Raw genomic sequence first — 57,671 nt, 5'->3', positions numbered from 1 at the left:
CTTGGCGATTTCGGCGCCGACGAAGCTCGAGATGCCGGTATCGCCGCCAGCCGAGACGGCTTCGACGGTGCCCGAACCGCCCGAGGTGGCAGCCTTTTCAAAGGCGGTGCCGCGGACGGTGAGGACGAGCTTCGCGTCCGACGATTCGACCGTCGCGATCGCGTTGCCGGCATAGATCGGGCGGGTGAAGGTCTTCGGACCCTCGACCGACAGGATTTCCGAAATCTGCATCACGTCGAGCAAGGCGGCGACGCGCGGCGCGATATTCTTGCCGGTGGTCGTCGCGGGCGCGACGAAGGCATCGTGCGAACCCATGAGATCGGCGACGAGCGGCGCGACATTTTCGGGCAGGTTGTGACCGAAAGCGGCGTTGTCGGCGACATGCACTTTCCCCACGCCGGCGATCTGCGCGGCTTCCTTGGCGACGCCATCGACACCGCTACCGGCGACGAGGAGGTGGACTTCGCCAAGCTTCGACGCAGCGGTCACCGCGGCGAGCGTGGCGTCCTTGACGGCGCTGCCGTCATGTTCGACCCAAACCAGAGTTTTCATGAATGCACTCCCAGCGCTTTGAGCTTGGCAACCAGTTCATCGACATCGGCGACCTTGACGCCGGCCGAACGGACGGGCGGTTCGGAAACCTTGACCGTCTTGACGCGCGGCGCCGTGTCGACGCCGTAATCGGCGGGCGACTTGGTATCGAGCGGCTTCGACTTCGCCTTCATGATGTTCGGCAGCGACGCGTAGCGCGGCTCGTTCAGACGAAGGTCGGTGGTGACGATCGCGGGGAGTTTCAGCTTCACCGTTTCGAGGCCGCCGTCGACTTCGCGCGTCACATTGACGCTATCGCCATCGACGTTGACCGCGCTGGCGAAGGTGCCCTGCGCCCAGCCGGTCAGCGCTGCGAGCATCTGGCCGGTCTGGTTGTTGTCGTCGTCGATCGCCTGCTTGCCGAGGATCACGAGACCCGGCTGTTCGGCGTCGGCGATCGCCTTGAAAATCTTCGCGAGCGCGAGCGGCTCGACCGCGTCATCGGTCTGGACGAGGATTGCGCGGTCGGCGCCCATCGCGAGCGCGGTGCGCAGCGTTTCCTGCGCCTTGGCCGGGCCGACGGAAACGGCGATGATCTCGGTCGCGACGCCCTTTTCCTTCAGGCGAATCGCTTCTTCGACACCGATCTCGTCGAACGGGTTCATCGACATTTTGACATTGGCCAGGTCAACGCCCGTGCCGTCGGCCTTGACCCGCGGCTTGACGTTGTAATCGAGCACCCGCTTTACGGGGACGAGGATTTTCATAGCTTCGACAGCTCCTCTCGAAAAATTGTGCACTGCGCCATAATTGGCGTTTACGTAAACGTCAACTAGCAGTCCCTACTCCTCCCTCGCGGGTGCGAGGGAGGGTTGGATTATCACGCCGCCTTGTTCACCTCGGCGACGATTTTCTTTGCCGCGTCGCCCAGATCGTTGGCTGCAACGATCGGCAGGCCCGAATTGGCGAGGATATCCTTGCCTTCCTGGACGTTCGTGCCTTCGAGGCGGACAACGAGCGGAACCGAGAGGTTCACTTCCTTCGCCGCGGCGACGATGCCGTCGGCGATGATGTCGCACTTCATAATGCCGCCGAAGATGTTGACGAGGATGCCCTTTACGGCGGGGTCCTTGAGGATGATCTTGAACGCCGCGGTGACTTTTTCCTTCGAAGCGCCGCCGCCGACGTCGAGGAAGTTGGCGGGGAATTCGCCGTTCAGCTTGATGATGTCCATCGTCGCCATCGCGAGGCCCGCGCCGTTCACCATGCAGCCGATGTTGCCGTCGAGCTTGATGTAGGCGAGGTCATATTCCGACGCTTCGACCTCGGCCGGATCTTCTTCGGTCAGATCGCGGAGGTCGGCGAGATCCTTGTGGCGGAACATCGCATTGCCGTCGAACGCCACCTTGGCGTCGAGCACGAGCAGTTCGTCGCCATTCGCGCCTTCGCAGACAGCGAGCGGGTTGATTTCGATCTGTTCGGCATCGGTGCCGAGGAACGCGGCGTACAGGCCGGCGAGAACCTTGGCCGCCTGCTTGGCGAGATCGCCCGACAGGCCAAGCGCCGCGGCGACGCTGCGGCCGTGGTGCGGCTGGAGGCCGGTGGCGGGGTCGACGACGATCGTGTGGATCTTTTCGGGCGTGTCGTGCGCGACGGTTTCGATGTCCATGCCGCCTTCGGTCGAGGCGACGACCGCGATGCGGCTGGTGGCGCGGTCGACGAGCAACGCAAGGTAGAATTCCTGCTTAATGTCGGCGCCGTCGGTGATGTATAGGCGGTTGACCTGCTTGCCGGCTTCGCCGGTCTGGATCGTCACCAGCGTGTTGCCGAGCATGTCCTTGGCATGCGCTTCGACTTCCTCGATGCTCTTGGCGAGGCGGACGCCGCCCTTTGCGTCGGGGCCGAGCTCCTTGAACTTGCCCTTGCCGCGGCCGCCCGCGTGGATCTGCGATTTGACGACATAGAGCGGCCCGGGGAGCTGCTTTGCCGCGGCGACAGCTTCCTCGACGGTCATCGCGGCAATGCCCTTGGGCACGGCGACGCCAAATTTCGCGAGCAGTTCTTTTGCCTGATATTCGTGGATGTTCATGGGGTCTGCCGGGCCTTTCGACTCTGGAAGGGGAGAGGATCGGCGCCGCCTAAGCACAAGTTCGGCGCCAATTCTACCCCCGGGTAGCCCCAGATATTCTTGTCCGCGGCAAAGGCGTGCGGCGAGCCGGTCCGTCTTTCGGATGACGCCCCGGGCCCGAGTTGATAATCGGGCAAGGTCGAAATGTGGGATGAGGGAAGCGAAGATGCGGATAATGCTTCTAGTTTTGGCGTTATTGGCGCTCGCCGGCCAGGGCGCAGCGACGGCACAGGTGAACCAGTCGATCGATGTGCAGATCATCGAGGCGCCGAAAATCGTTCGAATCGGGGACACCGACCAGCTCGTCTATGAGCTCCACCTCACCAATTTTTCAAGCCACCCGCTCGAGCTGAACGGGCTCGCGATCAAGGCGGGTGACACGCCGATCAAGACCTACAGCCGGGACGATCTGCCCGCGGCGATAGACCTCGTCGGGCCGCCCGAAGCCAATGCGCGGATCATTCCCATTGGCCGCCGCGCTATCGTCTATATCGGTGCGCCCATCCCCGCCGCCCTTCCCCGTGGGCCGATTTCGCACAGCCTGACGCTGAACAAGATCGACACCGACGAGGATGATTTCACGATTTCAGGCGGCGCGGCGACGCCCGACACCACCGCCCCGCCCCGCCTGTCACCGCCGCTGCGCGGCGGTCCGTGGGTCGCGGTGTACGACCCGGGCATGGAGCGTGGCCATCGGCGTGTCTTTTATGCCACCGAAGGGTCGGCCACCCTGCCCGGACGCTTCGCGATCGACTATATGAAGATCGACACGAACGGCAAACTCTCGTCGGGCGACGCCAATATCCCGGCGAACCATTATGGTTTCGGCGCCGAGGTGCTCGCCGTCGCCGACGGCACGATCGTCGCGGTGCGCGACGATGTTCCCGACCCCGCCACCATATCGGGCAGGCCCAGACCCGGAATCGCCGACGCCAGCGGCAATTTCGTGATGATCGACATCGGCGGCGGCCGCATCGCGACCTACGAGCATATGAAGCAGGGCGCCCCGGTCGCGGTCGGCGACCGCGTCAAGGTGGGGCAAGTCGTGGGCTACCTCGGCTTCACCGGGCAGGCCAGCGCCCCGCACCTGCATTTCCACCTCGCCGACCGCGCGTCGATCCTCGGCGCCGAGGGCCAGCCCTATGTCGTCACCTCGCTCACGCGGCTGGGGCAATATGCCACGATCGAAAGCTTTTCCCGCCGCGAGCCATGGCCGCCCGCCGACCGCTCCGAAACGGTGCGGAACAGCTTTCCGCCGCCGAACCTCGTCGTGCGCTTTCCGGGCGATTGATGGGTCAGCGCAGCGCGCAGAGCGCCGCCGAGCTCGTCGACACCGTCAGTATCTCGGGATCCTTGAGCGCGCGGACCTTGTGAAAAAACTGGTCGAGCGACAGGTCGGTGACGCGCTTGTCCTTGAGGCTGCCGAGCGCCGACAGGCGGCGGAGCTGGACCAGTGACAACCGGTCGACCATGCGTTCGGCCATGCACGCCGACATCGCCTTCGACAGGCCGGCATTGTTGAGGCCGGTGCGCAGCCGCGTTTCGGGCGTCGCACATCCGGCAAGCGCGAGCGACAGCGCGAGCAGCGGCAGGGCAGCAAGCTTCATCCTCGATTACCTTCCGTGATATTCGGCAACGGCCGACGAGACCGACTGCATCAGCGCCATGCGCGCGGGAATGCCCGAGGTCGTGCTGCCCATCATCACGACGATCGCATAGCGGGTGCCGTCGGGCGCGGTCGCGATGCCGATGTCGTTGTAGCCCGCAGTCATGCCGCCCAGATTCTGTCCGGTGCCGGTCTTGTGCATGAACTGCCAGCCCGGCGGCAGCCCGGCCTTCAGCCGCCGCGGCCCGCTTCGCGTCCGGCTCATCACGCCTTGCAGATATTCGGTCGATTCGGGCGACAGCAGCGTCCCGCGTGCGAGCCGCGTGAGCGCGCTCGCGATCGCGGCGGGGCTCGCGCCGTCGACGGGATTCGCGAGATAATTGTTCATCGCGGCCTGGCGAGTCGCGGGCGACAACGCGGCGCGCGCGGCCTCGAAATTGCGACCGATCGAATAGCTTTGCTGCCAGGTCAGCCCGGCGGTCCCCGCCTGCAACAGGCGCTCGCCCGGACCGAAGCGGATCGAACCGAGGTCCTTTTTCGCGACGAAGGCGCGCACCGCGCTCGGACCGCCGACCGTGCGCAGCAGGCTGTCGTTCGCGGTGTTGTCGCTGTGGGTGATCGCGGTTTCGATGAGATCGCGGACACTCATCGTCACCGAGCCTTCGGCGCGCACGCGCGCCGCGAGCGGCTGGTGGAACAAGGTGAGGTCTTCGGGGCCGATGCGAACGCGCTGGTCCATCGTCATCCGCCCCTGATCGACCGCGTCGAGCACGGTGAGCGTGACCCACAGCTTCGACACACTCTGTTGCGGAAACAAGTCGCCGCCGCGCTGCGACAATGACCATTCGCCGTCGATGCGCTGCACTGCGATGCCGGTCTTGCCCGGGAAGGCGCGCCATAACTCGAAGATGCGATCGTTGAGGCCGGCGGGAGCGCGGCGAAAGCCGGGGTCCAGCGGACCGGCGGGGCGCGGCATCTGAGAGCGCACCGGCTGACCGATCGGTACGGTGACCGCCCCGGACGGGCCGCGCACTGCCGCTGGCTGCTGCGCGCGCGGCTGCGGAACGATCGCGGCACTGCTGACGCAGCCCGCAAGCACCGCGGCGCTCATCGACACAGCGAGGAGCGGCCTGCCGGAAAACTCAAACTTCATTCGAACCCCGCATTTGCGACTTTTATAGCGTCCCGACCCCGTTCGGGCTTTTCCTGCGTCACGCAGGCACGCGGGAGGAGCCAGCGATTTGCGGTGAATGATTCTTCTGCCGCGACCAATCGCGGAACCTACGGGTTTCGGGGTGCAGGCTCGGCCCGCACGCCGTGGTCAGGGCGCCGGCTTCGCCCGCACCATATCGGGATAGAGCCGCTTCAGTGCCGCCAGCTTGGGTGCGTCCCAGCGCAGGATATAGCCGTTCCTGGGATTGCGGCGCATGAAATCCTGGTGGTTCGCCTCGGCGGGATAAAAACGCTTATACGCCTCGACCGGTACGACGAGGGGCTTGGCGAAATATTTGCCGCCGCCGATCTGCGACAGATAGGCGGTCGCGACCTGGCGCTGGCTGGCGTCGAGCGGGACGATCGCGGCGCGATATTGCGGGCCCGTGTCGGGACCCTGACGATTTTTGAGCGTCGGATCGGCGATCACTGAAAAGAGAATGCGAAGCAGACTGCCATAGCTGACCTGCGACGGGTCATAGACGATGCGGACCGCCTCGGCATGACCCGATTTGCCGTCGTGGGTCAGTTCATATTTGGCGGTCGCGGCGCTGCCGCCATGATAGCCCGATTCGACCGAAATCACGCCTTTGACGTTGGAAAAGACGCCTTCGACGCCCCAGAAGCACCCTCCAGCAAGCACTGCGGTCGCGCGTTTCGCATTGACGGCGGGATCGACGAGCGCGGCGGGCAACTTGACGACGCTTTCGGCCTGCGCCGGGGCGCATTGCGCAACAATCGCGCTGGCAACCAGCGCCGTGGCGGCGCGAAGCGAGAGGCCGCGCCGCAGCGGCGTCACGCCGGGATCGGCAGCGCCGGCTGATTGAGGACGATGTAGGTCGCGCCAATCGCGAAGCCAGCGAGCATGGTCAGGAACCAGTCGGAGCGGAGCATGGAGAGCATATGGGCCTCTTTTTTTCATATCTGTCGATTCGCGGCCGAGACCGCTTTGGTTACACCGACGATATGGAGCGCCCCGACCAGCCGTGCAGTGATGGCAGTCACCCTAACGGAAATGACTTACTATCCGGTGAACCGGGCGGTTAACCGCCGTTCAGGTTCAAATAGTCGCCGCCGCCGCGATTACAAGACCGATCGGTACAAAATAATCGTGCGCGGCTGAAATGCCGCTTAGCTGAGCGCCGCGCACGCCCGCTGGATGCGCACGCACGCTTCCTTGAGCACCGCTTCCGACGTCGCGTAGGAGACGCGGAATGCCGGCGACAGGCCGAAGGCGCCGCCGTGGACCGCCGCGACCTTCGCGCTGTCGAGGAAATAGTCGATGAGCGCTTCGTCACTGTCGATCAGCTTGCCGTCGGGGGTCTTCTTGCCGATGCAGCCCGACGCGTCGGGATAGACATAGAAGGCGCCGTCGGGGACGGGGCAGTTGAGCCCCGGCGCGTCGTTGAGCATCGCGACGACCATGTCGCGGCGCTTCTTGAACGCGGCGTTGCGGTCGTCGAGGAAATGCTGCGGCCCGCCGAGCGCAGCGGCGGCGGCGGCCTGCGCGATCGAACAGGGGTTCGACGTCGACTGCGACTGGAGCTTGCCCATCGCCTTGATGATCCACGCGGGACCGCCGGCATAGCCGATACGCCAGCCGGTCATCGCATAGGCTTTCGAACAGCCGTTCACCGTCAGGATGCGGTCGATCAGGTCGGGGCAGCGCTGCGCAAAGGTCGTGAAGGCGAAATCGGCGTACCAGACATGCTCGTACATATCGTCGGTCATCACCATCACATGCGGGTGCCGGCGGATGACTTCGCCGAGCGCGTCGAGTTCCTCGCCCGAATAGGCGGCGCCCGAAGGGTTCGACGGCGAGTTGAACATCACCCAGCGCGTCTTCGGCGTGATCGCGGCGTCGAGCTGCGCCGGCGTGATCTTGTAATTCTGCGCCGCGGTGCCCTCGATGATCACCGGCGTGCCGCCCGCGAAGGCGACGATGTCGGGGTAGCTCACCCAATAAGGCGCGGGGATGATCACCTCGTCGCCCTTGTCGACGGTCGCGACGAGCGCGTTGAACAAGGTGTGCTTACCGCCGACGTTGACCGAAATCTGGTCGAGCCCGAAGTCGAGCCCGTTGTCGCGGCGGAACTTGCCGCGGATCGCTTCCTTCAGCGCCACCGTGCCGTCGACGAGCGTATATTTGGTCTGGCCGTTGCGGATCGCCTCGATCGCCGCCTCCTTGACGAAATCGGGGGTGTCGAAATCGGGCTCGCCCGCGCTGAGGCCGATCACGTCGACGCCCGCGGCTTTCAGCGCCGTCACGCGCGCGGTCATCGCGAGCGTTGCCGACGGCTGGATGCGGTTGAGGGCGGCGGAGACATGGGGCTTCAGCGACATGACGATATCTTCCGTGGCTTGCGCGGTCGGCTGCAAAAGGACAGGAAATTGCGCGCGGCCGCGCCTAAAGCCTCTGACCGATATTCGCAAGCGCGCTGGTTGATAATTTACCTATGCAGCTGGCAGGTCAGCCTATCGCGGATGCCGCAGCGTCCGCCAGCCGCGCCGGGATCAGTCCGCGCAGCGAATTGCCGATGAAGAATCCGCTCTCCAGATCGGCGAGCCGCAGGTGCGATTCGACCGCGCGCCCCTTGTCGATCAACTCGGCGCGCAGCACCCCGGGAAGCAGCCCGAGCGCGAGCGGCGGGGTGAGCAATTGGCCATCGCGTTCGACGAAGATGTTGCTCCAGCTCCCTTCGGTGACGAAACCCGGCTCGTCGACGAACACGACCTCGGCGGCGCCGCTCGCGTGCCGCGCGCTGTCATAGGCGGCGCGCAGGCTCGTCTTGTGCGTCAGGCGAAAATCGTCGGCGGCCATCGGCGCGGGTCGCACCGCAACCGGCACCGGCAGCTCGGCGAGCCGTGGCAGCGGCGACACCTCGATCGCAAGCGCGCCCGACGGCGCGAGCCGCATCCGCACCCGCGCGGCGCTGCGCAGGCGGAAGGTCGCCGATTGCAGGACGTTGCGCGCGCCGTGCCGGTCGAAGGTGAAACCCAGCGCCGCGGCGCTCGCCTTCATCCGCGCCAGATGCCCCTCGATCCGCTGGACGCCTTCGACCGGATCGAAGAACATCGTTTCGATGAGGTCGAAGCTTTCCCCCGCTGCGCCCACAAATTCCCCCTTGGCCAGACATTCGCGCCATTCTTCAGCCGGTTCGCTGTCGGCGACGATTCCGGAGCCCAGTCCCAGCGTGGCGCAAGCAGGGCCGTCCTGCAAGGCGCTTTGCGGTAACAAAAGCGTCCGGATCGCAACATTGAATGCCGCATCGCCCCCCGGCTCGATGAACCCGATCGAGCCCGTGTAAAGCCCGCGCGCGCCCGTTTCCAGCTCGTCGATGATTTCCATCGCGCGCACTTTCGGCGCCCCGGTGATCGACCCGCAGGGAAAAGCGGCGCGGAGCACGTCGACCGCCCCGGCGCCTTCGGGCAGGCGCGCACTGACATCGGAGACGAGCTGGTGGATCGTCGGAAAGCTTTCGACACGAAAGAGGCCCGGCACCGCGACCGACCCCGGCACCGCGACACGCGACAGGTCGTTGCGGATCAGGTCGACGATCATCAGATTTTCGGCGCGCTGCTTGGGATCTTCGGCAAGCTCGCGCGCCGCGGCGGCGTCGGCATCGGGATCGGAAAGCCGCGCCGCGGTTCCCTTCATCGGCCGCGCCATCACCTGCCCCTCACGCAGCGCAAAGAAGAGTTCGGGCGAGTGCGAGACGATCGCCTGTTCGCCGGTCCAGATCACCCCGCCATACCCCGCGCGCGCGGTGCGGCGCAGCCGCGCATGAACCGCGAGCGGATTGCCGCGCACGGGCACATCGGCGCGAAAGGTGAAATTCGCCTGATAGATATCGCCGGCGCGGATGAAACCCAGCACGGCCTCGACAGCGGCCAGATAGTCGGCGCGCGCGACGCGCGGCGCGACCTTGCCGATCCACGCCGATGCCGGATCGGGGAGCAGGTCCGCCACCTTGTCGGCATCGATCCGCCGGACCGTGTCAAACAGCCCGAACCAGCCGAGCGGCGCCGCGCCGGTTTCGGCATCAACTGCCCCGCGCCATGCCGGCGCGAGCGCCTTGCCCGCCTCATAAGTCAGATAGCCCCCCGCGTGGAGCCCGCGCGCCTGCGCCGCTTCGAGCGCCGAAAGCAGCGCCGGGACCTCGGCCGCTGAATGGGCGGTCAGCACCTCGACCGGATCGACGAACAATCGCGCCGCCGCCGCGCCCTCTGCACGCGCGTCGTCGAGCAGCACGAAGGGCGGGCAGCCCGGCCCCGGAAGCGGGATCGCGTCGCCGCCCGTCATCGCTGTATCGTCATCGTTGTATCATGGATGCCGGTCGCGCGCCGGCGATCAGCGGTCGCGCTTCATGCGGATCGTGCGGCCGCCCTCGATCGTCGCGAAATAGCTGCCCATGGCCGCCACCTTGATCTTCACTTTCTGGCCCGGCTTGGGCTGCCGCGGCAGACTGGTGGAGTCGATCTGTACCCACACCGCATTGTCCTCCATAACCAGGCGATATTTGCCCGACTGGTCGGTGCTGACCCCGCGGATCACCGTCTCGATTTCTTTGATCTCGTCCTCGTCACCGCCGAAAATCCCGCCCAGCTTGGGGAAGGAAAAGCCGAACAGGCCGCGCCGCGTCTTTTTCGCGGTTTCCTTGTCGGTAAACACAATCTCTTTCGCGGTATCGGCGGCCGACAGTTCGCCGACCTCGCGGTCGAAACAGGCAAGGCGGGCAGAGGCGTCGGCGATATCGCGGCACGCATAGAGTTCGCGGATCTGGGCAGGGGGTGCCGGCGGTGTCTTGTCCTTCGCGCTTGCCGGAACGGCGAGTGCGAAGGCGAAAAGGACGAGCGGCGCGGCGACGCGCGATGACAGCTGCAGCATGGCAAAACCCCTGGCGAAGACAATATGCGCTGCCTAGCCGTCCGGACTGCGCGCCGCAAGCGAGCCCGGTTGCAAATCACCTTACTGACCCTAGTGTAAGGAACCCCGCATATTCGAAGAGGATATCACCCCCGATGGACAGCCGCTTTTCCTGGTCGACCGATTATCGCCACCCCACGGCCTGGGACCAGGAGTTTGCGCCGCTGTCGCTGCCCGACATGCTCGCCGCCAGCGTCGCCCGGCGCGGCGATGCGCCGATGCTCGATTTTCTGGGCCGCGAGTTCGGCTATGCCGAAGTTGCGCGCGGCGCGGCGCGCGTTGCCCGCGGATTGCAGCAGCGCGGGATCGGCAAGGGCAGCCGCGTCGGCCTCTTCCTGCCCAACGTCCCGCATTATGTCGCGGCCTATTATGGCGCGCTCGCCGCCGGCGCGACGGTGGTCAATTTCTCGCCGCTCTATACCGTCGCCGAGTTGGAAGCGCAGGTCGAGGACTCGGGCACCGAAACGCTGTTCACGATCAGCGCCGCGGCGCTGCTCCCCACTGCGTTGAAGGTGCTCGACGGGTCGAGCCTCAAGCAGCTCGTCGTCGGCTCGGTCGCGGGCGGGCTCCCCGCAGCGAAGTCGGTGCTCTATCGTCTGTTCAAGCGCAGCGAGGTCGCGGCGCTGCCCGCCGACCCGCGCATCATCCGTTTCTCGGCGCTCACCGACAATGATGGCAAACCCGATGCCGTCGCGATCGACGCCGAAAAGGATATTGCGCTGATCCAATATACCGGGGGCACCACCGGGACGCCCAAGGGCGCCAAGCTGACGCACCAGAACCTCACCGCCAATGCGCGGCAGGTGAATGCGATCGACCCCGACCATGACGCCGACGATCGCATTCTAGGCGTGCTGCCCTTCTTCCACGTCTTCGCGAACACCTGCGTGCTCAACCGCACAGTGCTCAACGGCGGTTCGATCACAATGCTGCCGCGCTTCGATGCCAAGCAGGCGCTCGACGCGATCACGCGAACGAAAACAACCGCGCTCCCGGGCGTGCCGACAATGTATCAGGCGCTGCTTGATCATCCCGATCTCGCAAAGACCGACTTTTCTTCGCTGCGCATCTGCATCTCGGGCGGCGCACCGATGCCCGGTGAGTTGCGCGAGAAATTCACCGTCGCGACCGGCGCCTCGCTCGTCGAAGGCTATGGCCTCACCGAAAGCTCGGGCGTCGTCGCGACCAATCCCTATGAAGGCCCCGTCCAGCCGGGCACGATCGGCCAGCCGCTCCCCGCGACGCACATCCGCCTGCTCGACAAGGAGGATCCGACGAAGGACGCCCCCGATGGCGAGCCCGGCGAGCTCGCGGTCAAGGGACCGCAGATCATGCAGGGCTATTGGAACCGCCCCGACGCGGACAAGGACAGCTTCACCGACGACGGCTGGCTGCGCACCGGCGACGTCGCGGTGGTCGAGGCCGACGGCTATATCCGCATTGTCGACCGGCTGAAGGACATGATCGCGGTTGGCGGGTTCAAAGTGTACCCCAGCGTGATCGAGGCGCATCTCTACGAACATCCCGCGGTCAAGGAAGCCATCGTGCTCGGCGTGCCCGACGCCTATCGCGGCGAAGCGCCCAAGGCGTTCGTCACGCTCGAAGATGGGTTCCAGATGAACGGCGAGGCGCTTGCCGCCTGGCTCAACCCGCAGCTCGGCAAGCACGAGCGGGTGAAAGAGGTCGAGGTGCGGCTGAACCTGCCCAAGACGATGATCGGCAAGCTGGACCGCAAGGCGCTGCGCGCGGAGGAAGCGGGCAGCTAGCCCCGCGCCTTCATAATCGCCTTGTTGCGCGCTTCGAGCGTGCGGAAGGCCGAAAAGACACTCAGCCTTTCGTCGATCCGTCCCTTGTGGCCGAGCAGCCAGAGCTGCTGGTAGAACCAGTAGATGCCCGCGAAGCCGTCGATCGCCTTGACCATCTGGAAACGTTTGAGGACGCCGAGCCAGCCCGGAACCAGCCCGAGACCATTCTCATAGCGCGGCAATATCCCGGCGCCCGCGAGCAGCCGTTTCGGCGCGTCGGTCATCAGGCACATCGGCCGGCCGAGCCCGATCACGTCGCCGGCGCCGCCGGCGAGCGCCTGCTCCATCGCGGCGCGGCTGCGAAAACCGCCCGTCACCATCAGCGGCACCGACACCCGCGCCTGCATTGCGAGCGCGAAATCGACGAAATAGGCTTCGCGCGCGAGCGTCGACGGCGCGACATTTTGCGGCGCGCTTTCCTCCATCCCCTCGATCCCGAGCAGCTTCGGCTGTTCATAGGTGCCGCCCGAAATCTCGATCAGGTCGACGCTGGCGGCCTCCAGCCACCCGGCGACCGTCAGGCTGTCCTCGAACGCGAATCCGCCCTTCTGGAAATCGGCGCTGTTGAGCTTGACCGAGATCGGGAAATCAGGCTCCGTCGCGGCGCGGATCGCGCCGATCACATCGAGCAACAGGCGTGCCCGGTTCTCAAGGCTGCCGCCATAATCGTCGGAGCGCCGGTTCGAAAGCGGGCTCAGGAACTGCGACATCAGATAGCCGTGCGCGGCGTGCACCTGCACCCCGGTGAAGCCCGCGTCCTGGCAAGCCTTTGCCGCGACCGCCCAGCGCCGCACCAGCTCGGCGATCTCGTCGCGAGTCAGCGGTTCGGGCTGCCCGAACTGCCCGCCGGGCAGCGCGAGCTTTACGTCCGACGCCGATTTGGGGTGGCGGTTGACAACCGCGGGCGTCTGCCGTCCGCTATGGCTGATCTGCGCCCAGAAATGATTGCCGCCGCGCGTCGCCGCGGCCGCCCAGCGCGAGAGGCGCTCGTGCATGTCGGCATCGGGCGCGCGATCGATCACGACATTGCCCGGCCGTTCGAGATGATCGCGGTCGATCACCAGATTGCCGCCGATCAGCAGGCCCGCGCCGCCGTCGGACCACAGGCCGTAAAGCCGGTCAAGTTCGGGGGTCGGGCGCCCGTCGGGGGTCGCCATCCCCTCGGTCATCGCGGCCTTGGCGATCCGGTTGGGCAATATCGCGCCGCAGGGCAGCGTCAGCGGTTCCGACAAAAGGCTCATGCGCACCCTCCCCATTGGTTTTCTTATGAAACGGACTGACCGGCCCCTTGAGGCAAGTCAAAAAGATTCGCTTATGTGATGTTGTAACCTTGGTCATGTTATGCCATATCAAGCGCTGCAATCGTTGAACGGAGAATCGGGTGACGCACGTCGCCAGCCATGCCCCTGTCCTGACGCGCCTCGGCGCGGTGGTTCGGGCTGCGCGCGATTCACGGCCGCTGACCTCCTTGAGCGGCGATCAGCTTGCGATGGGCCTGTCGGGGCTGTGCCTCGTCCACTGCCTCGCGACGACGATCTTTTTCGCCTCGATCGCCTCGGTCGGCGGGGTGTTTCTCGACAATCACCTGTTCCACGAGATCGGGCTGATCATCGCGATCGGCTTTGCGCTGATCACGCTCGTTTCGGGCGTGCTCAGCCATGGTTATATGATGCCCTTCGCGGTCGGCAGCTTCGGGCTGGGCATGATGGCGGGCGCACTGTCGCGGCCGCACGACGGCAGCGAAGTGATCGCGACGATGATCGGCGTCGCGGTCGTCGCCCTGGGTCACGACCTTAACCGCCGCGCGCGGCACTGATCCCACCGCATCGGAGATGTCCGCAACTTGCGGGCACGCCCTAAACAGCCTACATTGGGACGATAGTTAGCGCGGGATTTCCCGCGCCTGAGGAAACGCCAATGGGCAAGCATGACCATCCGCACGTCGAGGCCAGCGGCGCCTCGCTCGCCAAGGCGGCACAGACCGCGCTTGAGGGCGCAGGCGAAGCCTGGACCGACATGCGTTCGCAGATTTTCGACGCGGTCGCCGAAATCGGCAAGCCCGCGAGCGCCTATGAAATCGCCGACATCGTGTCGCAAAAACGCGGCAAGCGCGTCGCGCCGAACAGCGTCTATCGCATCCTCGACCTGTTCGTGGCGAACAACCTCGTCCGCCGCGTCGAAAGCGCGAACGCCTTTGTCGCGAACAGCCACCCCGGCTGCCTCCACGACTGCATCTTCCTGATCTGCGACACGTGCGGCACCGCGGTGCATGTCGATAACGACAAGATTTCGGGCGGCGTTCGCGCCGCCGCCGAGGCCACCGGCTTCGCCGCCGAGCGCCCCGTGATCGAGGTGCGCGGCAAATGCGCCGAGTGCCAATAAGGTGAGCCGCCGCGCTCCACCGGACATCTAAACGATGGTCGGGGGGCTCCAGCATTGGATCGAAACGCAGCGGACCCGCCCGTCCGCACCGACGCGTGCATGGGTCTGGACGCTAGCGTTCGGCATCGCGACGCTGCTCTTCGGCCTGTATCTGGGTCAGGTCTTTCCGCAGACGGGGCATGACATCGCGCCGGGCTATGGCACCCCGGTGCTCGCGTTCGAGTTCGCCGGCGGCCAGGCCGATCTCGAAGCGATCTTCGGCTTCTATACTGATCCCGAGCAGGTCACGCGCCTCGCCGCGATGCGGACCGGCAACGAGCGCGACTATCTCTATATGCTGCTCTACGCCGGCTTCCTCGCCAGCGGCTGCATCGCACTCTGGCACGAACTTCGCCTCCGCGCGCTTCTCGCCGCCGCCGTGCTGCCGGTCGCTGCGGCGCTATGCGACGCGTGGGAGAATTACCTGCTCTTCGACATCCAGGCCGCCTTCACGCTCGGCGACTATTCGCCGGCTATGGCAAGCCTGCCCTATCCCGTCGCCGCCAAGTTCCTGCTGCTTGGCGCGACCAATGCCATGATCGGCGCTGCGGCGACGCAGATCGGGCGCTGGTGGGCGCTGTTCGGGACGATCGCGATCCTCGCCGCGATCCCGACCGCGATGGCGATCATCACCCCCGCCGCCTTCGCTTGGGCGCTGATCCCCTCGGCGGCGGGCGGCTGGCTTCTGCTCCTTGCGCTCGCCGCTGTAGGCAGTTGGCAGGCGCTTATCCGCAAACGCCCGCTTGTCGATTTGGGGAATGCGGTCCCCGTGTCCGACGAACCACAACCCGCCTCATCGACGCGCCGCGTCTTCGGCCGCCGCCGCACCTGACCCCTTGTCCACCCCGGCCGTGCAGGTCTAGGGAGGCCGCGAATCCCCAAAAAGGGCGAAAGGCTGCACATGAACACCGTGATCATCCGCGAAGACGACCTGATCGAAACGATCGCCGACGCGCTCCAGTACATCAGCTATTTCCATCCGATGGACTATATCCGCGCCTTGGGCGCTGCGTACGAACGCGAAGTCTCGCCTGCCGCGAAGGACGCGATGGCGCAGATCCTGTCGAACAGCCGCATGTGCGCCGAGGGGCATCGGCCGATCTGCCAGGACACGGGCATCGTCACGGTGTTCATCAAATGGGGCATGGACTGCCGCCTTGATAGCCCGCGCAGCCTGCAGCAGGTCGTCGATGAGGGTGTGCGCAAGGCCTATCTCCACCCTGACAACAAACTCCGCGCCTCGATCCTCGCCGACCCGGCGTTCAGCCGCGTCAACACCAAGGACAACACGCCGTCGGTGCTCAACGTCGAAATGGTCCCGGGCGCGAAGGTCCATATCGACGTCGCCGCGAAGGGGGGCGGCAGCGAGAACAAGTCGAAGTTCAAGATGATGAACCCATCGGATTCGATCGTCGACTGGGTGCTCGAAATGGTGCCGCAGATGGGTGCCGGCTGGTGCCCGCCGGGCATGCTCGGCATCGGCATCGGCGGCACCGCCGAAAAGGCGATGCTGCTCGCGAAGCAGTCGCTGATGGACCCGATCGATATGACCGAATTGCTCGCGCGCGGGCCGTCGAACCCGACCGAGGAACTGCGCATCGAGCTGTATGAAAAGGTCAATGCGCTCGGCATCGGCGCGCAGGGGCTCGGCGGGCTCGCGACCGTGCTCGACGTCAAGATCGCCGACTGGCCGACGCACGCCGCGTCGAAACCCGTCGCGATGATCCCCAACTGCGCCGCGACGCGCCACGCGCATGTGACGCTTGACGGCAGCGGGCCGGCCTTCCTCGAACCGCCGGTGCTTGCCGACTATCCGCAGATCGACTGGGCGCCCGACAAGGCGGCGATCCGCGTCGACCTCGACAACCTCACCCCCGAAGTCGTCGCCAGCTGGAAGCAGGGCGACCGCCTCTTGCTCAACGGCAAGATGCTCACCGGCCGCGACGCCGCGCACAAGCGCATCGCCGACATGCTGGCGAAGGGCGAGGAACTGCCCGTCGAGTTCAAGGGCCGCGTCATCTATTATGTCGGCCCGGTCGACCCCGTCGGCGAAGAGATCGTCGGCCCCGCGGGTCCGACAACCGCGACGCGCATGGACAAATTCATGGACATGATGCTGGATCAGGGCTTGCTCGCCTGCGTCGGCAAGGCCGAGCGCGGCCCCGCCGCGACGCAGGCGATCGCCAAGCACAAGAGCGCCTACCTCATGGCGGTCGGCGGCGCGGCGTATCTCGTCGCGCGCGCGATCAAGGGGTCGAAGGTCGTCGGCTTCGCGGACCTTGGCATGGAGGCGATCTACGAGTTCGAGGTCCAGGACTTCCCCGTCACCGTCGCGGTCGACAGCGAAGGCCAGAACGTCCACGTCAACGCACCAATGCTGTGGCAAAAGCGGATCAAGGACGAGGGGTTGCTCGAGAAGGCGTAGCGCGCACGTAACGGTAAGTCCCCGACACGGCCTTGTGTTTCCCCGTCGATGCGGCACATTGCTTCGCATTCGAAGCAGCAGGGGACGCATGATGGATTTCCGTGAGCTTAACCGACTGAATCGCCGCGACATGCTGCGCGGCACCGCGATGCTGGGGGCCGGCGCAGCGTTCATGCAGCCGATCCCGCTCTGGGCGCAGTCGGGGACGATGACGGATATCCGCAAGGCCGCCGAGGCGGGCAAGGACGCGTCGATCAAGCGCATCCGCGACTGGATCGCCCTCCCCTCGATCGCCGCCGAGAATCGCAGCATGCCCGAAGGCGCGGCCTATATGGCCGAACTCGCGAAAGACGCGGGCTTCACCAATGTCGAGATCGTACCGACCGACGGCCACCCCGGCGTGTTCGGGACGATCGACGTCGGCGCCAAGCGCACGCTCGGTATCTATTTCATGTATGACGTCAAACAATTCGACCCGGCCGAATGGTCGTCGCCCCCGCTCGAGGGCAAGATGGTCGAGCGTCCCGGTTTCGGGCAGGCGATCATGGGCCGCGGCGCGGTGAACCAGAAGGGGCCCGAGGCGACCTTCCTCGCCGCGCTCCACGCGATCCGCGCCGCAGGGCGCAAGCTGCCTGTGAACATCGTGCTCGTGTGCGAGGGCGAGGAGGAAATCGGATCGCCGCACTTCCGCCAGATCGCGACCAAGCCCAACATCCTCGCCGCGCTCAAGAAATGCGAAGGCATCTTCATCCCCTTCGCCTCGCAGGGCAAGACCGGCAACGTCACGGTCAACCTGGGATCGAAGGGGATCATCGAGCTCGAACTCGTCGCAAGCGGTGAGAAATGGGGGCGCGGGCCGAAAGGCGACGTGCATTCGAGCCTGAAGGCGATGGTCGATTCGCCCGCATGGCGGCTGGTGCAGGCGCTCCAGACGCTCGTCACCCCCGATGGCAACAAGCCCGCGATCGAAGGCTGGTTCGAAAATGTCCGCCCGCTCACCGACCGTGAAAAGACGCTGATCCGCGAAGCCGCGAAGGCGGGCGACGAGGCGCAGCAGAAACAGGCGCTCGGCATCACCCACTGGATCGACAATCTCTCCTACGACGACGCGCTGATCCGCCTCGCGCAGGAACCGACGGTCAATATCGAGGGGCTCGTCGCGGGCTATACCGGCCCCGGCGGCAAGACCGTGCTGCCCGGCAAGGCGGTCGCGAAGCTCGACCTCCGTCTTGTCCCCAACCAGACGCGCGCCGAGGCCGAAAAGAAGCTGCGCGCGCATCTCGACAAACATGGCTTCACCGATGTCGAGGTCAATGTCTCAGGCGGTTACGATCCGACCGAGGTCGCCGAGGACAGCCGCCTCATCCGCTCGGAACTCGCGACCTACAAGAAGCTCGGGGTCGCGACGAGCCTCAACCCGCGGATGGCGGGCAGCTGGCCGGGATCGACCTTCACCGCGCCGCCGGTGTCGATCCCCGCGGCGCATTTCGGCATCGGTCATGGCTCGGGCGCGCACGCCCCCGACGAATATTTCCTCATCGATTCGACCAATCCGAAGGTCGCGGGGCTTGTCGATGCGACGATGGGCTTCGCCGAATTCCTCTATGTGCTGGCGGCGATCAAATAGGGAGGGGCCAATGAGCGACCTTAACGGCGTCGCGCACGTCATCCTGACCGCGGGGAATTTCGAGCGATCGACCGCCTTCTGGCGCGCGATGATCGGCTATCTCGATCTCAAGATCGTGCTCGACAGCGAATATATGCTCTATGGCGTCGGCGGCCGCACCGCGATCGGCATCCGCACCGGCAGCCCGGAAAATGCCGGCAAGCGCTTCGATCAAGGGGCACCCGGGCTGCACCACGCCTGTTTCCGCATGCGCGACCGCGCCGCAATCGATGCTGTCGGCGCCTTCCTGAAAGCCCGCGACGATATCCATATCGTCCATGCTCCGCAGGAAGAGCCCTGGGCGCCCGGCTATTATTCGATCCTTTTCGAGGATCCCGACGGCATCCGGATCGAGTTCAACCATGTACCCGGCGTCGGTCTACTTGCCGAGGGCGAGCAGATCGGCGGGGCGGGCGCGTTCGACTAGAAGCCGTACACCAACGTAAAGCGCGTCTGCGTGTCGACGCTTTCGATCCCTGGCGGCGGGCTTGTGTCGATCTGCGCCGAATAGGCGATGCGCGCCGACAGCGCGCCGGTCAGCTTGGCGCTGAGCGCGGTCTGCGAGCTGGTCGACCCATTGGCCTCGCCGATGATCGTCGATGCGACCTGCGTCAGCCGCAGCGTCGGCGATATCTGCCAGCCGAAATCGAGTCCCGCGAGCGCGGTCAGTTCGGTGTCCTCTTCGCCGTTCACGAAGTCGGTCTGGCGAAACGCCGGCCCGCCCTTCAGGCTCAGCGTCATCTTCTTGCTATCGACGACCTTGTAACCGAGCCCGCCCGACAGGTTCCAGCGCGTGTCGTACCCGAGGATCCGGTCATGTTCCCAGCGGCCGAGGCCAAAGGCAAAGGTGCGGTCGTTGATCCGATATTGCGGCTCCAGCTCGCCCATATAGCGTTCGACCGACGTCTTGCCGTTGGTGCGCTGGTAATCGGCCTGCGCGCGAAACTTGTGCGTCCAGTCGATCCCCTTGCGCGCGAGCGCGACGCCAGCGCTCAGCCCCAGGGATTCGGTGTTGCCGCTGCTCTGCGACGCGCCGATCTGCCCCTCGCCCTTCCAGTTCTGCCAGAATCTCGACGCGGCCAGTCTGGCGCGCTCGGCCGCCGCCGCTTCGTCCCGCAGGCGCTTTCGTTCGGCGCGATAGGCGAGGAGCCGTTCCTCGATCTCCACTGCGTTCTCGGGGTTGGTTTCCTTCGCGAGCTTTGCCACCGCCTCGACATCGGCATCCTTGGCGGTCGCCATCGCGGCCGCGAGCATATTGCCCACCGGGTCGGGCGGCGTCTCCGGCGGATGCTCGCTGCGATAATAAGCGAGAAGCGCGTCGATTTCGCCGATATTACGCGGGTTGGTCCGTCTGGCGACCTTGGCCACCGCTTCGACATCATCGTTGTCGCCGCTCGCGAAGGCGGCGTCGATCATCGCGCGCACCGAGCCGGGCAACGCCGGGTCGAGCTCCATCAGTGCCGTGGGAATAGGATTGGCGAGCACCGGGTCGACAAGCACGGGGTTCGGCTGCGGGGGATCGACCGGTTCCTGCGCCGCGTGCGCCGGCACGGCTAGAGCGAGCGGCAGGCAAAGCGCGGCCAGGCGGGGGAGAGTTGTCACCGAAGACGTCCTTCTCTGGGGGCAGGAGCCGGGTTCGTTCGATCGTTCGCGCGGGGCCGGTGCGCGAGCGATGCGCCCCTATAAACCGAAAGTTGCTGGCATTTCCACCCCGCGTCCCCCATTTGCAAACCTATGGTTATCGCGCTCATCGCCATTTTCTGCGCCGGGGTCGGCAATTTCGCGATGCACCGCGCCTTCATGGAAAGCGACGATCCGCTGATCCAGCAGATGGTCAAACCGCTCGCGGACAAGGTCGGGCCGAACATCACCTATGTCTTTGAATTCCTGCTGCTCGTCGGCGCGATGGCGATCGCGACGCGGAACTGGTTCACCGCGCTGATGCTCTATGGCCTTTATACGATCTTCAACGCGATGGCGTTCAGCTGGATCATGCAAAGACCGCGATAGGCCGTGGCTACCAGGCGGGGCCGGCGATCGGCAGGCCCTGCAACTTGAGCTGGTCGAGCACGCCGTCCTTTTCGGCCAATATGCGCAGCGGAACCACCGCCAGCGTCACGCCGGGCTGCGCCGTCGCGTCGCGGATCGCGCCAACCCAGGTCTGGCGCAGCGCTGGGCCGAAGCTGTCGTTCGTCCATGGCCAGCAGCGCCCGAGCGCCTCCTCGAGCGGGCTCGCCATCACCGCGGGGACGTCGAATTCGGTCCACGCGCGGCCGCGATCGGTCACCACATCGCCGCTCGCCTCGGTCGCCGCCATCGCGGCTTCGAGGCATGCGATATGCGTTTCGGGCGCCGCGGCGAACAGATTGTCTAGCATATCCTCGCCGCGCACCTCGCCGACGGGCTGGGTCGGAATTTTCGACTGGCGCGCCGCCTTGCGCACGACGTCGGACGCGTCGTCGGCGCTGTCCTTGTTGAAGGCGAGCCGCTTCGACAGCAGGTCGAACGCCGTCATCAGGAAATTCGCGCGCGCATAATCCTGATCGAACCGCGTTTCGAGCGCGTGGAGCCGCTGCATCTGGCGCGCGTCGAGATAGTCGGCGGCGACGCGCGCCTTCGGCAATTTAGTGAGTCCGCCGCCCTTGAAGATCAGCCGCAAGATGTCGCCCGGCGACACCTTCGCCTTGGTGCCGAGGATGACGCGCTGCGCCCGGTCGGTCGCGCCTTCGAGCCGCTCGGGACGCCACGGCGTCGCTTTCGGAACCGCCGCGATCTCGCCGACGAGGATGACGACCCCGGTCCGTGTCTGGATCGTCCACATCGGCGCGCCCGACCGGCGCGCCGTGACGACGATTTCGTCATTCGCCTGATCGGTAGCCAGCGGCTCGGCCGCCCACGCGGCGGGCGATGCCACCGTCGCGGTAGCCAACAGGATCGCCATCAGACCGCGCATCAGGCTACGCCGTGATACCACCACACGCCGTCGCGGTCCTCGCGCTGCACGCGCCCTTCGACCTCGAGCCGCTTCAGATGCGCAAGCGCTTCGCCCGTCGCGAGTCCCTGATTATGCTCGCCGATCGGGCGATTGAACAGCAGCGGAAAACTGTCGACCGCGCGCATCGGCGCCTTCGCCGCAGCTTCTGCGAGGTTGTAGAGCCGCATGCGATGCTCGTCGCGCAGCGCCATGAGGCGGACGTGCAGCCCCTTGAACGGCTCGCCATGCGCGGGGCAGGTGACGACATCGGCGGGCACCGTCGCGAGCAGCTTGTCGATCGACGCCAGCCATTCGCCCAAGGGATCGGCGTCGGGTTCGGTGATGTTGACCGAGACGTTCGAGCTGATCCGCGGCAGCACCTGGTCGCCCGAGACGAGCACGCCCTCACGCTCGTTCCACAGGCACGCATGTTCGGGGCTGTGCCCCGACCCGGTGACGACGCGCCACCGGTGCGCGCCCATGTCGAGCGTCTCGCCATCCGCGATCCGCACATAGGAACGCGGCAGCGTAAAGATCATGCGCTGGAACATGTTCCAGCCGCGCGAGCGCTGTGCCTCGATCGCCGCTTCGTCCCAGCCCGCGGCACGCGACTGCGTCAGCACCTCGTCGGGGGCGGTGTCGGACGAATCGGCGACGATCGCGCGCGCGGTGAGCATCTCGCCGCGCGTCATCCACAGTTTGACGTCCTGCTTCTTCGCGATCCAGCCGGCGAGGCCGATATGGTCGGGGTGGAGGTGCGTGCCGATGACGCGCGTGATGCGCTTGTCCTTCAGCGCGCCGACATAGAGCGCCTTCCACGCATCGGAGCACATCGTCAGGCAGATGCCGGTATCGACGACGGCAACGCCATCGCCATCGTCGAGCAGCCAGCTATTGATATGGCCAAGCGACCCCGGCATCGGGATGCGCGCCCAGCTGATCCCGTTCGCGATGCGGATCGTCTCGCCCGGTCCGGGAGCGGCTTCGCCCCACGGATAGGTGAGGCCCGCATGGCTCGTCGCGGTAAAGCTGTCGTCCTGGGTCAGCGAAGCATCCGGCGAACCGCTGGCCGCCGGGATATTGTCCTCGTCGCCGCCCGACATGCGGTCAGGCTTCGCCGTCGGCTTCGGCTTCCTCGGCGGCGCGCGCTTCGTTCGCGGCGGTGCGTTCGGCGCGCAGCTCTTCGAGCAACGCTTCGCGGTCGCCTTCGAAGCGGCTGTCCTCGGGCGCCTTGATGCCCGCCTTCTTCGCCGCCTTGGCGACGAGCGCATCAAGCTCGCGCTGCGAGCAGAGGCCGAGCGTCACCGGATCCTTGGGCACGATGTTCGCGCTGTTCCAGTGGCTGCGGTCGCGGATCGCGCCGATCGTGTTGCGCGTGGTGCCGATCAGCTTGCCGATCGCGCCGTCCGACACTTCGGGATGGTTCTTGAGGATCCAGGCGATGCCGTCGGGCTTGTCCTGGCGCTTGCTGACCGGGGTGTAGCGCGGGCCGCGGGTGCGGCGGATCGTGTCCTGCGCCTGCTTGCTCATCTTGAGCTTGTAGTTCGGGTCCTTCTGACCCTTTTCGATTTCTTCCATCGACAGTTCGTGTGCGCGGACGGGGTCGCGGCCGGTATATTTGGTCGCGGCGGTCTCGTCGGCGATCGCCTGCACTTCGAGGATGTGGATGCCGCAATATTCGGCGATCTGGACAAAGGTGAGGCCGGTGTTGTCGACCAGCCAGGCGGCGGTCGCGTGCGGCATCAGCGGGGTGGCATCGGCGTTGGCCATGACGGAAACTCTCCAAGCGGAAATAATAAGGGCCGCCCCTCGCGGGGCGGCCGTTCGGTGGCTGATGTAGACCTGTTTTAGGCTGCGGGCAAGAGGTGGTCGCCGGCGGCGAAGCCCGCGACAGATTCGACGAGCCACGCGCAAACCGCCCGCACGTCGGCACAGGCCATGTTCGCGGGGGTCGCAAGCATATGGTAGCTCTCGCCTTCGATGACCGGGCCGAAGGGATGGACCAGCAGCCCCGCATCGATCTCGGGCCGGGCGAGGATCAGGCTGCCGATCGCCACGCCATGCCCCGCGACCGCCGCCTGCAAGGCGTGATCGTCCGAACTGAAACGCGGCCCTTCATCGACGGCCAGCCCCTCCATCCCGGCAATCCGCGCCCACCGCCGCCAGTCCGACGCGTTGGCGGGCTGGCACCAGTCGACGTGCAGCAAGGTGGCGCGCGCGAGATCCTCTGGCCCGGTGAGACCGAGCTTCGGGCTGCAAAGCAATCCGAAGCGTTCCGAAAAAAGCGGTCGGCTGACCAGCCCGTCAAAGGGCCCGCGACCATAACGAACCGCGACATCGGCCAGTCCCGCAGCCAGATCGACCGCCTCGTTCGAGGAATGCAGCCGCAGGTCGAAATCGGGAAAGCGTTCGCGAAACGAGCCGAGCGCGGGCAGCAGCCTGCGTGCCGTAAACTGGATCGTCGCGGTCAATGTCACCGCCGCACGCCGGGACTCCGGAGCGAGATCGGCGAGCGTCCGGTCGAATGCATCGAATCCGTCGCGCAACGTCGGATATAGTCGCTCGCCCGCTTCGGTCAGCGCGACCTGCCGCACGCGGCGCGTGAACAACGCGAGCCCCAGCACATCCTCCAGCAGACGAATCTGGTGGCTGATCGCCGTCGGCGTCACTCCCAGCTCGCCCGCGGCCTTTCGAAAACTGAGATGGCGCGCCGCGGCCTCGAAGGCGCGCAACGTCGCGAGCGGCGGCAGTTTCCGATTCCGTGTCATAGATGAGTAAAATCGATCCATCAGCTGAGATATTCGCGTTCGACTACCAAAATTATAGGGGAATATATGCGTCCAGTCACCTCGTTAAATGAACTGGACTCTTCTATGAACTCCCCTGCAACATCGCCCTTGCGTATACTCCACATCGATTCCAGCGCCCGGCCCGGCCTTTCGGGTCAGGACCGGCACGGTTCGCACAGCCGGCGGTTGAGCGAACGCCTCGTGCGCCGTTGGTCGATCGCACGGCCGCAGGATGAGATCGTCTATCGCGACGTCGGCCTCGCTCCGCCGTCGCATGTCGACGCCGAATGGATCGCCGCCGCTTTCTCCCCGCCCGGCCGGCGCAGCGACGAACAGCGCGCGCGGCTGGCCGAAAGCGACCATCTGGTCGCCGAACTGATCGCTGCGGACCTCGTCGTCGTCGGGGCGCCCATGTATAATTTCGGCATGCCGGCACCGCTGAAGGCGTGGCTCGACAAGATCGTTCGTGTCGGCGTCACGTTCGGCTTCGACCGCGGGCGGGCGGGCGAGCCCTATTGGCCGATGCTGCCCCCCGGCAAGCGGCTGGTCATCCTCGGCGCGCGCGGCGATTATGGTTATGATCCGGGCGGTCGCCAGGCCGACGTCAATTTCGTCGAGGCCGGCCTGAAAGCGCCGCTCGCCTATATCGGGCTTCGCGACACCGATTCGATCGCGGTCGAATTTGACGAGTTCGCCGACGAACGCCTCGCCCAATCGATCGCCGCCGCGGAAAGCCGCGTCGATGCGCTGGTCGACCGGCTGGTTGCCGATCTGGAAGAGTGCGTGGCGGCCTGACCCCTATCCCATCCTGATATAGCCGGGCTCGGCCTCGACCCGCGCCAGCCAGCGTTGCACCGCCGGATAATCGGACAGTGCGAAGCACCCGCCCTCCTCGGCGACATGCGTATAGGCATAGAGCGCGATGTCGGCGAGCGAGAGGTCCTGCCCGGCGAACCAGTCGTGCGCCGCCAGATGGTCGTTCATCAGCTGCAGCGCCGCGGCGCCTGCCGCCTGCTTCGCCGGCACCTGCGCGCGCTGGAGTTCGGTGAAATTCGCCTCGCCGATCCACTTCATCCAGAACCGCAAGGTCGCGACATTGGGTTCGTGATTATATTGTTCGAAGAACATCCAGTGCAGCATGTCGGCGCGTTCGAACCGGTCATAGGGGATGAGGTGCGTCCCGTCGGCGAGCCAGAAGCAGGCGGCATTGCTTTCGGGCAAGAATTTGTCGCCGACCTGCAGCACCGGGATGCGGCCATTGGCGTTGACGTTCGCGAGGAAGTCGGGCGTGCGCGTCTCGCCCTTCATAATGTCATATTCGCGTCGTTCGATCGGACAGTCGAGCAGCGCCGCGGTCAGGCGGATTTTGTAGCAATTGCCGCTCGCGGCATATTCGTGAAGGATCGGCCTGTCGCCCATTGCAGCCCCCATCGTAATGAAACGCCGCCGTCTCCCGACACCGCGGCGACGCCTCTATGCGGCGTGCGCGCGGTGCCCGCAAGCGGCGGTTACGGACCGCAGCGCCACAGCCCTGCGAAGACGCGCTGCGCGCCGTCGGCGCGGTCGGCGGTCAGCGTCGCGGGACGCGGCGGCGATTCGCCGCCGCCGGGCGCCGGTCCGACCAGCGCGACGCGGAGCTGCACGCCCTTGCTGAAGAATTTGGTGCCCTTTGCCATCGCATCGAAGCCGCCGTTCGCCGACACGGCCTCGATCGTATCGCCGACCTTCACGATGCCGCGCGACGGGTCCGCCGAGGCGACGTCGCCCTGCGCATGAAGGATCGGTTGCGCGGCTTCGTCGGCGGCGAAGCTGCACGCGAGTTCGCCCTTGAGCTTGGCGCCGCTGACGTCGGCTTCGGTGAGCGCCGCCAGTTCGATCGGCGATCCGTCGCCGCCGCGCGTCGGGATGTCGACGGGCTTGATCGCGGGCACGGCGGGTTCGGCCGCCCTGCCCTCGGGCACGACGTCACCGTCATAGGATGCGGTCGGGGTTTTTTCGGTTTCGGCGGGCCCGGAACAGGCCGCAAGGGCAAAGGAGAGAGCGGTGGCGGGAAGCAACAAACTACGCATCTTCATTAGGAGAGATCATCCTCTTTTGATTGGCCCCCGCTCGCTCAACCGCCGATCCTTATCGAATGTTCCCTCGGTTCATCCCACGCGGAGCACGATCTTCCCCACATGCTCGCCCGCCTGCATCCGCGCGTGCGCGGCAGCGGCTTCGGCGAGCGGGAACGCCTGGTCCATCGCGGGCTTCCAACCACCTTCGGCGAGCCGCTGCCAGAGCGTGCCATGGATTTCGTCCGCCAGCGCCGCTTTGAAATCGGCGCTGCGGGCGCGAAGCGTCGAGCCGGTCAGCGTCAGCCGGCGGCGCATCACATCGGCGATGTCGAATTCGACCTTCGCGCCGCGCTGGAACGCGATGGTGACATGGCGCCCATCCTCGGCGAGACAAGCGAGATTGCGCGGCAGATAGTCGCCGCCGACCATGTCGAGCACGACATTGACGCCCTTGCCGCCGGTGAAGGCCTTCACCGCCTCGACATAATCCTCGGACGAATAATCGATCGCCAAATCGGCTCCGAGCGTGGTCGCGGCGGCGCATTTATCGGCGCTGCCGCACGTCACGATGATCTTGATGTCGAACAATTTGCAGAGGCCGATCGCGGTCGTTCCGATGCCGCTGGTGCCGCCGTGGACGAGCACGGTCTCGCCGTCGCGCACATAGCCGCGCTCAAACAGATTGTGCCAGACGGTGAAGACGGTCTCGGGCAGCGCCGCGGCCTCTTCCATCGAAAAGCCCTTCGGCACCGGCAGGCAGCTTCCGGCGGGCGCGATGCAATATTCGGCATAGCCGCCGCCCGCGACGAGCGCGCACACCGCCTGCCCCAGAAGCTCGGAATCGCCTCCCAGGCCAACCGCGACGATCGTCCCCGCGATTTCGAGCCCCGGCAGGTCCGACGCGCCCGGCGGCGGCGGATAAAAGCCCATGCGCTGGAGCACGTCGGGGCGGTTCACCCCCGCCGCGGCAACGCGGATCAGCACCTCGCCCGCTCCGGGCTGGGGCACCGGGCGCGTTGTCGGTTGTAGCACCTCGGGCCCGCCCGGCGCACTGATGGCGATGGCGGTCATCTCTACTGGCACGCTGGTCACGCTGCTAATTCCCCCACTGGTCCTTCGTCCCCTACCCCCTGCCTCGCCTTATTGACAGAGCCGCGACACGGGTCAACAGTCGCGCGCCTTTTAACCTTAGGGACCAGGAGGATGCGCCATGGACGATGACGACCTTCCCCGCCGCCGCGACGATGTGCTGACGGCACTGATCAAGCAGCCGCTCGATCCGCTGTCGGTCGACGAGCTGGGCGAACGCATCGAAATCCTCGAAGCCGAGATCGAGCGCATCAAGGCGCACCGCAGCGCCGCGACGAGCCAGAAGGCGGCCGCCGAGGCGTTGTTCAAAAAGGGGTGAGGATAACCGCCGGCGCCCGCTTCGAAGCACCGGCGGTTACAATATTACGCGACCTCGGCGAAGCGCAGCAGGTCGATCATCCGGAAATCGTCGCCCTTCTTCGACGCGTCGACCGTCGGCAGAAAGGGCTGCCATTCGGGATCCTGCGAGAGATAGGATCCCTTGTCGCCCTGCAGCAGCCCGAGGAACACTTCGGTGACGATGCGCGCGCCGACCGGCCCCAGCCGCTCGCCATTCTGCGTCGCCTGCGCCTCGCGCAATATATAGAACCACAGCGGCGTCCGGTCGTCGAAACCGTGCGGCTTGAGATCGGCGAGGTCGCCCTTCGACAGTTCGGGCAGCTTCATCGCTCGCGCTACGCGCTGTCCTGACGGCAGTGAGAAGGTCAGGTGGCGGAGCAGGTTGCGCTGCGCGAGCGAGGCCGGGTTCGATTTCGGATCGGGGTTCGACACGACCGAACCCGGCAGGCGGAACAGCGAGGTCGACAGCGTCGTATCGATCTTCTTGTTCGGCTTCACATTGCCGTCGCTGAAATCGAAGAAGGTCGGCCAGTCGATGAAGCGTCGCGGCGCGCGGCAACCGCCCGACAGATCGTCGGGATCGTTCGGATCCGACGGCGTCGGGGTAAAGATCATCGCGAAGAAGGGATTGCCGCCGTTGCCGGTGAAGTTCGCGCGGTACGACGGCCGCACCTGGCTGTGCCCGAAGCGGTAAGCCGCGACCGAGAATTCGACCGGGATATAGGGCTCGTTGTGCCAGTTGTAATATTTGCGGCCGTTGGTCAGCACATCGTCGACCACCGCGTCGCCGCACGTCTTGCGCAGGAATTCGTGGACGATGATCCACTGATAATGCCAGCGCACGATCCGCTGCGCCTCGGCGAAAATCTCGTCCGAACCGGTCAGCTTGATCTTGGTCTTCACATAGTCGACGACCTCGTTGTGAAACTTCAGGAAAGCGACCTGAAGCTGGCCGATGATCAGATTTTCATCATCGCGCGGGTCGGCGATCAGCGCGACCTTCTGGCTGTTGCGCGGCACGTCGAACTTGTTCGCCGTGCCCGTGGGTTCGATCAGGAACTTACCGCCCTTGCCGCCCTGCGTGTCATAGAGATGCGGACTGCCACCCGGCCCCGCGCCATAGACATTGTCGAGGCCGAAGCTGGGGGTACGGAAATTGGCGATCTGTTCGGGATCGACCTGCCGCTCGAGGCTGGAGGTCGGATCGAACGTCATGTCATGATCGAGGAACTGGCCGAGGAAGGTGAAGCCCGCGGTCAACGTCGGATTGTCGCTGTTCTTTGCCGACAGTGCCGGGTTGGTGATCAGCTCGGCGGGGGTCTTGGTCAGATTGTCTTTGGCATCCATGATGCCCCCGACCTTGCCGATCTCGATCAGCGCGGCGCGGACATCGGGGGTGTCTGCGGCAAAGGGCGGCAATTCGCCGAACATGCGGCCAAAACGGCCGGCGTCGGAATATTTGGAGCGCGGCGGAACGATGTCGCGCGGATATACGCCGTGACGAGGCATGGCAGTCTCTCCTATGGTTTTTGGGATTGTCGGGACGATCCACCCACCAAGAGAGCTGGCATCCGCTGTTTTAGGCGCGAACCTGCGGCAAGGATTGCCCCCATCCGCGCGCGGTCCCAAGATTTTAGGTGGCTAATTCAGGATTAACTTGCCGGGCCGCGGCGAAATCGCGACGGGATGAAGCGCAGACCTTCTATTCGGCTTCGGTGCTGAGCCCAAGCTCGGGAATGCCGATCGAGCGGCGCCCGCCAAAATCGGCGCGCACGACGATCACGCCCTGTTTTTCCATATATTCGACCAGCCGGCGGATACGCCCCGGCGACCGGCTGCCATAGGCGCGGCCGAGGATGTCGTCGTCGGGGCAGGGCTCGCCGTCCATCGCGGCGCGCGCGATCTGCAGGAAGGGGGCGAACATGTCATGCGGCAGCCGGTCGGCGACCGACAGCGCCTCGCGCCAGCGCGGCTCCGATGGATCGAACACGCCGCCCTTGGCGAGCGCGAAGCGGCGGCGGAAGGCGGCGAGGTCGAGCGGCACCTTCTTCAGCTTCTGCATCCGGCAGCGCACCGAAAAATCCTGATAGAGATAGGCTTCGGGCTGGAAGGCGCTGTCGGGGTCGGACAGCATTTCCTCGAGCATCGCGATCACCACCGCGTCACTATGCCCCGCTTCCTCGGCCGCCTCGACGATGTCGAACACGGGCGGGGCGTCGTGATCCTCGTGGAGCCCCTCGCTCGCCGCGATGCGTTCGAGCAATTCGCTCGCCGCAACGGGTTCGGGTTCGGGCGCAAAGACGCGCGGCGCGACCGGCGCTTCCATCTCGGTGAAGAGCATCGAGCGCATATCCTCGCCGCCCGCGACAGGCAGCGGCATCAGGCTGTGCGTTCCCATGCGCGTCGCGGTCTTCGTCGACCCGATACGCACCGACAGCGGACGCCGCGATATCGCGGGGCCGAGCCCGAGGAAATGCCCGCGTTCGAGGTCGCGGATCGCTTCGGCCTGCCGCCGCTCCATGCCGAGCAGGTCGGCGGCGCGCGCCATGTCGATGTCGAGGAAGGTGCGCCCCATCAGGAAATTGCTCGCCTCGGCGGCGACATTCTTCGCGAGCTTGGCGAGCCGCTGCGTCGCGATCGCGCCGGCAAGCCCGCGCTTGCGCCCGCGGCACATCAGGTTCGTCATCGCGGACAGGCTCGCGCGGCGGACATTATCGGCGACGTCGCCCGCGACACTCGGCGCGAACATCTGCGCCTCGTCGACCACCACCAGCGCGGGAAACCAATGCTCGCGCGGCGCATCGAACAGCGCGTTCAGGAACGCGGCGGCGCACGTCATCTGCGCCTCGATGTCGAGCGATTCGAGGCTGAGGATGATCGACGCGCGATGCTCGCGGATGCGCGCGCCCATCGCGGCGATCTCGCGCTCGTTATAATCGCCGCCGTTGATCACGACATGGCTGTACGCATCGGCGAGCGTGACGAAATCACCCTCGGGATCGATCACGATCTGCTGCACCAGCTCGGCGCTTTCCTCGAGAATGCGGCGAAGAAGGTGCGACTTGCCCGATCCCGAATTGCCCTGGACGAGCAGCCGCGTCGCCAGCAGCTCCTGGACGTTGATGTGCACGCCCTGCCCGGTGCTGTCGGTTCCGATCTCGATGCTGGTCTTCACGGACGCCGCCCTATCGGGGCGCTTGGGCAAAGACAACCGGGCGGGCATTCTGATCGCCCGATTTTGCCGCGCGACCTTGCCAAGCGGCGTGAAGCAGCCAAAAGGGCGGCATGGATTTCGACGACCAGCTCCGCCGCTATTTCGGCACCGCCGACCTCGCGGCGATCCACCCCGAGGCGCACGCCGCGGGCACCGAACGCATGCGCGTCGACTTCGGGCTGGAGACGAACCCCGGCCGCCGCTTCGCTCTGTGGGCGCTGATGTACATGCTCGGCGTCGCGCCCGACCTCGATGTCGCGTTCAAGGACGAGGGCGAGCGGAATACGGCGCGCGACTTTATGGATATGGTGGATCGGGCGGGGGAAAGTGACGGGGGCTAAGCGACCGATAGCTGTGTTCCCCGGCGAAGGCCGGGGCCCAGAGCGTTAAAGAGCAGGCGTTAGTTTAGTGCGCTCTGGACCCCGGCCTTCGCCGGGGAAGAAGCATGACAGCCAATGTCGGCTAGCGGACGTTGGGAGGCCCATCCGGTAGGGTCTCCAAATAGTCTGCAATAGCATTCGCTGTTGCAGTAGCTGCGTCCGCATCGACATGCGATAAGCCCATATGGGCGCCTGCGATTTGACAAAGATATTGGCTCGCGTCTTCTCGCGACTCCCCTACACAAAGCATCGTCGAGACCTTAAGCAGTATAGTTATCGTACTCATCGGCACAGCTTTCCGGCCAAGCATCTCCCGGCGACCCCAATCCAATGGGATCCCAAAGTGACCAACCTATGTCGCGGAGGCGCGAAAGCTTTATCTTGGGGTAAAAGGCCATGCAGAAACCTAGCTAGCAATAAGTCGGCTTTCCACCCCAAAGCATCCCCCCCCGGTCGTCATCCCGGACTTGATCCGGGATCCATCGCTGCCCTCGCCTTCTGGACCCCGGATCAAGTCCGGGGTGACGAGGTGGATTGAAGCGACCTGCGCCAAATTCTCAACGCCCCGTTAACCACACTGCAACCCCCGTCATCGTAATTTCACAAAGCCGACCGCTTTTCCCTTGCGGTGGGGCGGCGGCATCGCCACGTTGCATTTCTAAGGGGGCCGCTCTCCCCGGCCTGGTCCCCGCAAGGAGATGAAGACCATGCCGTCCTTTTCGGAAAGCCTCGAAAAGACACTACATAATGCGCTGAAGGCCGCTTCGGAGCGCCACCACGAATATGCGACGCTCGAGCATCTGCTCTATGCGCTGATCGACGACGATCATGCCGCCGAAGTGATGCGCGCGTGCGGCGTCGCGCTCGACGACCTGCAATCGGCGGTCGTCCATTATCTCGATACCGAACTCGACAGCCTGAAGGTCGAGGGGCACAGCGATCCTTCCCCCACCAGCGGTTTCCAACGCGTCGTCCAGCGCGCGATCCTGCATGTCCAGTCGTCGGGCAAGGATGAGGTGACGGGTGCCAATGTCCTCGTCGCGCTCTTCTCCGAACGCGAAAGCTACGCGGTTTATTTCCTCCAGCAGCAGGATCTGACGCGGCTCGATGCTGTGTCCTACCTCAGCCACGGCGTCGGCAAGGGCGGCAAGCCCTCGCCGCAGGCCGAGCCCGAGGAAAAGGAAGAGACGAAGGAAAAGGCCGAGGGCAAGAACAAGAAGGAAACCGCGCTCGACCAGTTCACCGTCAACCTCAACGAGAAGGCAAAGGTCGGCAAGGTCGATCCGCTGATCGGCCGCAATGCCGAGGTCGACCGCACGATCCAGATCCTCTGCCGCCGGTCGAAGAACAACCCGCTCTATGTCGGCGATCCCGGCGTCGGCAAGACCGCGATCGCGGAAGGCCTCGCGCGCAAGATTATCGAGGGCGACGTGCCCGAGGTGCTGCTGCCCGCGGTCATCTATTCGCTCGACATGGGCGCGCTGCTCGCCGGCACGCGTTATCGCGGCGATTTCGAGGAGCGGCTGAAACAGGTCGTGACCGAGCTTGAAGGCCTGCCGCACGCGATCCTGTTCATCGACGAAATCCACACCGTCATCGGTGCCGGCGCGACGAGCGGCGGCGCGATGGATGCGTCGAACCTCCTGAAACCCGCATTGTCGGGCGGCGTGATCCGCTGCATCGGCTCGACGACGTATAAGGAGTTCCGCAACCATTTCGAAAAGGACCGCGCGCTTCTCCGCCGGTTCCAGAAGATCGACGTGGTCGAACCGACGCTGGAGGACACCAAGAAGATCCTCGCGGGTCTGCGCAGCGCGTTCGAGGCGCATCACCAGGTGCGTTACACGCAGGACGCGATCAACGCCGCGGTCGACCTGTCGGCGCGTTACATCAACGACCGCAAATTGCCCGACAAGGCGATCGACGTGATCGACGAGGTCGGCGCGATGCAGATGCTCGTCGCCCCGTCGAAGCGCAAGAAGACGATCACCGCCAAGGAGATCGAGGCCGTGATCGCGACAATGGCGCGCATCCCGCCCAAATCGGTGTCGAGCGATGACAAGGCGACGCTCGCGAGCCTCGAAACCGACCTCAAGCGCGTCGTGTTCGGTCAGAACACCGCGATCGAGGTGCTGTCGTCGGCGATCAAGCTGAGCCGCGCGGGCCTGCGCGATCCCGAGAAGCCGATCGGCAACTATCTCTTCTCGGGTCCCACCGGCGTCGGCAAGACCGAGGTCGCCAAACAGCTCGCGTCGATCATGGGCATCCCGCTCCAGCGTTTCGACATGTCCGAATATATGGAACGCCATTCGGTCAGCCGCCTGATCGGTGCGCCCCCGGGGTATGTCGGTTACGATCAGGGCGGTCTGCTTACCGATGCGATCGACCAGAACCCGCATTGCGTGTTGCTGCTCGACGAGATCGAAAAGGCGCATCCCGACCTGTTCAACATATTGTTGCAGGTCATGGACCATGGCCGCCTGACCGATCATCACGGCAAGACGGTCGATTTCCGCAACGTCATCCTGATTATGACGACCAATGCGGGCGCGAGCGACATGGCGCGCGAGGGCATCGGCTTCGGCCAGTTCACCCGCGAGGATGTGCAGGAGGAAGCGGTGAAGAATCTCTTCACCCCCGAATTCCGCAACCGCCTCGATGCGATCGTGCCGTTCGGCTATCTGCCGCCCGAGGTGGTCGCGCGCGTCGTCGACAAGTTCATCCTCGAACTCGAACTGCAGCTCGCCGACCGCAACGTCCATATCCAGCTCGACGATGCGGCGCGCGAATGGCTGACCGGCAAGGGTTATGACAAGCTCTATGGCGCACGTCCGATGGGCCGCCTGATCCAGGAAAAGATCAAGCAGCCGCTCGCCGAGGAACTGCTGTTCGGCAAGCTCGTCCATGGCGGCGAGGTCAAGGTGAAGATGAAGACCGGCGACGACGCGCATGTCGGCAACCCGCTGGCCTTCGAAATCACCCCCGCCCCGCCCAAGGGCGGCAAGGGCAAGCCGAAAGCCGACAAGGCGAAGAAGGCCGCAGAATAAAGGTGACGGGGCGGCCGACGGCCGCCCCTCGCTTTTTCGGCCTCCAGCGACTATATCGCTCTTATGTACGACTATGTCTCCGTAACCGCCGCCGACGCTGCGGCCCCCGCCCGCGTTCGCGACGGCACGATCAAGCTGCACGACGAGGCGGGTTTTGCCGGCATGCGCAAGGCGGGGCGGCTGTCGGCCGAAATCCTCGACGCGCTCGTTCCCTTCGTCCAGCCGGGTGTCACCACGGCCGCAATCGACGACCTTGTCCGCACGATGATGCTCGACGGCGGCGGCATTCCAGCGACGCTCGGCTATCGCGGTTTCACGCATAGCTGTTGCACCAGCATCAACCATGTCGTCTGCCACGGCATCCCCGACGACAAGCCGGTGCGCGAGGGCGACATCGTCAATATCGACGTTACCAGCATCGTCGACGGCTGGCACGGCGACACCAGCCGCATGTATCTGGTCGGCGATGTGCCGATCAAGGCGAAGCGCCTCGTCGAGATCACCTATGAATGCCTGATGCTCGGCATCGAGCAAGCGAAGCCCGGCAACCGCATGGGCGACGTCGCGCACGCGATCCAGACCCACGCCGAGAAACATCGCTATTCGGTCGTCCGCGATTTCTGCGGCCACGGCCTCGGCCAGATGTTCCACGACGCGCCCGAGGTCGTCCACGCCGGACGCCCCGGCACCGGACCCGAACTTCGCCCCGGCATGTTCTTCACGATCGAGCCGATGATCAACACCGGCAAATATGCGGTGAAGATGCTCGCCGACGGCTGGACCGCGGTGACGCGCGACCGCAGCCTCTCGGCGCAGTTCGAACACAGCATCGGAATCACCGAGACAGGCTGCGAGATTTTCACAGCCAGCCCCAAGGGTCTGAACGCCCCGCCTTGGGCATAAGCGAGACGTGACGCCTTGACTGTTCCCCGGCGAAGGCCGGGGCCAGTGCGTTATCACGCGACGTTGGTTTCTATTTCGCTCTGGCCCCCGGCCTTCGCCGGGGAGCAGTCAAGGCGTCGCACGCTAAGCCCCCCTCCCCACCCCCATTTTCCCGCTTGCACCCTTGCGCCATCGCGCGCAGTCTTGACGTTAACGTCAACGATAGGCGTCGAACGGGAGAGCAAGGGATGGCGAAACGGGTCTGGACAGCCGCGCTGCTGGGCTGCGCGGCACTGGCGTTGGCTTCATGCAACGCGTCGAAGAATGACAGTATCTCGGGTGGCAGCGCCCTCGACGATGCCGAGAAAGCCAGCGAGACCCTGCTCAAGACCGGCGGCAACGGCGACAATTGGGGCGCGATCGGTTACAGCTATGACGAGCAGCGCTTCAGCCCGCTGACCGATATCGACGACAAGAATGTGGGCAACCTCGGCATCGCATGGACCGCCGACCTCGACGATGCGCGCGGGCAGGAAGCGACCCCGGTGGTCGTCGATGGCGTGATGTATGTCACCCACGCCTGGTCAAAGGTCAGCGCATGGGATGCCGCAACCGGCAAACCTTTATGGAAATTCGATCCCAAGGTTCCCGGTGAGCGCGCAGTTTCGGCGTGCTGCGACGTCGTCAATCGCGGCGTCGCGGTCTGGGGCGACAAGGTCTTTGTCGGCGCGCTCGACGGCCGCCTGATCGCGCTCGACAAGAAGACAGGCAAGGAGCTGTGGTCGACGCAGACCTTCGACACGTCCAAACCCTATACGATCACCGGCGCGCCGCGCGTCGTGAAGGATATGGTGCTGATCGGCAACGGCGGCGCCGAATTCGGGGTGCGCGGTTATGTCACCGCTTACGACGCCGACACGGGCAAGGAGCGCTGGCGCTTCTACACTGCGCCGAACCCGACCAAAGCCAAGGACGGCGCGGCGTCGGACGACATCTTTGCAACCAAGGCCAACGCGACATGGTCCGACAAGGGCGAGTGGCAAACCTCGGGCGGCGGCGGCACCGTGTGGGATGCGATCGTCTACGACAAAGATCTCGACCAGATCTATCTCGGCGTCGGTAACGGCAATCCGTGGAACCACGGCACGCGCTCGAATGGCGAGGGCGATAACTGGTTCCTCTCGTCGGTCGTCGCGCTCGATGCCACGACGGGCAAATATAAATGGCATTATCAGGAGACGCCCGGCGAGACGTGGGATTATACCGCGACCCAGCCGATCATCCTCGCCGAGCAGGCGGTGAACGGTAAGCCGGTCAAGGTGCTGTACCATGCGCCGAAGAACGGCTTCTTCTTCACCATCGACCGTGCGAGCGGCAAGCTGATCGACGCCAAGCCCTTCGTCGATGGCATCAACTGGGCGACGGGTTACGACATGGCGACCGGCCGCCCGATCGAAAATCCCGAGGCGCGCTTCTACAAGACCGGCAAGCCCTTCATCGCTATCCCCGGCGCATTGGGCGCGCACAACTGGCACCCGATGAGCTTCAATCCGGCGACGGGGCTCGTTTACATTCCGGCGCAGCAGATACCGCAGGGCTATCTCGCCGACATGACCGAGCTCGATAAACGCAAGGTCGTCGGCTTCAACACCGGCTCGTCGCTGACCGCGACGATGATGCCCGACGACAAGGCGGCGTATCGCGCCGCGGTCGCCGCCACCACCGGCCGCCTCGTCGCCTTCGACCCGCGCACCGGCAAGGTCGCGTGGGCGGTCGACCATCCCGCGGCGTGGAACGGCGGCACGATGACGACCGCGGGCAATCTGGTATTCCAGGGAACGAGCACGGGCCGCTTCCGCGCCTATGCCGCCGACACCGGCAAGCAATTGCTCGACCTCGACATGCAGTCAGGGATCGTCAGCGCGCCCTCGACCTTCCGCGTCGGCGGGGTGCAATATGTCGCCTTCCAGACGAGCAAGGGCGGCGCCTTTCCGCTCGTCGCCGGGGTTGCGGGCGGCGTGACGCGTAAGGTGCCCAATATCCCGCGCCTCGTCGTGATGAAAATCGGCGGCACGGTGAAGCTCCCCGCGCCGCCCGCGTCGGCGGCGCTCGCGTGGAACCCGCCGCCGCAGTTCGGCACGCCCGCGCAGGTTGCGGCGGGCAAAGCACATTTCGGGCGCTATTGCATCGTCTGTCACGGCGACAGCGCGATCGGCAACGGTTTCACTCCCGACCTCCGCGTCTCGGGTACGCTCGCAAACGCCGATGCGTGGAAATCGGTGATCATCGACGGCGCGCTCAAGGACCGCGGCATGGTGAGCTTCGCGAAGGTGCTCACGCCCGCCGACGCCGAAGCGCTTCGCGCCTATGTCATCGACCGGTCGAACTGGACCAAGGCCAATCTGGCCGACTCCTCGGCACCGATGGGACGCTGACCGCCCAAAAATTAGGCACCCTAAGAACGCCGTTGCCCACCCCTTGGGCAGCGGCGTTCTTTCGTTTCAAATTTCTTACCAGAACCCCGCGATTCGCCAATTGGCACGGCTTTTGATTGGTGCAAGATGGCGGGACACCGCACCGACTCGACGGCGAACCGGGCAGGCACACCTGATCCGGCTCGATGCGCAAGGGGCGGCGGCCAGCCCAAAGGGGGACGAAAAGCGTGAAGAAGATTGAGGCGATCATCAAGCCGTTCAAGCTCGACGAAGTGAAGGAAGCGCTGCACGAAGTGGGTGTCAGCGGCATCACCGTCACCGAGGCCAAGGGTTTCGGACGGCAGAAGGGGCATACCGAACTGTATCGCGGCGCCGAATATGTCGTCGACTTTCTGCCCAAGGTGAAGCTGGAGGTCATCGTCGAGGACTCGATGGCCGAACGCGTCGTGGAGGCGATCGCTGCCGCCGCGCAGACCGGCCGCATCGGCGACGGCAAGATCTTCGTCATTCCGGTCGAAACGGCGCTCCGCATCCGCACCGGCGAACGCAACGAGGACGCGCTTTAATCTTTCGCATTTTTCGAAAACCCGACAACCCCCGGCACGCCGGATCATTTCGCAAGAAGGAAGCATAGACGATGGCTACGAAGCCCAAGGATATCATCGCGCGGATCAAGGAAAACGACATCGAGTGGGTCGACCTGCGCTTCACCGACCCCAAGGGCAAGTGGCAGCACCTGACGATGGTCGCCTCGGTCCTCGGCGAGGACGAGCTCGAAGACGGCCTGATGTTCGACGGCTCGTCGATCGAAGGCTGGAAGGCGATCAACGAGTCGGACATGATCCTGAAGCCCGACCTCGACGCCGTCTATGACGATCCCTTCTCGGCGACCCCGATGCTCGTGATCTTCTGCGACATCGTCGAGCCGTCGACCGGCGAAGGCTATGCCCGCGACCCGCGCACCACGGCGAAGCGCGCCGAGGCCTATGTCGCCTCGACCGGTATCGGCGACACCGTCTATGTCGGCCCCGAAGCCGAATTCTTCATGTTCGACGACGTCCGCTTCGAAACCGGCTATAACAAGTCGGGCTTCGAGATCGACGACATCGAGCTGCCGACGAACACCGGCCGCAGCTATGAAGGCGGCAACCTCGCGCACCGTCCGCGCGCCAAGGGCGGCTATTTCCCCGTCGCGCCGGTCGACAGCGCCGTCGACATCCGCGCCGAAATGGTCTCGACCATGCTCGAACTCGGCCTGCCGTGCGACAAGCATCACCATGAAGTCGCCGCCGCGCAGCACGAGCTCGGCCTGACCTTCGGCACGCTGACCGAAACCGCCGACCGCATGCAGATCTACAAATATGTCGTGCACCAGGTCGCGCATGCTTATGGCAAGACCGCGACCTTCATGCCGAAGCCGATCAAGGACGACAACGGCAGCGGCATGCACACCCACATCTCGATCTGGGAAAAGGGCAAGCCGCTCTTTGCCGGCAACGGCTATGCCGGCCTGTCGGACATGTGCCTCTATTTCATCGGCGGCGTGGTCAAGCACGCCAAGGCGCTCAACGCCTTCACCAACCCGACGACGAACAGCTACAAGCGCCTCGTCCCGGGCTTTGAAGCGCCGGTGCTGCTCGCTTACTCGTCGCGCAACCGTTCGGCCTCGTGCCGCATTCCGTACGGCGCTGGCGCCAAGTCGAAGCGCGTCGAGTTCCGTTTCCCCGACGCGATGGCCAACCCCTATCTCTGCTATTCGGCGCTGCTGATGGCGGGCCTCGACGGCATCCAGAACAAGATTCACCCGGGCGACCCGATGGACAAGAATCTGTACGACCTGCCGCCCGAGGAGCTGAGCGAAGTCCCGACCGTCTGCGGTTCGCTTCGCGAAGCGCTCGACAGCCTGCTCGCCGACCACGACTTCCTCTTGAAGGGCGACGTCTTCTCGAAGGACCAGATCGAAGCTTATGTCGAGCTGAAGTGGGACGAAGTCTATCGTTTCGAACAGACCCCGAGCCCGGTCGAGTTCGACATGTACTACAGCGCCTGATCCAACAGGGTCAGATCGCCTAAGGGAGGGCGTCCGGTTCGGGGGAACCGGGCGCCCTTTTCTTTTGGCCGTCCGTCCCCATTACGCTTTGGTAAGCCCTTCGCGTTAAGAGAGGGCAGTCTTTCCGGGGGGAATGCTCGATGTTTCGCATTATGGTGCCGATTGCCGCGATGCTGCTGACGACCGGCTGCGGCAAGATAGCCGAGCTGGTGAACCAGACGCGGACCGTCGCGGCACCGCGAGAACAGGTGTTCGCCAAGATGTTCGGCGACGACAGCGCCTTCACCGGCCTGCCGCTCGTCACCAACGGCGGATCGACACGCCTCTACGAACTCGTCGTGCAAAAGGGCGAGCCCGGGTTCGAACAAATGGTGCCCGACGAGCGGCCCGAGGCGTATAAGGTCAAGATCGCGGTCGCGATGGAGATCCCGCGCGAGGCGCATCTGATTTACAGCGTCGACGACGGCGCACTGTCCACGGGGCTGAAGTTCACCTTCGACGAGTTGGCGCCCGATCGCACCCGCGTCGCGTTCGCCATCGACGACCTGACGGGCACCGAAACGAAAGGCTTGGCGGTCAATCGCTCCGCACTGACAAAGATTGCCCGCGACGCGCTGGGCAAGCTCGACGATTTCGAGGAGGTCAAAGAGCCCGCTTGAGGCGGCACGGGATCGCCGCCCGTATGGCGAACCCGGCGGGGTTGCGATCCCCGCCCCCCGATGGCAGGTTGCGGTCGGGGTGGGGTTCGATCACGAAAGGCTGTTTGGCCATGCGGATGCGCGTCTTTGCCGCCCTTACCCCTTTCCTCCTCGCGTCGTGCGGCGGAGGCGATGGCGGGGGCAGCACACCGCCCGCGGCCAATGCGCCGCCGGCCTTCACCTCGCTCCAGACCGCCAGCGTCGTCGAAAACACCGCCGCCGCCTATCAGGCGACCGCGAGCGACCCCAATGGCGATGCCCTGACCTTTGCGATCGACGGCGGCGCCGATGCCGCGCTCTTCTCGATCACCGCGGCCGGCGCGCTGCGCTTCAACGCCGCGCCCGATTTCGACCTGCCCGGCGATGCCAATGGCGACAATATCTATACGGTCCAGCTCCGCGTCAGCGACGCCAGCGCCAGCGCGACGCAAACGGTCAACATCACCGTCACCAACAGCCGCGAGGGCATCGCGGTCGCGCGCGTCGGCACCGGCTTCAGCCAGCCGACCTATGTTCTCGGCATTCCGGGCAGCAGCGACGTCTATGTGCTGGAAAAGGCGGGGCGGGTCTATCGCCTGAATCCCTCGACCGGCGTGAAGACACTGCGCTTCACGGTCGGCGATCTGTCGACCGACGGCGAGCGCGGATTGCTCAGCATGGCGCTGCTGCCGAACCCGGCGAATTCCGATCGCTTCATGATCTATTGCACCAATGCCGCCGGCGATATCGAGATTCGCGAATATGGAACCCTCTCCGGAACGCCGCAAATATTGGCGAGACTCTCGATACCGCATCCCGGCGCGAACAATCATAATGGCGGTTCGATGATCTTCGGCCCCGACGGCTTTCTCTATGCCGGGGTGGGCGACGGCGGCGGCTCGGGCGATCCCGGCAACAACGCCCAGAACCCCAATTCGCGGCTCGGCAAGATATTGCGGATCAGGGTGGTCGAAGATCCCTATGCGGGTGCGTCGCCGACCTTCTTCACTCCGGCGCCCGGCAACCCCTATCTCAGCGGCGGCGGGGATCCGTACGTCTATGCCCTTGGCCTCCGCAATCCGTTCCGTACCTCCTTCTCGGGCACGACGCTGATCATCGCCGACGTCGGGCAAGGCGCTGTCGAGGAAATCGACCTGGTGACGACCACACAGCCAGGGCTGAACTTCGGCTGGCGCTTCAAGGAAGGGACCCAGTCTTTCACCGGCACGGCACCCGGCGGGCTCACCGACCCGGTCGCCGAATATGGCCATGGCAGCGGTCCGCGGCAGGGCAATTCGATCACCGGCGGCTATGTCTACCGCGGCCCTGTGGCGTCCTTGCAGGGCCAATATGTCTTCGCCGACTTCGTCTCGAACAATATCTGGTCGGTGCCTTTCGCCAGCCTCGTCCCCGGCCAGACGCTCGCCTCTTCGCGCTTCGCGCGGCGGAACGAGGATTTTGCACCCGACGCCGGGACGCTGAATTCGATCGCTTCGTTCGGCGAGGACAGCGCGGGCAACCTCTTCCTCATCAGCATCGGCGGCGATATTTTCATGGTCCGCCCCGGAACCTGAGCGGGTTCCCGGCCATTTCCTTGCAGGGGGGCCAGCCCGCAAGGAAATGCCATGCCTGTCCCCCTGACCGCCGCCGCCATCAACTGCTCGCTTTCGGCCAAGGGCCGCGCCAGTTCGACCGACGCAATGATCGCGGTGCTCGCCGAACATTTCGCGGCTCTGGACGTGACGGTCGCCGACCCGATCCGCATCGCCGCCCACAACGTCAAATGGGGCGTGACCTCGAACCAGGGACCGGACGACGAATGGCCCGCGATCCGCAAACAGATCCTCACCGCCGACATATTGATCTTCGGCACGCCGATCTGGATGGGGCAGGCGTCGAGCGTCGCCAAGCTCGTGATGGAGCGCATGGACGCCTTCCTGTCGGAAACCGACGATCGGGGGCGCATGCCGAGCTATTCGAAGGTCGCGGTCGCCGCGATCGTCGGCAATGAGGATGGCGCACACCATGTCTCGGCTCAGATCTTCCAGGCGCTCAACGATGTCGGCTGGACGATCCCCGCGGTCGCCGCCTGCTATTGGGTCGGCGAGGCGATGGGATCGACCGACTTCAAAGATCTCGAACACCGCCCGCGCAAGGTCACCCAAACCGCTAAGATGGTCGCCGCCAACGCGGCGCACCTCGCAAGACTGCTCAAACAGGCACCCTACCCCGGCTGAGCGCTTGCCGAGGCGAGGTGGAGGCGGCACAAGAGGCTGTTCAGAGGAGCCTCCCCATGAAATCACTGCCGCTTGCCGCTCTCGTCGCCCTTCAGCTCGCGCTTGTCCCGGCGGCGGAAGCCAAGCTCTCGAAGGCCGAAAGCGCCATGGCGAAGACGGTCGCGGCCGAACAGGACCGCAACCTCGCGTTGCTCGAAAAGCTCGTCAACCAGAACAGCGGCTCACTCAATCTCGAGGGCGTCAAAAAGGTCGGGGCGATGATGCGCACCGAACTCGAACCGCTGGGTTTTAAGGTCGAATGGAAGCCGATGCGCGACACCGGACGCGCCGGCCATCTGATCGCCACGCACAGCGGCAAGCCCGATGCCAAGCGCCTGCTGCTGATCGCGCATCTCGATACGGTGTTCGAACCCGACTCGCCCTTTCAGAAATTCACTCGCAAGGGCGATATGGGCGAAGGCCCCGGCGCGGGCGACGACAAGGGCGGCATGGTCGTGATCGTCGCGGCGCTGCGCGCGATGCAGGCCGCGGGGACGCTGAAGGACGCAAATATCGAAATCCACATGACCGGCGACGAGGAGGATTCGGGCAGCCCGATCGAGAAAGCGCGCGCCGACCTGATCGCGGCGGGCAAGCGCAGCGACGTCGCGCTCGATTTCGAGGGGCTTGTGCGCGACAATGGCGCCGACATGGGTTCGGTCGCGCGGCGCTCGTCGGACAGCTGGACCGTCACCGCGACGGGCAAGAGCGCGCACAGTTCGGGTATCTTCAGCGCCGCGGCGGGCGACGGCGCGATCTATGAACTCACGCGCATCGTCCACCGCTTCCGCACCGAGCTGCCCGAGCCGAACCTCACCTTCAACATCGGGCTGATCGCAGGCGGGCAGCAGGCCGATCTCGACGCGGGCGGCATCCGCGCGACGGTGACCGGCAAGACCAACATCATCGCACCAGTAGCGGTCGCGCGCGGCGATCTGCGCGCGCTGTCGTCCGAACAGATCGAACGGGTGAAGGCGAAAATGACGGCGATCGTCGCCGAACATGCCCCCGGCACCGATGCCAAGATCGCTTTCGATCCCGGCGGCTATCCCTCGATGGCGCCGACCGACGGCAATCGCGCCTTGCTAGCGAAGCTCAACGGCGTGAACCGCGATCTCGGGCTGGCCGAAATGGCGCCGCTCGATCCGCTGAAGCGCGGCGCGGGAGACATCAGCTTCGTTGCCGCCGATGTCGACGGGCTCGCGGGACTCGGGCCGTACAGCACGGGCGACCATGCCCCGGGCGAAGCCGTCGACATCCCCAGCATCGCGCGACAGGCGACGCGCGCTGCCATCCTGATGTCACGTCTTTCCGCTGAAAAACGCTGACCTGCCGCAATTGGCAGTTGGCCTTTGCTTGATTCATCCGCCACAGTGATTAGGTAGCAATCCGAGACGGATTCACCGCCGATGGGAGACAGGACATGAGCACCGAAACGCACCTCAAACAGAATTACATCGGCGGCCGTTGGGTCGACAGCAAAGGCGGCAAGCCGCACGACGTCATCAACCCGGCGACCGAAGAAGCCGCCTCGACGATCGTCCTCGGCACCGCCGCCGACGTCGACGATGCCGTCGCCGCAGCGCGCGAAGCCCTGAAGAGCTGGTCGCAGACGACGCGCGAAGAGCGGCTCGACCTTTTGAACCGCATTGTCGAGGAATATAAGAAGCGCGCCCCCGACCTTGCCAAATCGATGGCGAGCGAAATGGGCGCTCCCGTCAGCTTCGCGGGCACCGCGCAGGTCGGCGCGGGCATCGGCGGCTTCCTCGGCACCATCGCGGCGTTGAAAGACTTCAGCTTCACCGAAAAATACGCCGCGGGCGTCATCGCATACGAGCCGATCGGCGTCGTCGGCATGATCACGCCGTGGAACTGGCCGCTGAACCAGATCGCACTCAAGGTCGCCCCCGCGCTCGCCGGCGGCAACACGATGGTGCTCAAGCCGTCGGAAGAATGCCCCGGCAACGCGACGATCTTCGCCGAAATCCTCGATGCCGCGGGCGTGCCGCCGGGCGTGTTCAACCTCGTGCAGGGCGACGGCCCGACCGTCGGCAACGCGATCAGCGCGCACCCCGGCATCGAAATGGTGAGCTTCACCGGCTCGACCCGCGCGGGCATCCTCGTCGCGAAGGCGGCCGCCGATACCGTCAAGCGCGTCCATCAGGAACTTGGCGGCAAGTCGCCGAACATCGTCCTGCCCGACGCCGATTTCGCCGCGGTACTGCCGCCGACGGTGCAGGGCGTGCTCGTCAACACGGGCCAGAGCTGCATCGCCCCGACGCGCATCCTCGTCCAGAAGGATCGCGAGGCCGAGGCAGTCGGCGTGATCAAGGCGATGTTCGACGGGACGTCGGTCGGCGACCCGCAGGCCGAGGGCGGCCATATCGGCCCGGTCGTCAACAAGGCGCAGTTCGACAAGATCCAGGGCCTGATCCAGTCGGCGATCGACGAAGGCGCGACGCTGGAGACCGGCGGCACCGGCCTCCCGTCGAACGTCAACCGCGGCTATTATATCAAGCCGACCGTCTTCTCGGGCGTTACGCGCGACATGCGCATCGCCAACGAGGAAATCTTCGGACCCGTCGCGACGATCATGGCCTATGGCGACCTCGACGAAGCCGTCGATATCGCCAACGACACCGAATATGGCCTGTCGGCGGTGATTTCGGGCGACCCCGCCAAGGCGGCTGACGTAGCACCGAAGCTGCGCGCCGGCATGGTCGCGGTCAACGCGTGGGGCCCCGGCCCGGGCGCGGCGTTCGGCGGCTACAAGGCATCGGGCAACGGCCGCGAAGGCGGCGTGTTCGGGCTGAAGGACTTCATGGAAGTGAAGTCGATCAGCGGCATTCCGGCCTGATCTTCTCCCCACCCGCTTGCAGGAGGGGTCGGGGGAGGGCCTGTAGCCTCGCCAACCCTCCCCGCTACGACTAGCGAGCAAGCTCGCAAGCCTCGCTGCCCCTCCCGTAAACGGGAGGGGTTTTTCTTTGAGTGCTACAGAGCTAAGCGCTCCCGCATGACCACGCGCTCACCGCTCGCCCCCGCCGCCTTCCCCGCCCTCCCCGACATCGCCGGGGTGACGCGCCGCGTCGCGCGTGCGCAGTACAAGAATTGGGACCGCTGCGACCTCACCTATGTCGAGCTCGCGCCCGGCACCACGGTCGCGGGCGTCTTCACGCGCAATGTCTGCTGCTCGTCCGAAGTCGAGCTCGGCCGCGAGCAGGTGAAGGGCGGCATCGGCCGCGCGCTGATCGTCAACGCGGGCAACAGCAACGCCTTCACCGGCTATCGTGGGCGCGAGGCGGTCGAGCAGATCATGGCGCAGGTCGCGGACCATCTCGGCTGCGAACCGGCCGAAGTCTTCGTCAGTTCGACCGGCGTCATCGGCGTGCCCTTGCCCAAGGACAAGGCCCGCGCCGGGGTCGAAGCCGCGCTGACCGCGGAGCCCTGCTCGTGGGAAGCCGCCGCCGACACGATCGGCACTACCGACACCTTCGCGAAGGGCTCGGGCGCGAGCGCGATCGTCGATGGCAAGACCGTCCATGTCGCAGGGATCGTCAAGGGGTCGGGAATGATCGCCCCCGACATGGCGACGATGCTCGGCTATATCTTCACCGACGCCGTGGTCGCGCCTGCGCTTTTGCAGGAGATGCTGAGCGAAGCGACCAGCGGCAGCTTCAACAGCATCACCGTCGACAGCGATACGTCGACCAGCGACACCGTGCTGCTCTTCGCGACCGGGCAGGCGGGCAACGCCACGCTCACGACCCGTGACGATCCGGGCGCCGACGCGCTCTACGCCGCGATCCGTTCGGTCGCGCTCGATCTCGCGCAACAGGTCGTGCGCGACGGCGAGGGCGCGTCGAAGTTCATCGAGATACAAGTGACCGGCGCCACCAGCGACGACAGCGCGAAACGCGTCGCGCTCGCGATCGCCAACTCGCCGCTGGTGAAAACCGCAATCGCGGGCGAGGACGCGAACTGGGGCCGCGTCGTGATGGCGGTGGGCAAGGCGGGCGAACCCGCCGACCGCGACCGCCTCGCGATCCGCTTCGGCGATCATTGGGTCGCGAAGGACGGCCTGCCCGTCGATGGCTATGACGAAGCGCCGGTTGCGGCGCACCTCAAAGGTCAGGACATCCGCGTCGGCGCCGACCTGGGGCTCGGCGAGGGCCGCGCGACCGTTTGGACGTGCGACCTCACCCACGGATATATCAGCATCAACGCCGATTATCGGAGCTGATGACCGCCTCAAACAGAGATATATATAACTCTAAAGCTTGTGAATTTCTCCGAGTTTTGCTTCCGGACGGCGTGAACCCGCGTCACCCTTACGGCACTTTCGCCGTGGACCGGGCCTGACCGCACGACGCCTTCATCAGTCCCGTGAAAGCCGCATCGCGGCGCCCCCGCCCGGTGCGAGCCAGAGTTTGTAGCTGTCGCCCTTCTTCACCTTGATCGTATCATAGGCGATGCGGTGCCGCGCGTCGGTCAGATAGATGGCGCCCTCGCCATCCTTCCAGATCGTGGCGGTATAGGTTTTTCTCGGCTCGAGGAAATCGAAGCGCAGCGTCAGCGTGCGTTCGGTCGCGTCGTTGACCCCGCCGACATACCAGTCGGCGCTGCCCCGGTCCTTGCGCGCGAAGATCGCATAATCGCCGACCTCACCCGCGATCAGGCGGCTTTCGGACCAGTCGGCGGGAACCGCCTTGATGAATTCGAGCTCGCGCGGATGCGCTTCCAGATTCTCGATGAAGTCGGCGGCCATCTGGATCGGCGAATAGATGGCAAGATATAGCCCGAGCTGCTTTGCAAGCGTCGAGGCGAGCGGCGCCTTGTTCGCGCCCTCGAGGCTCAGCACGCCCGGGGTAAAGTCCATCGGCCCCGACAGCATGCGCGTATAGACGAGCGTCGGTTCATGGTCCGGGCCGTTCGCGAAGGCGCCCCACGCGTTATACTCCATGCCACGCGCGCCTTCACGCGCAACCCAGTTGGGATAGGTGCGGCGCAGGCCCGTATCCTTGATCGGTTCGTGCGGATTGACCGCAACATGATACTTCGCCGCGGTTTCGACGACCTTCAGATGGTGCTGCACCTGCCGCTGGCCGTCGTGCCATTCCATCGCGGCCGTGCCCGGTGTCGCGCCGGGCGCAATGATCCCGCCCGCGTCGGCGACATAACCGGTCTTCACCGTCCCGACACCGAGCTGGCCATAGAGCTTCATCGCGTCGTCGAGCTGCGCCTCATAGACCGCGATATTGCCGCCGGTTTCGTGGTGGCCGATCAGCTGGACGCCCTTTTTGCGCGCATAGTCGGTGACGGCCTTCAGGTCGAAATCGGGGGTCGCCTGCGTGAAGCTGAACTCGTCGCCATGGCCGAACCAATTGCCGTTCCAGCCCTTGTTCCAGCCCTCGACCAATACGCCGCCAAAGCCGTGCTTCGCCGCGAAGTCGATATATTGCTTCGTGCGTTCGGTCGTCGCACCATGCTTCGGCCCCTCGGCCCAGCTCCAGTCGCCGCGGATCATCCCCCACCAGATGCCGATATATTTCATCGGCTTGAACCAGCTGACATCGCCCAGCTTGTTCGGTTCGTTGAGGTTGAGTTCGAGGTCGCTTTCGACGAGACCCGCCGCAGTGTCGGCGATGCGGATCGTCCGCCACGGCGTCGCGAACGGCAGGTCGCGGACGACGCGTGCGCCCTTCGACGACGGCGACAGCGTCGCGCGGAACTTCTGTCCCTCGGCGCGCTTGAACCACATGCCGGCATAGTCGACGAGCGCCGCTTCGTGGAATGCCAGATGCGTCCCGTCGTCGAGGCGCATCGTGATCGGGGTGTGCGCGGTCGCGACTGCGTCGATCGGCGTTTTTTGATAGTTTTGCTCGTAGCGGTTCCACTCGCCGCCGGTGATCCACCATGCGGTGCCGTTGGGGGCTATGTCGAATTCGGTGATTTCGTCGATGATCTCCGCGGTCTTGAGGCCGGGCTGCTCAGGGAGTTCGTAGCGGAAGCCGATGCCGTCGTCGAAGAGGCGGAAGCGGACGTTCATCGCATGGCCGCCCCAGCTTTCGTTCTGGCGGAAGCGGACGAGCAGTTCGTTGTGCCGGTCGCGCACGAAGCGGCGCTCGCCCCACGGCTGTTCCCAGCGCGTGTCGCCGCTCGCGCGCTCGACGCTTTCGATCGCGAAGCCGCGCTGTAGCCCGATGCGGTCGGCGAGGATGAAACCGAGCTTCGACGGCGCGATCAACAGCTTGCCCTTGCGCGACAGCGACCAGGTCGGGCGCTGGTCGTTGTCGGTCGAAACCGTCAGCACAATGGCGCCGTCGGGCGAGGATGCCGTCTGCTCGGGCCGCGTGTCCTGCGCGAAGGCGGGCGCCGCTGCCGCGGCGAGCAGCGGGAGGGCGGCGAACAGGCTACGCATCAATTTGTTCCTTCGAGTTTCAGCCAGAGAGCGCCGCACGGCGGCAAATGCGCCGGATCGGCGCCGTTCAGCGCGACGACCGGAACACCGCCCGCCGCATGGGCCGCGACATCGATCGTCCCGCCACCGAGATTGAAGAGGCAACGGATATGCTCGCCGTCCGCGATCCGGTCGAAAACGAGCAGGTCTCCCTCGGCGATCCAGCGCGCGTCGCGGCCGAGGCGCAGCGCCGGGTGCGCGGCGCGCAGCGCGACGAGTTGGCGCGTGAGGTTGAGCAGCGACGCGGGATCACCCTGTTGCCGGTCGACCGCGAGCGCGCCGTGCTCGGCGCCCAGCGGCAGCCACGGATCGGCGCTCGAAAAACCCGCATGCGTTTCGCCCGCCGCCCACGGCAGCGGGGTGCGCGCGCCGTCGCGCGACAGCGTCAGCGGCCAGTTCTTGAGCGCCTCGGGATCCTTCACCAGCTCGAACGGGATCTCGACCTGGTCAAGCCCCAGTTCCTCGCCATTATAGAGGATGATATTGCCGCGTAGCGCGCAGAGCAGCGCCATCTTCATCCGCGCATAGGCTTGCCCGTCGACGCCTTCGGGGGTCCAGCGCGACAGTGCGCGCGGCGCGTCGTGGTTCTCGAACGCCCAGCTCGGCCAGCCGATTCCGGGCGCTTCGGGCCATTGCTCGGCCGCCTCGCGCACCAGTTGCGGCGTCAGCCGGTCGGCATAGAGGAAGTCGAAGCCATAGGCGCTGTTAAGCCGGCGCTCGCCCGCGGTGAACAGCTTCATCTCGCGCACCGCATCGTCGCCGCCGACTTCGGCGACGGTGAAGCTGCCCGGATATTGATCGGTCAGCGCGCGGATGCGTTCGAGGAAGAGCGGGATGTCAGGGTGCGACTGGTTGTGGATTTTCTGCTGGAAGTCGAACGGGCGGGTGCGGACCTTGTTCGACGGCGGTGCGGGCGGATTGTCGCGGAATTCGGGATCGTGCATCGAGAAATTGATCGCATCGATGCGAAAGCCGTCGACGCCGCGATCGAGCCAGAAGCGCACGACGCCGAGCAGCGCGTCCTGCACCTCCGGGTTGTGAACATTGAGCTGCGGCTGCGAGCCGAGGAAATTATGCATATAATATTGGCCGCGCCGTGCGTCCCACGTCCACGCCGGGCCGCCGAACACCGACTGCCAGTTGGTCGGCGGCGACCCGTCGGGCTTTGCATCGGCCCAGACATACCAGTCGGCCTTGTCATTGTCCTTGCTCGCGCGGCTCGTCGCGAACCACGCATGCCGGTCGGAGGTGTGCGCGAACACAAGATCGGTCGTGACCTTCAGCCCCAGCGCATGCGCGCGCGCCACCAGCGCGTCGAAATCGGCGAGCGTCCCGAAAATCGGGTCGACGCCCACATAATCGGCGATGTCATAGCCGAAATCGTCCATCGGCGAGGGGTAGAAGGGCGAGAGCCAGATCGCGTCGACGCCAAGCGCGGCGACATAGTCGAGGCGCGCGGTGATGCCCGCGAGGTCGCCGATCCCGTCGCCGTTCGAATCGGCAAAGCTGCGCGGGTAGATCTGATAGATCGCCGCGCCCTTCCACCACGGCGCCTCGGCGGCGGCGGGCAAGCTGGCATTCTGGACGAGGGACTGGGTCATTATGGCGTGGTCTTCGCTTATTCGCTGGCCTGGCAAATGATCGTGCCGAAGGCGGGGAGGGACAGATGGATGCTGCCCGGCGCGGCGGGGCTTGCCGGACAGTCACCGTGGAGTGCGGTAAAGCCCGCACTTTTCATATCGATGGCAATATTGGCCGACAGCGGCGCCGCCGACGTGTTGAAGGCGAGCAGCACTTCGCGCCCCGTCACCGGATCGAAACGCGATACCGCAAGCAGTCCGGGCTTGTCGGAAAAGGCGCGAACCTTTGTCGCGCCGCGTGTGAGCGCGGGCGTCTTGCGCCGGATTTCGGACAGCGCCGCGATGAGGCGATAGAGCGGATGCGCGGGGTCGAAATTGGCGGCCGCGGTCGTCGCGTCGCTGCCGAGCAGGTCATTGTCGTTATAGACCGTGACCTTCGACGCGAACATATCCTCGCGCGCGAGCTGGTCCTTGTCGTCGGACAGGAACCCCTGCTCGTCGCCATAATAGATCGTCGGCACCCCGCGCAGCGTGAGCAGCATTGCATGGCCGAGCATCACGCGCTGCAGTAGCTCAGCCTCGCTCGCCTTGGGGTTCGCCGCCTTCACGAACATCGCGAAACGGCCCATGTCGTGGTTGCCGAGGAAGGTCGGCAGCCCTTGCGCCGCCCCTGCCCCGCCCTTGTAGAGCGCGTCGCCGTCGAACAGCCGCGCGAACTGGTCGGTCCCCTTCGTCCCGCTCACCGCATCGATCGCCGCGCGCGCGAAGCCGAAGTCGAGCACCGCGGGCAGGCCCGCCGCGTGCGTATACCAGGCGAGCGCGCCCGGATCGACCGCGTCGACATAGACTTCGCCGAAGATGTGGAAATTGGGAATGCCGCGCGCCTTCGCGCGCGCCTGCATCGCGGGCACGAAGGCCTGCCAAAATTCGGGGTTCACATGCTTCGCGGTGTCGATGCGGAATCCGTCGATGCCGAATTCGTCGATCCAGCGGCCGTAGATGTCGATAAAGCCCTGCACGACGCGCGGGTGCTCGGTCGCGAGATCGTCGAGCCCGGCAAAGTCGCCGTAGAGCGAAGATTCGCCGACCCAGTCGCTGTTGCCGCGGTTGTGGTAATAGATAGGGTCGTTGAGCCAGGCGGGCACCTTCACCCGCTCCTCGCCTTTCGGCACGACGGGCGTGTAGGCGAAGGCGGGATCGGTCAGCTTCTGCCAGTTGCCGGCATCGGCGACATGATCGCCGGCGAAGCCGGGATTGATCGGCGCGCCCGTCACCCCGCCACGCCGCGAGAAGGGATAATCGGCGAGGCTACGATAGCGGAAGCCTCCGTCTGCGCCCTCCTTGTAGGTGATCACATCGGCGGTGTGGTTCGCGATGATGTCCATGTAGACTTTCATGCCGCGCGCGTGCGCCGCGTCGACGAACGCCTTGAACTCGGCATTGGTGCCGAAATGCGGGTCGACCTGCGTGAAGTCGGTGACCCAATAGCCGTGATAACCGGCGCTTTCGTCGTCCTTCGGGCCCTGCACCGGCTTGTTCTTGAAGATCGGGGCGAACCAGATCGCGGTCGTCCCCATGCCCTGGATATAGTCGAGCCGCCTGGTGAGTCCCGCCAGGTCGCCGCCGTGGAAAAAGCCCTTCGCGCTCGGGTCATAGCCGGTCTGGAGCCGGTCGCCCTTCAGCCCGCCGCGATCATTCTTTTCATCGCCATTCTCGAAGCGGTCGGGAAGGACGAAATAGATGATCTCATCCTCGGGCGGGCGCTGGCGGTAATCCGCGGCAGGCGCGGCGCCCGCCAGACTCAGCGCGATGATCGATGCGAACAGGCTCATGCGGGCACTCCTGCCGCGCAGTGCTGCGCGATAAAGTCTTCGTGGGTCGGCAGATGCGACGCCGTGCGCGCGACGATCGTTTCGATGTCGGCGAAAAAGCCCGCGAGTTCGTCGGGGGTGAGCTGGTCGGCCATCGGGTGATATCCATTGGGCACGATATTCTGGCCGGTCAGCACCTGGAACCAGCCGATTTCGACGAACAGCTCGTCGCCCTCGCGAACGATCTGGCCCTGGCTTTTGAACAGCTCGATCTTTCGCGCCAGCGTTTCGGGAATGCCCATCTCGCGGCACCCGATCCAGAAGGGCGCGTCGGTGCGCTGGTTGGCGTGATAGTGGAGGATGACAAAGTCGCGGATGCGTTCGTAATCGAAGCGGACGCGGCGGTTATAGGCATCGATATTGGCGGCATCGAAATCGCGATCGGGAAAGTGCGCGAGCAGCTTGGCGATGCCGTTCTGGATCAGATGGATGCTCGTCGATTCGAGCGGTTCGAGGAATCCCGACGCGAGCCCGAGCGCAACGACATTGCCGTTCCAAGCCTGCTTGCGCATTCCGGTGCGGAAACGCAGCGTCCGTGGCTCGGCGAGCGGGCGACCTTCGATGTTGGCGAGCAGGGTCGCGGTCGCCTCGTCCTCGCTGATGAAGTCGCTGCAAAAGACATGGCCGTTGCCGGTGCGGTGCTGGAGCGGGATGCGCCATTGCCAGCCGGCCTTGTGCGCGATCGCCTGCGTATAGGGCCGCGCCGGGCCGGCATTTTCGCTCGGCACCGCGATCGCGCGGTCGCAGGGGAGCCAGTGCGTCCAGTCCTCGAACCCGGTTTCGAGCGCATCCTCGATCAGCAGCGCGCGAAAGCCCGAGCAGTCGATGAAGAGTTCGCCGTCGATCGCGGTGCCATTGTCCAGCACGACGGCTTCGACATGGCCGCTTTCGCCATTGCGGCGGACGCTGGCGATCTTGCCCTCGGTCCGCTCGACCCCGGCGGCCTCGGCGATCTTGCGCAGATAGGCAGCGTAGAGTGCGGCATCGAAATGAAAGGCGTAAGCGATGCCGTCGAGGCTGGTATTCGGGATTTGCGGCAGCCGCGCAAAGCGGTTCTGCCGTCCCGCCGTCTCGTTCAGCGAATAATCGCCGAGCCGTCCCGCGACGCCCTCGTTCCGGCCGCGGAGCCAATATTGCTGGAACGGCAACATGCCGAGGCTGCGCCCGATCTGCCCGAAGGCGTGCATATAGGTGTCGCCGATTCGGCCCCAGTCGTGGAACTGGATGCCGAGCTTGAACGTCCCGCGCGTTTCGCGAATGAACTCATTCTCGTCGATGCCGATCAGCGCGTTGAACAGGCGGATCGCGGGGATCGTCGCCTCGCCGACCCCGACGGTGCCGATCGCGTCGCTCTCGACCAGCCGGATCGACAGATTGTCCATCGTCCGCGACAGCGCCGCGGCGGCCATCCAGCCCGCGGTTCCGCCGCCGACGATGACGACCTTCGTGATGCGGTTCTCACCCACGCTGCCCATTCCTCTCGTCCGGAAGCGGGCCGGGCTCGAGGGCCGGCCCGCTCATTCCGTCAGAACTTGTAGGTGATACCGGCCATGAAGTTGCGACCATAATTCTGATAGTCGCGGATCTGGCGCGGATCATTGTTGTAATAGGTCACGAAGGGCTCGTTGGTGAGGTTCGACGCCTGCAGCAAGATGCCCAGCCCTTCGAGCGCGCCGCTCTGGAAGGTGTAGCCGACCTGCGCGTCGACGACGAACTCGCTCTTCGCCATGAACATGTCGCGCGCGAGGCTGATCGTCGACACCTCGGCAAGGAATTTCGAGCGATAGCGGCCCGACGCGCGCACCTGGAAGCCGTCCTTTTCGAAATAGGCGGTTCCGTTGATGACCCATTTCGACAGGCCCGGCATCGAGATCGGATCCTCGCCGCCTTCGCGCACACGGCTCTTGGTATAGGAGGCGCTGCCGAGGACGCCGAAGCCATCGAGCGACTGGGTGAGGTTGGCGAACGGGAACGAGAAGGAGGCTTCGGCACCATAGACGCGCCCGGCATTGCCGTTCAGCCACTGCTTGCTGAGGCCCGCCCGCGTGCCGACCGTCCCGCCGTCGGGAACCTCGAAGTCGGTGAAGTCGAACGGATTGACCTGACGATAAATGTAATTTTCGAGATATTTGTAGAAGCCGCCGACCGACACATAGCCGCCCTGCCCGAAATATTTCTCGAGCCCGATATCGACCGTGTCTGCCATCAGCGGACGCAGCTTCGCATTGCCGAGGTCGAGCGACCAGGGCGAGGCGTTGACGTCGGTGTTGTTGCGCTTCGACGTGTCGAAATTGACGCCGCCGCCGGGCTTCAGCTGGTCCATGCGCGCGCGCGCCAGCACGCGGGCGGCACCGAAGCGCAGGAATGTGTTGTCGGCGAATTCGACCGACAAATTGATGCTCGGCAGGATGTCGGTATATTTGTCGCCGTCGGTGACCGGCGTCGACTGGGTGACGCCGCCGACAACCTGCGCATAGAAGCTCGACCCCGTCTGGTCCGAATGAATGACCTGGACGCCGACATTGCCGCGGATCGGAGTGCTTCCCGCATCGGCGTCGAAATTCGCCTGGACGAAGCCGGTCAGTATCTTTTCGCGGATCGTATAATCGTTGAAGACGCGCGCCGGGTCGAAGCCCGCACCGTCGGTCAGATTATAATTCCCGTCATTGTAGAAACGCCAGCTGTCGAACGCGACCATGCCGGGGATGCCGATGAAATCGAGCGACACCGGGTCATAGAGATAGTCGGCGGGCACGGGCGTATTCGCCGGATAATTTTTGCTCGTCAGCACGAAGCCGCGGTCGTCGAGGCTCTTCTTGCGGTCCGAATAATTGGCGCCGACGCGGATGCTGCTGAGCACGCCGTCCAATTCCTGCGTCGCCTGCAGGCGCAGCGATTTCAGCTGGTCCTTGACGCGCGGCGTGTTGACGAAGCCGTCCTGGCAGTTGGCGACCGCGCCGCCGCAGCTGTTCCAGCCCTGCGGATCGGTGATCACGAACAGGTTCGGATCGGAATAGTCGAGCGACGGGTCGAACATGATCCCGCCGTTCGGGCGCATTTCGAAACCCAGCGCGGTTTCGCGCGCGCCGACGCCGGCGCCGCGACCGGTGCCGAGATAGATTTCGAGGTTTTCTTCGGTCTTCTTGATCCGCGAATAGCCAAGGTCGAGTTCGAGCGTCAGCTTGTCATTGGGCTTGAACTGCGTGTTCCAGCCGCCGGCGATGATCGTCGAGTTGCGATGGACGACGTCGTTGCGCATCACCGCCTCGGTGCCCGTCCAGACGCCTTTCGTCACCAGACCGTCCTCGATGGTGAAGCCGGGCTGGAGCGTCGAATTGCCCCAGAAGAGCGGGAATTCGATACCGCGCAGGCGCTGTTCGTCCTTGAACTTCGACCAATAGCCGTCGATCGTCGTGTGGAACTTGTCGCTCGGTTCCCATTCGACGACCGCCATCACGCCGTCGCGCTTCAGCTCGTTCGATTTCACATAGGGCTTGGCACCGCCGATGATGAAAGCGGTGTTCGTGCCGTCGGTCGCCTCGGGATAGCCCCACGCGTTGAAGCGTTCCTCGGCGGTCGGCGACTGCATGCGCGCATAGCCGATCGCCCAGCCGAGCGTGCCGTCGGCATTCTGGTCGATATAGGAGATGTTGGCGCGATAGCCCTTGTTCGAAATATCGGGATTGAGCTTGCCGAGGTCGTTGATCTCGAAACGCGCGCCCGCCGCGATCGTGCGCTTGCCATAAGCGAGCGGGCGCACCGTGCGCATGTCGATCGTGCCGCCGATCGCCTGCCCGATCAGCGACGCGTCGGGGGTCTTGTAGACGATGGCGCCGTTCAGCAGTTCGGACGGATATTGGTCGAGCTCGACCCCGCGGTTGTTGCTCGCCGAAACCTGTTCGCGGCCGTTGAGCAGGGTGGTGGTGAAGTCGGGCGCGAGGCCGCGGATCGACACGACATTGGCGCGGCCGTCGAGGCGCTGCGTCGCGAGGCCCGGCAGGCGCGACAGCGATTCGGCGATCGACAGGTCGGGCAGCTTGCCGATGTCTTCGGCCGAGACGACCTCGACGATCGAGGTGCTGTTCTTCTTCGCCTGGACCGAATTGGCGATCGCGCTGCGGATGCCGCTGACGATGATTTCGCTGTCGGCCGGCGCCTCGTCGACCGGCGCGGTGCTCGCGTCCTGCGCCATCGCGGCACCGGGCAGCACGGCGGTCAAGGCAAGGCCGAGCGTGATGGCGCTGGCACCGCGGCGAAGATTGGTCGGCATGGTCATATGTGGCTCCCCTGGCACGGACGGGTGGTCTTGACCCATGTACCGGGAGGGGGACGCGGGGCGTCCGTCAGGCTCCTCTCCGGCATATGGGCTTTCCCATCTTGAGCCTCGCAATTGAAACCAATCCCGCCGCGCCGCCATAGGGTATACGTATACGCATAATATGCAGAGCCGCGCCCTGTCGCAGAAATGCAACGCTTTCGGGGCGGAAAACCGCGGGACTCGACCACGTGCAATTTCTTGGCATCCACCGGACCAATCGCTACTCTGCGGGGCGAGCGGCGGCCACCAGGAAGGCCGGGCGCCGGGAGAGAGACATGGGGCGCCAGCCCTCGGCCAAGCCGACGAGTTTCGACATCGCCTATCTGGCGGGCGTCTCGCAGCCGACGGTTTCGCGCGCGCTGCGCGGCAGCAAGTCGGTCAGCGCCGCGACCCGCGCCAACATTCAGCGCATCGCGCAGGAACTCAACTACACCGTCGACAAGAACGCCTCGAGCCTGCGCTCGCAGCGCACGCACACGCTCGCGCTGCTCTTTTTCGAGGACCCGAACCCCGAC

49 protein-coding genes (2 of these 49 cut by a window edge) are annotated in these 57,671 nt (G+C 65.2%); 24 read left to right on the top strand and 25 right to left on the bottom strand.

Annotation, left to right across the window (positions count from 1 at the left end; all coding sequences use genetic code 11):
• The 3 genes from V8J55_RS08535 to sucC all read right to left on the bottom strand — a co-directional run.
• On the bottom strand, nucleotides 1-552 hold the 5' portion of the coding sequence (locus V8J55_RS08535; RefSeq protein WP_336445196.1) for an electron transfer flavoprotein subunit alpha/FixB family protein. 378 nt of this gene lie to the left of the window's left edge; only the first 552 of its 930 coding nucleotides appear in the window; its start codon is at nucleotides 550-552; its stop codon lies beyond the left edge, outside the window.
• The gene (locus tag V8J55_RS08530; RefSeq protein WP_336445195.1) at nucleotides 549-1,298 is read right to left on the bottom strand and encodes an electron transfer flavoprotein subunit beta/FixA family protein; all 750 of its coding nucleotides are present in this window, start codon (nucleotides 1,296-1,298) and stop codon (nucleotides 549-551) included. Before V8J55_RS08530 ends, V8J55_RS08535 begins: the two co-directional genes overlap by 4 nt.
• Before the next feature lie 113 nt (nucleotides 1,299-1,411).
• Complete coding sequence (sucC, locus tag V8J55_RS08525; RefSeq protein ID WP_336445194.1) at nucleotides 1,412-2,620, bottom strand: ADP-forming succinate--CoA ligase subunit beta; 1,209 nt, start codon at nucleotides 2,618-2,620, stop codon at nucleotides 1,412-1,414.
• Nucleotides 2,621-2,834: 214 nt separating this feature from the next.
• Between sucC and V8J55_RS08520 the strand changes: the two genes are divergently transcribed.
• The gene (locus tag V8J55_RS08520; protein WP_336445193.1) at nucleotides 2,835-3,950 is read left to right on the top strand and encodes a M23 family metallopeptidase; all 1,116 of its coding nucleotides are present in this window, start codon (nucleotides 2,835-2,837) and stop codon (nucleotides 3,948-3,950) included.
• Nucleotides 3,951-3,954: 4 nt separating this feature from the next.
• On the opposite strand, the gene V8J55_RS08515 is transcribed toward V8J55_RS08520, so the two are convergent.
• The 6 genes from V8J55_RS08515 to V8J55_RS08490 all read right to left on the bottom strand — a co-directional run bounded on the left by V8J55_RS08515 (nucleotide 3,955) and on the right by V8J55_RS08490 (nucleotide 10,365).
• Entirely contained in the window at nucleotides 3,955-4,266 is a 312-nt protein-coding gene (locus V8J55_RS08515; protein ID WP_336445192.1) for a hypothetical protein, read from the bottom strand.
• Nucleotides 4,267-4,272: 6 nt separating this feature from the next.
• On the bottom strand, nucleotides 4,273-5,418 hold the full coding sequence (locus V8J55_RS08510; RefSeq protein WP_336445191.1) for a serine hydrolase: 1,146 nt from the start codon (nucleotides 5,416-5,418) through the stop codon (nucleotides 4,273-4,275).
• A 168-nt stretch (nucleotides 5,419-5,586) separates the two neighbouring features.
• Nucleotides 5,587-6,267 (bottom strand): peptide-methionine (S)-S-oxide reductase MsrA, encoded by a 681-nt coding sequence (msrA, locus tag V8J55_RS08505; protein ID WP_443030815.1) that lies wholly within the window; start codon nucleotides 6,265-6,267, stop codon nucleotides 5,587-5,589.
• A 341-nt stretch (nucleotides 6,268-6,608) separates the two neighbouring features.
• On the bottom strand, nucleotides 6,609-7,820 hold the full coding sequence (locus V8J55_RS08500) for a pyridoxal phosphate-dependent aminotransferase (protein WP_336445189.1): 1,212 nt from the start codon (nucleotides 7,818-7,820) through the stop codon (nucleotides 6,609-6,611).
• Between the two features lie 127 nt (nucleotides 7,821-7,947).
• A complete protein-coding gene (gene pabB, locus V8J55_RS08495; RefSeq protein ID WP_336445188.1) occupies nucleotides 7,948-9,780 on the bottom strand; it encodes an aminodeoxychorismate synthase component I in 1,833 nt (610 codons plus the stop codon).
• Between the two features lie 48 nt (nucleotides 9,781-9,828).
• Complete coding sequence (locus V8J55_RS08490) at nucleotides 9,829-10,365, bottom strand: hypothetical protein (protein ID WP_336445187.1); 537 nt, start codon at nucleotides 10,363-10,365, stop codon at nucleotides 9,829-9,831.
• A 134-nt stretch (nucleotides 10,366-10,499) separates the two neighbouring features.
• Here V8J55_RS08490 and V8J55_RS08485 point away from each other — a divergent pair, with 134 nt between their 5' ends.
• Nucleotides 10,500-12,170 carry an AMP-binding protein gene (locus V8J55_RS08485; RefSeq protein ID WP_336445186.1) on the top strand — a complete coding sequence of 557 codons (1,671 nt, stop codon included), beginning with the start codon at nucleotides 10,500-10,502 and terminating at the stop codon, nucleotides 12,168-12,170.
• Here V8J55_RS08485 and V8J55_RS08480 read toward each other — a convergent pair.
• Nucleotides 12,167-13,450 (bottom strand): NADH:flavin oxidoreductase/NADH oxidase family protein, encoded by a 1,284-nt coding sequence (locus tag V8J55_RS08480; protein WP_336445185.1) that lies wholly within the window; start codon nucleotides 13,448-13,450, stop codon nucleotides 12,167-12,169. The genes V8J55_RS08485 and V8J55_RS08480 overlap by 4 nt on opposite strands.
• Before the next feature lie 140 nt (nucleotides 13,451-13,590).
• Between V8J55_RS08480 and V8J55_RS08475 the strand changes: the two genes are divergently transcribed.
• The 6 genes from V8J55_RS08475 to V8J55_RS08450 all read left to right on the top strand — a co-directional run bounded on the left by V8J55_RS08475 (nucleotide 13,591) and on the right by V8J55_RS08450 (nucleotide 19,148).
• A complete protein-coding gene (locus tag V8J55_RS08475) occupies nucleotides 13,591-14,025 on the top strand; it encodes a MerC domain-containing protein (RefSeq protein WP_171013867.1) in 435 nt (144 codons plus the stop codon).
• A 101-nt stretch (nucleotides 14,026-14,126) separates the two neighbouring features.
• The gene (locus V8J55_RS08470) at nucleotides 14,127-14,591 is read left to right on the top strand and encodes a Fur family transcriptional regulator (protein ID WP_336445184.1); all 465 of its coding nucleotides are present in this window, start codon (nucleotides 14,127-14,129) and stop codon (nucleotides 14,589-14,591) included.
• Nucleotides 14,592-14,625: 34 nt separating this feature from the next.
• Nucleotides 14,626-15,462 carry a hypothetical protein gene (locus V8J55_RS08465; protein WP_336445183.1) on the top strand — a complete coding sequence of 279 codons (837 nt, stop codon included), beginning with the start codon at nucleotides 14,626-14,628 and terminating at the stop codon, nucleotides 15,460-15,462.
• A 69-nt stretch (nucleotides 15,463-15,531) separates the two neighbouring features.
• Nucleotides 15,532-17,055, top strand: coding sequence for a fumarate hydratase (locus V8J55_RS08460; protein ID WP_336445182.1), 1,524 nt, complete (start codon nucleotides 15,532-15,534; stop codon nucleotides 17,053-17,055).
• Between the two features lie 91 nt (nucleotides 17,056-17,146).
• On the top strand, nucleotides 17,147-18,682 hold the full coding sequence (locus V8J55_RS08455) for a M20/M25/M40 family metallo-hydrolase (RefSeq protein WP_336445181.1): 1,536 nt from the start codon (nucleotides 17,147-17,149) through the stop codon (nucleotides 18,680-18,682).
• A gap of 10 nt (nucleotides 18,683-18,692) precedes the next feature.
• Nucleotides 18,693-19,148: a VOC family protein gene (locus V8J55_RS08450; protein ID WP_336445180.1), complete on the top strand. Its 456-nt coding sequence runs from the start codon at nucleotides 18,693-18,695 to the stop codon at nucleotides 19,146-19,148.
• Here V8J55_RS08450 and V8J55_RS08445 read toward each other — a convergent pair.
• Complete coding sequence (locus V8J55_RS08445; protein ID WP_336445179.1) at nucleotides 19,145-20,323, bottom strand: DUF481 domain-containing protein; 1,179 nt, start codon at nucleotides 20,321-20,323, stop codon at nucleotides 19,145-19,147. The genes V8J55_RS08450 and V8J55_RS08445 overlap by 4 nt on opposite strands.
• Before the next feature lie 132 nt (nucleotides 20,324-20,455).
• On the opposite strand from V8J55_RS08445, the gene V8J55_RS08440 reads away from it, so the two are divergent.
• Nucleotides 20,456-20,731 carry a hypothetical protein gene (locus V8J55_RS08440; protein ID WP_037518141.1) on the top strand — a complete coding sequence of 92 codons (276 nt, stop codon included), beginning with the start codon at nucleotides 20,456-20,458 and terminating at the stop codon, nucleotides 20,729-20,731.
• A gap of 7 nt (nucleotides 20,732-20,738) precedes the next feature.
• On the opposite strand, the gene V8J55_RS08435 is transcribed toward V8J55_RS08440, so the two are convergent.
• The 4 genes from V8J55_RS08435 to V8J55_RS08420 all read right to left on the bottom strand — a co-directional run bounded on the left by V8J55_RS08435 (nucleotide 20,739) and on the right by V8J55_RS08420 (nucleotide 24,463).
• On the bottom strand, nucleotides 20,739-21,674 hold the full coding sequence (locus V8J55_RS08435) for a TraB/GumN family protein (protein ID WP_336445178.1): 936 nt from the start codon (nucleotides 21,672-21,674) through the stop codon (nucleotides 20,739-20,741).
• On the bottom strand, nucleotides 21,674-22,798 hold the full coding sequence (locus V8J55_RS08430; protein ID WP_336445177.1) for an MBL fold metallo-hydrolase: 1,125 nt from the start codon (nucleotides 22,796-22,798) through the stop codon (nucleotides 21,674-21,676). The genes V8J55_RS08435 and V8J55_RS08430 overlap by 1 nt, the downstream gene beginning before the upstream one ends.
• 4 nt (nucleotides 22,799-22,802) lie before the next feature.
• Complete coding sequence (locus V8J55_RS08425) at nucleotides 22,803-23,438, bottom strand: DUF1013 domain-containing protein (protein ID WP_058539946.1); 636 nt, start codon at nucleotides 23,436-23,438, stop codon at nucleotides 22,803-22,805.
• Nucleotides 23,439-23,542: 104 nt separating this feature from the next.
• On the bottom strand, nucleotides 23,543-24,463 hold the full coding sequence (locus V8J55_RS08420) for a LysR substrate-binding domain-containing protein (RefSeq protein WP_336445176.1): 921 nt from the start codon (nucleotides 24,461-24,463) through the stop codon (nucleotides 23,543-23,545).
• Between the two features lie 129 nt (nucleotides 24,464-24,592).
• Between V8J55_RS08420 and V8J55_RS08415 the strand changes: the two genes are divergently transcribed.
• On the top strand, nucleotides 24,593-25,279 hold the full coding sequence (locus V8J55_RS08415; RefSeq protein WP_336445175.1) for an FMN-dependent NADH-azoreductase: 687 nt from the start codon (nucleotides 24,593-24,595) through the stop codon (nucleotides 25,277-25,279).
• Between the two features lie 3 nt (nucleotides 25,280-25,282).
• Here the strand turns inward: V8J55_RS08415 and V8J55_RS08410 are convergent, their stop codons facing one another.
• The 3 genes from V8J55_RS08410 to V8J55_RS08400 form a co-directional block, all read right to left on the bottom strand.
• Nucleotides 25,283-25,903, bottom strand: coding sequence for a glutathione S-transferase family protein (locus tag V8J55_RS08410; protein WP_336445174.1), 621 nt, complete (start codon nucleotides 25,901-25,903; stop codon nucleotides 25,283-25,285).
• Between the two features lie 89 nt (nucleotides 25,904-25,992).
• Nucleotides 25,993-26,559, bottom strand: coding sequence for a hypothetical protein (locus V8J55_RS08405; protein ID WP_336445173.1), 567 nt, complete (start codon nucleotides 26,557-26,559; stop codon nucleotides 25,993-25,995).
• 72 nt (nucleotides 26,560-26,631) lie between these two features.
• Nucleotides 26,632-27,633, bottom strand: coding sequence for an NAD(P)H-quinone oxidoreductase (locus V8J55_RS08400; protein WP_336445172.1), 1,002 nt, complete (start codon nucleotides 27,631-27,633; stop codon nucleotides 26,632-26,634).
• Between the two features lie 118 nt (nucleotides 27,634-27,751).
• On the opposite strand from V8J55_RS08400, the gene V8J55_RS08395 reads away from it, so the two are divergent.
• Nucleotides 27,752-27,949, top strand: a complete 198-nt coding sequence (locus V8J55_RS08395; protein ID WP_336445171.1) for a DUF1192 domain-containing protein — start codon at nucleotides 27,752-27,754, stop codon at nucleotides 27,947-27,949.
• A gap of 44 nt (nucleotides 27,950-27,993) precedes the next feature.
• Here V8J55_RS08395 and V8J55_RS08390 read toward each other — a convergent pair whose 3' ends face one another.
• On the bottom strand, nucleotides 27,994-29,478 hold the full coding sequence (locus tag V8J55_RS08390; protein ID WP_336445170.1) for a peroxidase family protein: 1,485 nt from the start codon (nucleotides 29,476-29,478) through the stop codon (nucleotides 27,994-27,996).
• 193 nt (nucleotides 29,479-29,671) lie between these two features.
• Nucleotides 29,672-31,144: an ATP-binding protein gene (locus V8J55_RS08385; RefSeq protein WP_336445169.1), complete on the bottom strand. Its 1,473-nt coding sequence runs from the start codon at nucleotides 31,142-31,144 to the stop codon at nucleotides 29,672-29,674.
• Nucleotides 31,145-31,254: 110 nt separating this feature from the next.
• On the opposite strand from V8J55_RS08385, the gene V8J55_RS08380 reads away from it, so the two are divergent.
• From V8J55_RS08380 to argJ, 12 genes are all read left to right on the top strand, one after another.
• Complete coding sequence (locus V8J55_RS08380) at nucleotides 31,255-31,524, top strand: hypothetical protein (RefSeq protein ID WP_336445168.1); 270 nt, start codon at nucleotides 31,255-31,257, stop codon at nucleotides 31,522-31,524.
• A 746-nt stretch (nucleotides 31,525-32,270) separates the two neighbouring features.
• The gene (gene clpA, locus V8J55_RS08375; protein WP_336445167.1) at nucleotides 32,271-34,610 is read left to right on the top strand and encodes an ATP-dependent Clp protease ATP-binding subunit ClpA; all 2,340 of its coding nucleotides are present in this window, start codon (nucleotides 32,271-32,273) and stop codon (nucleotides 34,608-34,610) included.
• A 63-nt stretch (nucleotides 34,611-34,673) separates the two neighbouring features.
• Entirely contained in the window at nucleotides 34,674-35,513 is an 840-nt protein-coding gene (gene map / locus V8J55_RS08370) for a type I methionyl aminopeptidase (RefSeq protein WP_336445166.1), read from the top strand.
• Nucleotides 35,514-35,740: 227 nt separating this feature from the next.
• Nucleotides 35,741-37,927, top strand: a complete 2,187-nt coding sequence (locus V8J55_RS08365) for a PQQ-dependent dehydrogenase, methanol/ethanol family (protein ID WP_336445165.1) — start codon at nucleotides 35,741-35,743, stop codon at nucleotides 37,925-37,927.
• A 227-nt stretch (nucleotides 37,928-38,154) separates the two neighbouring features.
• Nucleotides 38,155-38,493, top strand: coding sequence for a P-II family nitrogen regulator (locus V8J55_RS08360; protein ID WP_037518110.1), 339 nt, complete (start codon nucleotides 38,155-38,157; stop codon nucleotides 38,491-38,493).
• A gap of 71 nt (nucleotides 38,494-38,564) precedes the next feature.
• On the top strand, nucleotides 38,565-39,977 hold the full coding sequence (gene glnA, locus V8J55_RS08355) for a type I glutamate--ammonia ligase (RefSeq protein ID WP_336445164.1): 1,413 nt from the start codon (nucleotides 38,565-38,567) through the stop codon (nucleotides 39,975-39,977).
• Between the two features lie 140 nt (nucleotides 39,978-40,117).
• A complete protein-coding gene (locus V8J55_RS08350; protein WP_336445163.1) occupies nucleotides 40,118-40,636 on the top strand; it encodes a hypothetical protein in 519 nt (172 codons plus the stop codon).
• Between the two features lie 110 nt (nucleotides 40,637-40,746).
• Nucleotides 40,747-42,228 carry a PQQ-dependent sugar dehydrogenase gene (locus V8J55_RS08345; RefSeq protein ID WP_336445162.1) on the top strand — a complete coding sequence of 494 codons (1,482 nt, stop codon included), beginning with the start codon at nucleotides 40,747-40,749 and terminating at the stop codon, nucleotides 42,226-42,228.
• A 51-nt stretch (nucleotides 42,229-42,279) separates the two neighbouring features.
• Nucleotides 42,280-42,891, top strand: coding sequence for a flavodoxin family protein (locus V8J55_RS08340; protein WP_336445161.1), 612 nt, complete (start codon nucleotides 42,280-42,282; stop codon nucleotides 42,889-42,891).
• Nucleotides 42,892-42,947: 56 nt separating this feature from the next.
• Complete coding sequence (locus V8J55_RS08335; RefSeq protein ID WP_336445160.1) at nucleotides 42,948-44,258, top strand: M20/M25/M40 family metallo-hydrolase; 1,311 nt, start codon at nucleotides 42,948-42,950, stop codon at nucleotides 44,256-44,258.
• 95 nt (nucleotides 44,259-44,353) lie between these two features.
• Complete coding sequence (locus tag V8J55_RS08330) at nucleotides 44,354-45,787, top strand: aldehyde dehydrogenase family protein (RefSeq protein WP_336445159.1); 1,434 nt, start codon at nucleotides 44,354-44,356, stop codon at nucleotides 45,785-45,787.
• A 156-nt stretch (nucleotides 45,788-45,943) separates the two neighbouring features.
• On the top strand, nucleotides 45,944-47,170 hold the full coding sequence (gene argJ / locus V8J55_RS08325) for a bifunctional glutamate N-acetyltransferase/amino-acid acetyltransferase ArgJ (RefSeq protein WP_336445158.1): 1,227 nt from the start codon (nucleotides 45,944-45,946) through the stop codon (nucleotides 47,168-47,170).
• A 135-nt stretch (nucleotides 47,171-47,305) separates the two neighbouring features.
• Here argJ and V8J55_RS08320 read toward each other — a convergent pair whose 3' ends face one another.
• Genes V8J55_RS08320 through V8J55_RS08300 form a run of 5 tightly spaced genes read right to left on the bottom strand, consistent with a single transcriptional unit; the run spans nucleotide 47,306 to nucleotide 57,114 of the window.
• Nucleotides 47,306-49,348 carry a glycoside hydrolase family 97 protein gene (locus V8J55_RS08320; RefSeq protein ID WP_336445157.1) on the bottom strand — a complete coding sequence of 681 codons (2,043 nt, stop codon included), beginning with the start codon at nucleotides 49,346-49,348 and terminating at the stop codon, nucleotides 47,306-47,308.
• Complete coding sequence (locus tag V8J55_RS08315; protein ID WP_336445156.1) at nucleotides 49,348-50,988, bottom strand: alpha-amylase family glycosyl hydrolase; 1,641 nt, start codon at nucleotides 50,986-50,988, stop codon at nucleotides 49,348-49,350. The genes V8J55_RS08320 and V8J55_RS08315 overlap by 1 nt, the downstream gene beginning before the upstream one ends.
• Nucleotides 50,989-51,005: 17 nt before the next feature.
• Nucleotides 51,006-52,799, bottom strand: coding sequence for an alpha-amylase family glycosyl hydrolase (locus tag V8J55_RS08310; RefSeq protein WP_336445155.1), 1,794 nt, complete (start codon nucleotides 52,797-52,799; stop codon nucleotides 51,006-51,008).
• Nucleotides 52,796-54,313 carry a tryptophan halogenase family protein gene (locus V8J55_RS08305; protein ID WP_443030793.1) on the bottom strand — a complete coding sequence of 506 codons (1,518 nt, stop codon included), beginning with the start codon at nucleotides 54,311-54,313 and terminating at the stop codon, nucleotides 52,796-52,798. The genes V8J55_RS08310 and V8J55_RS08305 overlap by 4 nt, the downstream gene beginning before the upstream one ends.
• A gap of 50 nt (nucleotides 54,314-54,363) precedes the next feature.
• Nucleotides 54,364-57,114 (bottom strand): TonB-dependent receptor, encoded by a 2,751-nt coding sequence (locus tag V8J55_RS08300; RefSeq protein ID WP_336445153.1) that lies wholly within the window; start codon nucleotides 57,112-57,114, stop codon nucleotides 54,364-54,366.
• A gap of 317 nt (nucleotides 57,115-57,431) precedes the next feature.
• Here V8J55_RS08300 and V8J55_RS08295 point away from each other — a divergent pair, with 317 nt between their 5' ends.
• Nucleotides 57,432-57,671, top strand: the 5' end (the start) of a protein-coding gene (locus V8J55_RS08295) for a LacI family DNA-binding transcriptional regulator (protein ID WP_336445152.1). 795 nt of this gene lie beyond the right edge of the window; 240 of the gene's 1,035 nt are visible here — the first part of the coding sequence; it begins with the start codon at nucleotides 57,432-57,434; its stop codon lies beyond the right edge, outside the window.

Source organism: Sphingopyxis sp. CCNWLW2, from assembly GCF_037095755.1.
Taxonomy (GTDB): Bacteria; Pseudomonadota; Alphaproteobacteria; order Sphingomonadales; family Sphingomonadaceae; genus Sphingopyxis.
Note: the sequence above shows the minus strand (reverse complement) of the source record. Positions and strands in the feature narration are given on the sequence as shown.

Coding starts and splice junctions, on each gene's coding strand:
- V8J55_RS08350 (WP_336445163.1), top strand. CDS start 40,118: ATGTTTCGCATTATGGTGCCGATTGCCGCGATGCTGCTGACGACCGGC.
- V8J55_RS08395 (WP_336445171.1), top strand. CDS start 27,752: ATGGACGATGACGACCTTCCCCGCCGCCGCGACGATGTGCTGACGGCA.
- V8J55_RS08410 (WP_336445174.1), bottom strand. CDS start 25,903: ATGGGCGACAGGCCGATCCTTCACGAATATGCCGCGAGCGGCAATTGC.
- V8J55_RS08430 (WP_336445177.1), bottom strand. CDS start 22,798: ATGTCGGGCGGCGACGAGGACAATATCCCGGCGGCCAGCGGTTCGCCG.
- V8J55_RS08330 (WP_336445159.1), top strand. CDS start 44,354: ATGAGCACCGAAACGCACCTCAAACAGAATTACATCGGCGGCCGTTGG.
- V8J55_RS08380 (WP_336445168.1), top strand. CDS start 31,255: ATGGATTTCGACGACCAGCTCCGCCGCTATTTCGGCACCGCCGACCTC.
- V8J55_RS08500 (WP_336445189.1), bottom strand. CDS start 7,820: ATGTCGCTGAAGCCCCATGTCTCCGCCGCCCTCAACCGCATCCAGCCG.
- V8J55_RS08390 (WP_336445170.1), bottom strand. CDS start 29,478: ATGCCTCGTCACGGCGTATATCCGCGCGACATCGTTCCGCCGCGCTCC.
- V8J55_RS08465 (WP_336445183.1), top strand. CDS start 14,626: ATGGTCGGGGGGCTCCAGCATTGGATCGAAACGCAGCGGACCCGCCCG.
- V8J55_RS08515 (WP_336445192.1), bottom strand. CDS start 4,266: ATGAAGCTTGCTGCCCTGCCGCTGCTCGCGCTGTCGCTCGCGCTTGCC.
- map (WP_336445166.1), top strand. CDS start 34,674: ATGTACGACTATGTCTCCGTAACCGCCGCCGACGCTGCGGCCCCCGCC.
- V8J55_RS08480 (WP_336445185.1), bottom strand. CDS start 13,450: ATGAGCCTTTTGTCGGAACCGCTGACGCTGCCCTGCGGCGCGATATTG.
- V8J55_RS08470 (WP_336445184.1), top strand. CDS start 14,127: ATGGGCAAGCATGACCATCCGCACGTCGAGGCCAGCGGCGCCTCGCTC.
- V8J55_RS08440 (WP_037518141.1), top strand. CDS start 20,456: ATGGTTATCGCGCTCATCGCCATTTTCTGCGCCGGGGTCGGCAATTTC.
- V8J55_RS08425 (WP_058539946.1), bottom strand. CDS start 23,438: ATGCCGCACGCGACCGCCGCCTGGCTGGTCGACAACACCGGCCTCACC.
- V8J55_RS08345 (WP_336445162.1), top strand. CDS start 40,747: ATGCGGATGCGCGTCTTTGCCGCCCTTACCCCTTTCCTCCTCGCGTCG.
- V8J55_RS08455 (WP_336445181.1), top strand. CDS start 17,147: ATGGATTTCCGTGAGCTTAACCGACTGAATCGCCGCGACATGCTGCGC.
- V8J55_RS08335 (WP_336445160.1), top strand. CDS start 42,948: ATGAAATCACTGCCGCTTGCCGCTCTCGTCGCCCTTCAGCTCGCGCTT.
- V8J55_RS08340 (WP_336445161.1), top strand. CDS start 42,280: ATGCCTGTCCCCCTGACCGCCGCCGCCATCAACTGCTCGCTTTCGGCC.
- V8J55_RS08490 (WP_336445187.1), bottom strand. CDS start 10,365: ATGCTGCAGCTGTCATCGCGCGTCGCCGCGCCGCTCGTCCTTTTCGCC.
- V8J55_RS08485 (WP_336445186.1), top strand. CDS start 10,500: ATGGACAGCCGCTTTTCCTGGTCGACCGATTATCGCCACCCCACGGCC.
- clpA (WP_336445167.1), top strand. CDS start 32,271: ATGCCGTCCTTTTCGGAAAGCCTCGAAAAGACACTACATAATGCGCTG.
- V8J55_RS08520 (WP_336445193.1), top strand. CDS start 2,835: ATGCTTCTAGTTTTGGCGTTATTGGCGCTCGCCGGCCAGGGCGCAGCG.
- V8J55_RS08310 (WP_336445155.1), bottom strand. CDS start 52,799: ATGAGCCTGTTCGCATCGATCATCGCGCTGAGTCTGGCGGGCGCCGCG.
- V8J55_RS08300 (WP_336445153.1), bottom strand. CDS start 57,114: ATGACCATGCCGACCAATCTTCGCCGCGGTGCCAGCGCCATCACGCTC.
- V8J55_RS08435 (WP_336445178.1), bottom strand. CDS start 21,674: ATGCGCGGTCTGATGGCGATCCTGTTGGCTACCGCGACGGTGGCATCG.
- pabB (WP_336445188.1), bottom strand. CDS start 9,780: ATGACGGGCGGCGACGCGATCCCGCTTCCGGGGCCGGGCTGCCCGCCC.
- V8J55_RS08450 (WP_336445180.1), top strand. CDS start 18,693: ATGAGCGACCTTAACGGCGTCGCGCACGTCATCCTGACCGCGGGGAAT.
- V8J55_RS08420 (WP_336445176.1), bottom strand. CDS start 24,463: ATGACACGGAATCGGAAACTGCCGCCGCTCGCGACGTTGCGCGCCTTC.
- V8J55_RS08320 (WP_336445157.1), bottom strand. CDS start 49,348: ATGCGTAGCCTGTTCGCCGCCCTCCCGCTGCTCGCCGCGGCAGCGGCG.
- V8J55_RS08365 (WP_336445165.1), top strand. CDS start 35,741: ATGGCGAAACGGGTCTGGACAGCCGCGCTGCTGGGCTGCGCGGCACTG.
- V8J55_RS08460 (WP_336445182.1), top strand. CDS start 15,532: ATGAACACCGTGATCATCCGCGAAGACGACCTGATCGAAACGATCGCC.
- V8J55_RS08530 (WP_336445195.1), bottom strand. CDS start 1,298: ATGAAAATCCTCGTCCCCGTAAAGCGGGTGCTCGATTACAACGTCAAG.
- V8J55_RS08305 (WP_443030793.1), bottom strand. CDS start 54,313: ATGGGCAGCGTGGGTGAGAACCGCATCACGAAGGTCGTCATCGTCGGC.
- V8J55_RS08510 (WP_336445191.1), bottom strand. CDS start 5,418: ATGAAGTTTGAGTTTTCCGGCAGGCCGCTCCTCGCTGTGTCGATGAGC.
- V8J55_RS08315 (WP_336445156.1), bottom strand. CDS start 50,988: ATGACCCAGTCCCTCGTCCAGAATGCCAGCTTGCCCGCCGCCGCCGAG.
- V8J55_RS08405 (WP_336445173.1), bottom strand. CDS start 26,559: ATGAAGATGCGTAGTTTGTTGCTTCCCGCCACCGCTCTCTCCTTTGCC.
- argJ (WP_336445158.1), top strand. CDS start 45,944: ATGACCACGCGCTCACCGCTCGCCCCCGCCGCCTTCCCCGCCCTCCCC.
- sucC (WP_336445194.1), bottom strand. CDS start 2,620: ATGAACATCCACGAATATCAGGCAAAAGAACTGCTCGCGAAATTTGGC.
- glnA (WP_336445164.1), top strand. CDS start 38,565: ATGGCTACGAAGCCCAAGGATATCATCGCGCGGATCAAGGAAAACGAC.